The organism is Tsukamurella sp. M9C, assembly GCF_020169415.1.
GTDB lineage: Bacteria > Actinomycetota > Actinomycetes > Mycobacteriales > Mycobacteriaceae > Tsukamurella.
This window is the reverse complement of sequence record NZ_JAIULG010000022.1, coordinates 1-54253: the sequence shown is the minus strand read 5'-3', so window position 1 is coordinate 54253 and position 54253 is coordinate 1. Positions and strand designations below refer to the sequence as shown.

The following is a 54253-nucleotide window of genomic DNA, read 5'->3' as shown; positions in this document are numbered from 1 at the left end:
GTACTCGACGCCGTAGGCGGCGCAGAGGGAGCCGATGTCGGTGCCGTGCGGGGTGCCGAAGACGCGGGCGGCGGCACCGTCGTACTCCGCCCCGGAGTACCGCTCCTCCCCCTGCTCCAGCAGGTTGAAGATGCCGCCCCCGTTGTCGTTGGCGACGACGATGGTGAGGTTGGCCGGCCGCGGCTCCTCGGGGCCGATGAGCAGGCCGGAGGCGTCGTGCACGAAGGTCAGGTCGCCCATCAGCGCGACGGTGCGCCGGTCCGGGTGGGCGAGCGCGGCGCCGACGGCGGTGCTGACGGTGCCGTCGATGCCCGCGACGCCGCGGTTGGACAGCACGCGGACGCCGGACGGGACGTCGCCGGCGAGGGCGACGTCGCGAACCGGGTTGGACGCCCCGACCACCAGCTGGTCGCCGGTGCGCAGGGCCGCGCAGACGGCGCGGGCCACGTGCAGGCCGGTGACGGGCTCGGCGTCGAGTCCCTCGGCCACGGCCTCCCGCGCGGCGGCGTCGGCGTCGGCGCAGCGCTGCAGCCAGGCCCCGTCGGGCTCGCCGACGGGCAGCACCCGCGTTCCCGTGGCGGCGACGTTGCCGGAGACGTCGGGCCAGCGCGGCCCCGTCGTCACGGCGTAGACGGTGACCTCCGGATCGGCGAGCAGGGCGCTCACCTCGCGGTGCAGGGTCGGGCGGCCGCAGATGATGGCCTGCCGCGGCTTGAGGGCCGGGAGAGCCCAGGGGTGCAGCGCGTTCTCGGGGTGCGGGGCCGTCGGCTCGGCGACGGTGGGCAGTCCGGCGAGCGCGGGGTTCTCGCCAGCCCCGTGCCCGGAGATGACGACGGTGTCGGGGGTCAGGTCGATCGGCAGCGGTACGTCGAGGGTGGCGACGGGCGCGACGGTCCACGGCCCGCCGTCGGGCCGGCCGTGCGCGAACTCGGGCGACGGGTCGTCGGGCACGAGCGGCTCGCGCAGCGGGATGTCGAACTGGACGGGTCCGGCGTTGCCGGTGCGGGCGCCGCGGGCGGCCGACAGCGCGCGGCAGACGGCGCTGCGCCACTGGGAGTTGCGGTCGAGGCCGGGCTCGGCGAGGCCGAGGGACAGCGACGCGCGGACCTGGGTGCCGAAGATGCCGAACTGCTCGACGGTCTGGTTGGCGCCGGAGCCGAGCAGCTCGTAGGGCCGGTTCGCGCTGACGACCAGCAGCGGGACGCGGGCGTAGTTGGCCTCGTAGACGGCGGGCGCGAGGTTCGCGACGGCGGTGCCGGAGGTCATGATGATCGCGACGGGGCGGCGGGCGGCCGCGGCGAGGCCGACGGCGAGGAAGCCCGCGGTGCGTTCGTCGATGCGCACGTGCAGCCGCAGCTCACCGCGCGCGTCCGCCGCGTGGACGGCGAAGGCGAGCGGCGCGTTGCGCGAGCCGGGGCACAGCACCACGTCGGTGACGCCGCCGCGGACCAGCTCGTCCACGATCACGCGCGCCTGGAGCGTGGACGGGTTCGGCGGCTTCTGCATGCGGACCACCTTACGACCGCATCACCCGTCGGCCAGCTTCGCCAGGACCGGACCGGCCAGGAGCAGGAGGTCCCGTTCGAGGTCGGTGAGCCGTTCCGCCATCGCCGACGCGAGCCAGGCGTTGCGGATCGCCCGGTCCTCCTCGATCACGGCGCGGCCCGCGTCGGTCAGCTCGACGTACTGCCGCCGACGGTCCGCCTCGTCCCGGCGCCGGCACACCAGCCCGGCGTCGGCGAGGGCGTTGAGCGCGGGGGTGAGGGTCTGCGCGCGGACGTGGTGCGCCTCGCCGAGCTCGGCCGGCGTGGCCGGTCCGCCGCGGTCGAGGCTGCCGAGGATCAGGTACTGGGTCTCGGTGAGCGGGCCGGGCCGGCGATGGGCACGGATCTCGCGACTGAGGGAGTGCACGCCGTAGCGGAGCTCGCTGACATCGGACATAGCAAGAGTTTACTTCATACTTTTGCGCATTTCGCGAGTTGCACGACGTCTTCTGCAAGCAGATACTTGTCGTCATGCGAAGCGAGCTGACGAGATGGACGGGCCTGACCGTCGCCTCCTGCGCCCTCTCCGCCGCGCTGATCGCGGCCGGCGTGCCGAGCGCGCCCCTGTTCGCCGCGCTCGTGTGCGCGGTGGTCGCGGCACTCGCGGGCCGCGCGCCGGGCCCGATTCCGCGGCCGGTGCAGCTCGGCGCGCAGGGCGTCCTCGGCGCGTACATCGGCACGCTCATGCAGGCCCACACGGTCGCGGCGCTGGGGTCGCGGTGGCCGGCGGCGTTGCTCGTCGGCTTCGCGACGCTGCTGCTGTCCGTCGGCGCGGGCGCGCTCCTGGGCCGGCACCGCGACACGGACTCGATCACCGGCTCGCTCGCGCTGGTGGCGGGCGGCGCGTCGGGGCTGGTCGCGATCGCGCGCGAGCTCGGCGGCGACGAGAAGGTGGTCGCGGTCGTCCAGTACCTGCGCGTCGGCCTGGTGACGGTCTCGCTGCCGCTGGTCGCGGCGCTGTATCCGCACACGCCGGGTTCCTCGTCGGTCGCCTCGGGCCCGGAGCGCGCCTGGTGGTTCGACCTCGGCTTCACCGCAGTGTGCGTCGGCGGCGGCCTCGCCGTCGGGCTGGCCACGAGGCTGCCCGCGGGCGGCCTCCTCGGCCCGCTCGTGGCCTCCGCCGCACTGTCGCTGTCGGGCGTCGCCGCGGGCGCGACGGTGCCGTGGGTCCTGGTCGCCGCGGGCTACCTCGTGATCGGCTGGCAGGCGGGCGTGGGCTTCACCCGCGAGTCGCTGCGGTCGATGGCGCGGCTGCTGCCCTGGGCCGTGCTGCTCATCGTCGGCGTCGGGATCGGCTGCGCGGGGCTGGGCTTCGCGTTGTCCGCGATGACCGGCGTCTCCGCACTCGACGGCTACCTCGCGACCACGCCGGGCGGCATCTACGCGGTGCTCGCCGTGGCCGCCTCGTCGAACGTCGACATCACCTTCGTCGTCGCCGCGCAGCTCATCCGCGTCCTGCTGATGCTCTTCCTCGCGCCCGCCGCGGCCCGCGCCTTCCAGAGGTGGCGCGCGAGGCGCGAGCACGACCGTGCGAACACTGCTAACATCGCGGCATGACTGCGGGTACCAGGGAATTCGACCTCATCGTCTTCGGCGCGACCGGCTTCGTCGGCGTGCTGACGGCGCGCCACCTCGCCAAGCACGCGCCCGACGGGGTGCGGATCGCGCTCGCCGGCCGCACACAGGCCAAGCTGGAGAAGGTCCGCGCCGAGCTGGGCGAGCGGGCGAAGGACTGGGGCATCGTCGTCGCCGACGTCGACAAGCCCTCCACCCTCGACGCGATGGTCGCCCGCACGACGGTCCTGTGCAGCACCGTCGGCCCCTACGCCCTGTACGGCGAGACGGTCGTCGGCGCCTGCGTCAACGCCGGCACGCACTACACCGACCTCACCGGCGAGGTGCTCTTCGCGCGCCGCTCGATCGACAAGTTCCAGGAGCAGGCCGCCGCGAACGGCACGAAGATCGTGCACTCCTGCGGTTTCGATTCCATCCCGTCGGACCTCGGCACGTTCCTCGTCTACGAGAAGGCCCGGGCCGACGGTGCCGGCACACTCGGCTCCACGACGCTGGTGATCCGCTCGATCCGCGGCGGCGCGAGCGGCGGCACCATCGCCTCCGCGATCGGCCTCGCCGACGAGGTGAGCGCCGACCGGGACGCCCGCCGCGTCGCCGGCCGCCCGCACTCGCTGAGCGTCGACCACACCCGCGAGACCCCGAAGCAGCCCGGCGACCTGTCCGTCGTCGACGCCAAGACCGTCGACCCGTCGCTGTCCGGGTCGCTCGCGCCGTTCTTCATGGCCAGCTACAACACTCGCGTCGTGCGCCGCTCCAACGGCCTGCTCGACTTCGCCTACGGCCCCGACTTCACGTACCGGGAGACGATGGCCGTGCCCGGCCCGGCGCTGGTCTCCAAGGTCGGATCGCACCTCGTGCAGGGCGCGCTCGCCGTGGGCATGGCGGCGCTCGCGATCAAGCCGCTGCGCCCCGTGCTCGACAAGATCCTCCCCTCGCCCGGCGAGGGCCCGAGCGAGTCCTCGCAGGCCAAGGGCTCGTTCATCGCCGACGTCTACACCCGCACGACGAGCGGCCGCCGCTACCGGTCGACCATCGGCGCGAAGCTCGACCCCGGCTACAGCGGCACCGCCGTCATGCTCGGCGAGTCCAGCCTGGCGCTGGCGCTCGACGGCGACACCGCCCGCGGCGGCGCGACGCTCCCCGACCGAGCCGGCGTCCTCACCCCCGCCGTCGCACTCGGCGACGTGCTCGCGGATCGCCTGCGCGCGCAGGACTTCACCGTCACCGTCGAGGAGCTGACCTAGCCTTTCAGGCCAGCGCGAGGAAGAGCTTCTCCAACTTCTTCTGGTCGACGTTCTCCGGGCCCTCGGTGGCGATGCAGTGCTGCAGGCCGGTGGCGACGAGGGCGTAGCCGCTGCGGCCGAGCGCCTTGTTCACGGCGGCGAGCTGGGTGAGCACGTCCTCGCACTCTTCCCCCTCCTCGAGCATGCGGATCACGGTCGCGAGGTGGCCGTGGGCCCGCTTGAGGCGGGTGACGATGGGCTTCGTGCCCTCCTCCGGGAGCTTCATGCGCGCAGCCCGTCGAGCATGCCCGCCAGTCGCTCCCGCGCGTCCGCGGCGACGCCGGACAGCGCTGCAGTGCCGGTGAATTCGGGCATCACGTTCGGGTCCATCACCTCGACGAGCGCGCCCGCGCCGTCCGCCGACACCACGACGTTGCACGGCAGCAACGCGGCCACGCGCGGATCGATGTCGAGCGCCTCGTGCGCCAGCTGCGGCCGGCAGGCGCCGAGGATCACCTTCGGCGGCACGTCGACGTCGAGCTTCGCCTTGAGCGTTGCCCGCAGGTCGATCTCCGTCAGCACGCCGAAACCGGCCGCCGCGAGGCCCTCGCGCACGCGCGCCACCGCCTCGTCGTAGGGCGCGTCGATCGCTGCGCTCATCGTGAATTCCGCCATGGGTCCGTTCCTTCCGTCGCCGACGCGACCGTCGAAGTCGCCGTCCCACCCATCGTGGCACATCCCCCCGGGGGGATGCTAGGTTCGTGACGTACATCCCCCCAGGGGGTTACCGGAAGGACGACGATGAGCACCCACGACCACCCCACCGACGGCGCCGCGACGCTGCGCGCACTCCAACCGCAGCACCGCGACCTGCGCCGCGCGATCCCGGACGTCTACGCCGGTTTCGGCGCCCTGAGCAGCGCCGCCTTCGCCGACGGCGCGCTCGACAGGAAGACCAAGGAGCTCATCGCCTTCGCCATCGGCGTGGTCGAGGGCTGCGACGGCTGCATCGCCTCGCACGGTCAGGCCGCGGCGCGCGCGGGCGCCGCCGAGCAGGAGGCGGCGGAGGCCATCGGCGTCACCTTCCTCATGCACGGCGGCCCCGCGACGATCCACGGCGCGCGGGCCTTCGAGACCTTCCGCGGCTTCGTCGCCGGCGCGAACGCGTAAGGTCCGGCCCATGTGCAGTGCGATCACCTGCCGCGTGTGCGGCAAGACCACCTGGACCGGCTGCGGCTCCCACGTCGACGCCGTCCGCGCCACCGTCCGCCCCGAGGACTGGTGCGACGGTCACGCGGCCCCGTCGGGCGCCGAGCAGCCCGCCAAGCGCGGCTGGTTCCGCCGCTAGCCGATCACTACCCGTCGATGCGCGCGAAGGGGCGCAGCTCCTCCACCTCGTAGGCGAGCTCGAGCAGCGTCGCCTCCATCCCCGCAGGACCCGCGAACTGGGCACCCAGCGGGAGCCCGGCGTCGTCGAACCCGCACGGCACGGAGATCGCCGGACCGCCCGAGACGTTGTTCAGCGGCGTGATGCCCACCATCGCGATGGTGCGGGACATGAACTCGTCGAAGGGCAGCGCCGGGTCGAGGTGGCCGATCCGCGGGGTGGTGCTCGTCATCGTCGGCGAGAGCATCGCGTCCACGCCGCGCTCGACGAACATTCGCTCGTAGTTCCCGGTCACGGCGCGCAGCCGCGCGATCGCCCCCGGGATCGACGGTGCGCCGAACAGCCCCGACCGCAGCAGGCTGCGGGTCACGGGATCGAGTGCGCCGAACCGACCCGGCGTGACCGCCCCGGTGACCGCGACCTCGAGCCCGGCTAGGAGCCCCCAGTAGTGCAGGAAGTCGTCGACGAATCCGCCGTCGATCCGTAGGTCGGTCATGCTCAGCTCGATGATCTCGTGCCCCTGATCCGTCAGCTCGTCGGCCAGGGTCCGGACCGGCGCGAGGCACTCGGCGGCGATGCCGAATTCGGTGACCGACTCGGTGACCAGCCCGATCCGCCGCCGCCGGCCGGGCCCGCGCACGTGCCCGACGGGCGACAGCGCGGGATTCCGACGGTGCCGCTCGGCCGCGGCGAAGTACCGCGCGGTATCGCGGACGGTGCGCGTGAGCACGCCCTCGCACACCACGTTCACCGGCAGCACCGCGAGCGCGGGCAGCTCGGCGAGCCGGCCGCGCGTGCCCTTGAGCCCGACGAGGCCGTTGAGCGCCGCGGGGATCCGGATCGACCCGCCGCCGTCGTTCCCGTGCGCGATCGGCAGCGCGCCGGAGGCCACGAGCGCCGCGGAGCCCGACGACGAGCCGCCCACGGTGTAGTCGGTGTTCCAGGGGTTGCGGGCGGGCGCGCGGTCGGCGAACTCGGCACTCGCGGTCATGCCGAACTCCGGCATCACCGTCGAGGCCAGCACGTTCACGCCGGTCGCGGCGAACTGCTCGCCCACCGGCCCGGAGCGCTTCGCGGGCGTCACGGACAGGGCCGCCGAGCCCATCGTGGTGGGCAGGCCCGCGAAGGCGGTGTTCTCCTTGATGGCCGACGGGACGCCGTGGAACGCCGCGTCCGCCGGGGCCTGCGGCCCCGTGCCGCCCTCCGGCAGCCACCAGCGCACCGCCCGCGTCGCAGGGTCGACGGTGCGGATCCGCTCCGTCGCGGCCGTCGCGGCCTCGGCGACGCCGAGCGTGCCGGCGGCGATCGCCTCGGCCACGCCGGTGGCGTCGAGGGTGCCGAGGGCGTCGTCGGTGAAGGCGTTCGCCCGCGTGCCGGCCTGAGTGATCTCCGTGGTCATGGCTGCTCCTCCGGCGCGCACGCCGAGTTTGTACAAACTTACAGAAATGGACGATAGCCCGAGTCTGGAACTTTGTACAGACTTCGCTCGCGGCCTAGACTGCGGGGCGTGGAGGAGCGCAAACACCGGCGGAGCACGCTCGAACGCAGGCGCGCGCTCCTCGAGGCGACGGTCGAGACGGTCGGCGAATCCGGGTACGCCTCGGTGACCCACCGCGCCGTGACCGCCCGCGCGGGCCTGCCCACCACGACGATCGGCTACTTCTTCGCGTCGATCGACGACCTCACCCACGAGGCGATGCGCACGTTCGTGGCGGAGGAGTTCGAGCGGCTCGACGTCCTGGCGGCGTTCCTCGCGAACACCTCCGCGAGCCCCGACGAGGTGATCGCGGCGTTCGCCGCGTCGTCCGAGGCGCGCGGCAACGAGTCCCTCGCGCTCGTCGAGGCGTACCTGCGCGCGGCGCGCGACCCGGCCTCGCGCGTGCTGGTCGAGGAGTACCTGCGCGCCGCCGACGCGGTGGCGCAGGGCGCGGCCGCGCTCGCCGGCGCCGAGATCGATCCGGAGACCGCGCGAGGTGTGGTCGCGCTCATCAACGGCTTCACGGTGCTCGACTCCGCGCTGCCCGAGGCCGCCGACATCGCCGTCAAAATGCGCGCGCTGCGCACGATGCTGATCGGCGCGCTGTTCGAGAAGGGCCACGAGGACGCCGCCCGCGCGCTGCGCGACCGCGCCGACTCGCCGGCCCCGGGCCGGCCGGACTCGGGCTAGAAGGCTCGGGCTAGCTGGGCTCGGGCGCGAGCGTGCCCGAGCTGTCGCCCGCGGCGATGCGGGCGGCCATCCGCTCCTGCGCCTCGCGGATCCCGCTGGCGTAGGCGGGGTCAATCGCGGAGTCCAGAGCGAAGTCGAACTCCCGACTGGTCTGCAGCCGATCCGCCGCGTCGGTGAAGCGGCCCTGGCGGCGGTACCCCTCGGCCAGATTGAGATGCAGCGACGGCATGAACCCGGCGACGCTCAGCGACGGGTGGATGGCCTGCAGCTCCGCGTCCGAGACGTGCGCCGACTCCGCGAGCGCGACCTCGTCCCACTCCACCTCGGCGTCCAGCTCCTCCTGCACGTCCGCGATGTAGTGCGCGGCGATGCACCGCGCCGGATGATCACCCGGCGCGATCCGCGCCCACGTGGCCTCGAGCTTCTGCTTCCGCTCGGCGGGCTCCCCCGTCATCGCGGCGCCGAGCTCCGTCATCAGGTTCTCCATGCCCCGCACCCTAGCGCCCAGCACCGACAGGAAACCCGCAGCGGACTCCCGCCGCGAAATCCCCCGGTAGCGGCATGCGTAGGACTACAAAGAAACGATGAGACGCACACTGGTGGCCGCCCTGTCCGCGCTGCTGCTCGCGCTGGTGGGCGCGCCGCCGGCGCAGGCAGCCGACGTCGAGGCCGCGATCGCGCGCGGGATGACGCTGGTGGGCACCGACACCTTCGGCGTGTACGGCTGCGAGGACTTCGTCGACTTCGCCTACGGCAAGACCACCGCCACCGGCATCCCGCGCGACCACGCCCGCTCCTTCTACGAGGGACTGAAGGCCAAGGGCCTCGGCCACTCCTCACTGCCCGCGCCGCGCGGCGCGCTCGTCTTCTCGCAGAGCGACTACGGCTACCACGTGGACATCTCGCTCGGGAACGGCACGTATCTCAGCGGCGGCGTCCAGGGGCTGTCCAACGGCTGGGGCGACGGCTCGCAGATCCAGATCATCCCGGAGCCCGACATCGCACCCAACTCCAGGCTGCTGGGCTGGGCCTACGCCCCCTGGAAGTAGCCCGCAGGGCCGGCGCCTCACGATGCCGACTTCTGCGGCAACGGACGTGCGCAGGCGCACCTCTACCGCACCAGAACCCGACATCGTGAGCTACGCGGCGAGCGCGTGGCACCGTCGGAGACGATCGAGCCACCAGTCCCGGCGCTCCCCCGTCACCTCGACCGCCGCCAGCTGCGCCTCGGTCGGCGCGACGGTCCGCACCCGCAACGCCCCGTCGACGAGCGGATGCTCGCCGAGGTCGGCGGTGAAGAAGCCACCGGTGCCGAGGCCCGCGGCGTTACCGTCGGGGACGCACGCCGCAGCCGCTATTCCGGCGGACAGCCCGACGGCGGTGTCGAGCGCGGAGGAGACCGTCACCCGCACGCCCGCAGCCGCTTTCAGTGCGGCGGCCACGTCCAGCACGGACCTAACCCCACCCAGCGGCGCCACCTTCACCACCGCGACATCGGCCGCGCCGAGCTCCGCGACGCGCATCGGATCGTCGGCGCGGCGGATGGATTCGTCGGCGGCGATGTCGCAGGCGCCGCCCAGCCGGCGGCGCACCTCGGCCAGATCCTCGACGGTGGCGCAGGGCTGTTCGGCGTAGTCGAGCGGGCCGCCCTCGAGCAGCCGGGCGATCGCGCGCTCGGCCTGATCCACGGTCCAGCCGCCGTTCGCGTCGACGCGGATCGCCCCGTCGGGCATCGCCTCCCGCACGGCCGCCACCCGGGCCAGGTCCTGCGCGAGCGTCTGCCCCGTCTCGGCGACCTTCACCTTCGCGACCCGGCAGCCGGGGAACCGCGCCAGGATCTCGGGGACCCGGCTCGGCCCGACGGCGGGCACCGTCGCGTTCACCGGCACCGCGTCGCGCAGGGGCGCCGGGAAGCCCTCGTACGCCGCCTCGATCCCGGCCCGCAGCCAGAGCGCGGCCTCGGCATCGTCGTACTCGGGGAAGGGGCCGAACTCGCCCCAGCCGGCCGGCCCCTCGAAGACGACGGCCTCGCGGGCCGTGATCCCGCGGAAGCGCACCCGCATCGGCAGGCGCACCACGCGCGCCGCGGCCACCAGTTCGTCGACGTCCACCACGACCCCAACAGTAGAGTCGGCTGCGTGACTTTCAACCCCGAGCTGTGGCAGCCGGTCCCCGGATTCGAGGACCTGACCGACATCACGTACCACCGGCACATCACGCAGGGCACCGTCCGCGTGGCCTTCGACCGGCCGGAGGTGCGCAACGCCTTCCGCCCGCACACCGTCGACGAGCTGTACCGCGCGCTGGACCACGCACGGTGCACCCCGGACGTGGGCGCAGTGCTGCTCACCGGCAACGGCCCGGCGCCGAAGGACGGCGTGTGGTCGTTCTGCTCGGGCGGGGATCAGCGCATCCGTGGGCGCTCCGGCTACCAGTACGCCACCAGCCACGACTCCGACGTCGAGGCCGCGACCGCCGACGGTGTCGACGAGGCCCGGGTGAAGGCCGAGGGCGGCCGCCTGCACATCCTCGAGGTGCAGCGCCTCATCCGGTTCATGCCGAAGGTCGTGATCGCGCTGGTCAACGGCTGGGCCGCGGGCGGCGGGCACTCGCTGCACGTCACCTGCGACCTCACGCTCGCGAGCCGCGAGCACGCCAAGTTCAAGCAGACCGACGCCGACGTGGGCAGCTTCGACGCCGGCTACGGCAGCGCCTACCTCGCCAAGCAGGTGGGCAACAAGTTTGCGCGCGAGATCTTCTTCCTGGGCGACGTCTACAGCGCCGAGGACATGCACCGCATGGGCGCCGTGAACCGCGTCGTCGACCACGACGAGCTCGAGAACGTCGCGCTCGAGTGGTCCGCGAAGATCCTCGGTAAGAGCCCGCAGGCGCAGCGGATGCTCAAGTACGCCTTCAACCTCCCCGACGACGGGCTGGTCGGGCAGCAGCTGTTCGCCGGCGAGGCGACGCGCCTGGCGTACATGACCGACGAGGCCGTCGAGGGCCGCGATTCCTTCCTGGAGAAGCGCGCCCCCGACTGGTCCCCCTTCCCCTACTACTACTGAGTCCCGGTGGCGCAGTGCGTGTTCTGCGCGATCGTCGCGGGTGAGGCGCCCGCGGCGGTCGTCGCCGAGACGGACGAGGTGATCGCCTTCCTCGACGTCCGCCCGATGAGCGAGGGGCACACGCTCGTGGTCCCGAAGCGGCACGCGGCGCGCCTCGCCGACCTACCCGCCGACGACGGCGCGCGGATGTTCGCGCTCGGGCACCGTCTGGCCCGGGCCGCGCGCGACGGCGGGCTCCGGGCCGACGGGGTGAACCTCGTCGTCAACGACGGCCGCGCCGCCTTCCAGACCGTCGATCACGTACACCTGCACGTGATCCCGCGGTTCGCGGGCGACAAGCGCGCCGTGCTCGGGCGCTTCCTCCGGCGCAAGCCGCGCACGTCCGACGGTGCCGCCGTCCTCCTGCGCGAAGCCCTGCCGGACTGACACCGCAGGCGCGCCCGCGTATCGTTCTCGCATGGACGTGGACGTGGTGGTCGAGCGCGTGATTCCCGTTGCGCGCGAGCGGGTCGCGGGGTTCGCGGGCGACCCGTCGAACGCCCCGCAGTGGTACGCGAACATCCGGTCCGTCGACTGGCGGACGGAGCCCCCGGTTGGGCTCGGGTCGCGGATGGACTTCGAGGCGCGGTTCCTGGGGCGGCCGCTGGCCTACACCTACGAGGTGACGGAGCTCGTCGCGGGCGAGCGGATGGTGATGCGCACCGCCGACGGTCCCTTCCCCATGGAGACCACGTACACGTGGGAGACGGTGCCGGGCGGCACGCTCATGCGGCTGCGGAACCGCGGCACCCCCAGCGGTTTCGCGCGGGTCGCCGCTCCCGTCATGGCGCGCGCGATGCGGTCCGCGATGACGAAGGACCTCGACCTCTTGAGCCGGCTCCTCGTCGACGACGATCCGCGCGCCTGACGCTGCCCGACATCGCCGTTTTAAGTGCCTTGGGTAACGAAATCGATCGGCCCTCGCGATAGTCCCGGTGTCAGAGACGACGCACCTTCGACATCGAGGAGCACAGATCACATGACCGCACGCACCACCCGCATCGCCCTGGCCGCCGGCGCCTGCGCCGCACTCGCACTGGGAGCACTGCCCGCCGCCGCGCACGCCGACACCGTCGTCCGGTTCGACGGTTGGGTCACCACGCCCGGCTTCGCTGATCCGATGCCCTTCCCCACCGTGCACTACACCGGGACCGTCGACGCGAAGGGCTGGATCACCGTGCGCCCCGACTGCATCAAGGGCGCGCTCGGCGGCCCCGCCGCGCCGTGCGTCGACAACCCCGGCACCCGCGCGCAGATCGCGACGCGCACCCTGAGCTGGTGGAACGACGGCAAGCGCTACGGCGGCGAGGTCAAGGCGCGGCCCGACGGGTCCTTCACCACGCTGATCGGCGAGAAGAAGGTCACCTTCACCGTCGGTGGGCCGGGCACCGTCGGCAAGGCGATCGGGCGCTACTCCGCCTGACCCCTTCCCGCACGCGCCCGCACCGGGTAGCTTCGGAATTATGGGAATCATTTCCATTAGCACCGAGCTACCGCTGTCGGCCGCCCGCGCCCGGACGATGGCCGCGACGCCCGAGGTGATGCTCTTCGTCCTCGCGCCCGTGTTGTCCTTCGATATGGCCGGGGCCCCGCCCGCGGGCGTCCCGGTGGAGGTGGGCTTCTCCGCGCGCGGCCGGGTGCACTGGCTGGGCGTCCTCCCCAGTTGGACGCACGAGATCATCGTGCGGCGGCTCGACGAGCTCGAGATCTACACCAACGAGCGCGGCGGACCGATCCGCGTGTGGAACCACCGCCTGACCTTCGATCCGCTCGGGCCTGGCCGGTGCCGCTACACCGACGCGATCGAGATCGAGGACGGCGTTCAGGGTCTGCTCACAGGCCTGTTCGTGCGCGCGATGTTCCGGCACCGTCATCGACGGTGGCGCGTCCTCGCCTCGACCGTCGCGGCGATCGACGCCTCCTAGCGGAAGAGAGTCAGCCGTGGGCGCGCTGGTGCCGCGGCTGGTACAGCCCGATCGCACCACCGCCGGGGAGCGTCAGCGACGTGAGCAGGCCCCACCCCTGGTCGGTGATCGGCGCGGTCTCGACGCCCCTGGCCTGCAGCGCCGCCACCTCCGCCTCGACGTCGTCGCACATCAGGTACAGCTCCTGCTTCGGCGGTCCGTCCGTGGGATGGACGGCGACCTCCGACGCGGGCAACGGCAGGATCAGCCAGCCCTGGCCGGCGTCGACCCCCTCGACGCCGAGGACGTCGCGCAGGAAGGCGCGGTCGGCGTCCGCGTCGCCGGAGTAGTGGATGATGTGCGCCCCGTTGATCATCCGCCCACGGTAGCGCCGAACCTTCGGTGCATCTCTGCGACGACACGCCGTCGCGCCACCGCAGAGTCCCACCGAATGTCCGTTTTGGCCAAGACGGTCACGATTGCATAGCGCGCGGATCGCCCTGCTACTCCTCGATTACTCCTCGATCACGCGGAAGACGTAGGTCGTCCTGCCCAGGGTGAGCTCGTCACCGTCGGACAGGGGGAGCTGGCCGGCGACGCGACGCTCCCCAACATAGGTGCCGTTGGAGGACTGCAGGTCGCGGACGGCGAACCCGCTGACGGAGCCGGTGATCACGGCGTGCTCGCGCGAGACCTTGGTGTCGTCGATGCTGATGTCGTTGTCGGGGAGGCGGCCGAGGCGGACCTCGCCGCGCACCGGGTACTCGGTCCCGTCCTCGGCGGTGAGCGTGCCGCGGGGGCCGGCACCGTCGATGGTCACGTCGGTCTCGGTCTTCTCGAAGGCCCGCCCGTCCCCCGGCTGCGCGGCGGGCCGCGCGACGGTGAAGGCCAGCTGCTCCTGCCGCAGCACCTTGCCCTCCAGCTCGACGAGGGCCGGCGTCGGATCGGCGCCCAGCTCGTCGGCGAGGGTGCGGCGCAGGTCGCGCGCGGCCTCGAGGGCGTCGGCCTGGCGACCGGTGACGTACAGCGCGGTGATGAGCTGCCCCCACAGCGGCTCCTGCAGCGGGTGCTCGGAGACGAGGCGGCGCAGCTCGCCGATGACCGACGCGGCGCGGCCCGCGGCGATCTCCGCGTCGTACATCGCGGACTGCACGGCGGCGCGCTCCTCCGCCATGCCGATGGCGAAGTTGTCCGCGAACTGCAGGCCCCGCAGGTCGGCGACCGCGTCGCCGCGGAACTCCGAGAGCGCGGAGGCGAAGGCCAGCGAGGCCCGGTCGTACCGGCCGGCGGCGGCCAGCTCGGCGCCGCGGCGGCGGGCCGAGTCGAACCGGCCGATGTCGGACTGCTCCGGGTCCAGGTCGAGGCGGTAGGTCGAGCCCGAGGTGACCAGCAGGCCGTCGAGGCCCGAACCGGCGCCCGGACCGCGCAGCGCCTTGCGCAGCCCGCTGACGAACACCTGCAGGCTGGCGCGTGCCGAGGCGGGCGGGTTGCCGTCCCACACCTGCTCGCTCAGGGAGTCGACGGTGACGGCGCGACCGCGGTTCATCACGAGCAGCGCGAGCACCGAGCGCGGCTTCACGCCCGACACCTCGTTCGGCGCGCCGTCCACGGAGAGCGACACCTGGCCCAACACGCGGATATCCAAAGACGCCATGCGCAAATAGTAGTCACGGCCCGTCAATCGTCCCGCGGTAGACCGCAAGATCCGCGCAAAACGGACATGACCAGGGGATTCTGAGAGCGCGCTGAATGAACATCTGGTGAACGCTCGCCGGACGAACACGAACCTGCAGGTCAGAAGGATGTCGAGCCCGTCTCACCCGTTTGGTGGAACGGGCCCCTCGGCCTCACTATTTTCACCATGAACAGCGAACTCATCATCCTGCTGTTGGTGATCGTGACGGCCCTCGCCTTCGACTTCACCAACGGCTTCCATGACACGGGAAATGCGATGGCCACCTCCATCGCGACCGGCGCCCTGAAGCCGAAGACGGCCGTCAGCCTCTCGGCGATCCTCAACCTGGTGGGCGCCTTCCTGTCCGTCGAGGTCGCTCTCACCGTGACCAACGCGGTGATCAAGATCCAGAACAAGGACGGCTCGCCGAAGCCCGAGCTCATCGAGAACGGCGGCCGCGCGCTGCTGATCATCGTGCTCGCCGGCCTCATCGGCGGCATCATCTGGAACCTGCTGACCTGGCTGCTCGGCCTGCCCAGCTCCAGCTCGCACGCGCTGTTCGGCGGCATGATCGGCGCCGCGATCGCCGCCCTCGGCGTCAGCGGCGTCGTCTGGAACGGCACCGCCAAGCTCGACGGCGTCATCGGCAAGGTCGTCCTCCCCGCTCTGTTCGCCCCGGTCGTCGCGGGCGTCGTCGCCGCGGTCGGCACGTACCTGGTGTTCAAGATCGTCGCCGGCGTCGCGGAGCGGTTCACCGAGGAGGGCTTCCGCTGGGGCCAGATCGGCACCGCCTCGCTCGTCTCGCTGGCGCACGGCACCAACGACGCGCAGAAGACCATGGGCGTCATCACCCTCGCGCTCATCGGCTACAGCCAGGGCAACCCCGGCAGCAGCGACAGCCTCCTGTTCTGGGACGACACGCACGGCGTCCCGCTGTGGGTGAAGTTCTCCGCCGCCGCCGCGATCGCCCTGGGCACCTTCCTCGGCGGCTGGCGCATCATCCGCACCCTGGGCAAGGGCCTGATCGAGATCAGCTCCCCGCAGGGCATGGCGGCCGAGGCCTCGTCGGCCACGATCATCCTCGTGTCGAGCCACCTCGGCTTCGCCCTCTCGACGACGCACGTCGCCACCGGCTCGATCCTCGGCTCGGGCGTCGGCAAGCCGGGCGCGACGGTCCGCTGGAACGTCGCGCTCCGCATGGTCGCCGCCTGGGTGATCACGCTGCCCGCGGCCGCCCTGGTCGGCGCGGTGATGTACTTCGTGGCCGCGAAGATCCCGACCCTGGCCGGTCCGATCGTCGCCTTCGCCATCCTGTGTGCGCTGTCGGGCTACATGTACTGGCGCGCCCAGCAGCAGAAGGTCGACTCCAACAACGTCAACGCCGAGTGGGACGACGAGACCAACGCGGTCGCGCCCACCGAGGCCAAGGTCTAAGGGGACCAGAGCATGCATACGATTTCCCTCGCCCTCGACGCTGTGTGGAAGGTCCTCCTCGTGGGCCTCATCCTCGGCGCCGGTCTGCCCGCCCTCTTCGCTGTGGGGGTCCGCGGCCTCGCGATCGGCAACGGCCACGAGCGGGAGGACGGCAGCGTCCACAAGCCCAATCCGATGGGCAACGCGCTCGCCGCGATCGCCTTCCTCATCGTCATCGTCGCGGTCGTGCTCGGCGTCTCGATGATCGTGGCCTCGGGCTTCAAGTACGAGCTCACGTTCGACAACATCTACCCGTGGTTCGAGAAGAAGAAGTAGGGGCGACCGCATGACCACCGAGAACTCCCAGGACAGCGTCCTCCAGCAGGTCCTCGACTGGCTCCGCGCCGGTTACCCCGAGGGCGTGCCGCCGAAGGACTACTTCCCTCTGCTCGCGCTGCTCACCAAGCAGCTGTCGGAGACCGAGGTCGACGCGGTGATCGGCCGTATCCTGGCCCAGCGCCCCGACGAGGTCCACAAGGACGAGATCGAGGCCGCGATCACCAAGGTGACGCAGGCCGAGCCCAGCGACGAGGACCTGCGCCACGTCGCGAGCAAGCTGGCCGCCGGCGGCTGGCCGCTCACCGGTTTCGCCAGCTGAAACACGTTCTCTTCGCTGTCGCTCACCCGAGCCGCGAGCGGCCCCCTATTCTGGAGTTCAGATAGGGGGCCGTTCCCGTATCGGTATCCGTATCGGCAGCACAACCGCGCCCCAGGGCGCACCCTCGCACCGGAGGTGGGGTCTTCATGAGTTCGAGTCCGAGTCCGGGCTTCCTGGCCAGGATCGTCGACTGGCTGCGCGCCGGCTATCCCGACGGCGTGCCCAACACCGACTACCAGCCGCTCCTCGCGCTGCTCGACCGGCAGCTGACGAAGGAGGAGCTGCGGGAGGTCACGCGCGAGCTGATCGACGACGCGCACCTCTCCCCCGAGGGGCTCGAGCCCATCACCCGCGTCGACGCGGGCGTCGCCATCAGCGGCCACACCCACGAGATGCCGCTGGAGAAGGACATCACCCGCGTCCGCGAGCGCCTCGAGCGCAAGGGCTGGCCCTTCGACGACGCCCCGCTCAACCCGGAGGGCTGCCCTCGGAACGGGCACGGCCCCGACGACCCGGACGCGCCGGGCCGGCCGGACCCCGCGCAGTAGCCTCGACCCGTGAACCTCGAGCCGCTGCCGATCGACACCGTCGAATCCGCCCTGCCGCGGCTCACCGCCCTCCTGGAGGGCACGGCGCCCGCGTGGCTGCCCGTGCCCGCGCACGATCCGCGCGAGGCCGCCCGGCTCACGGACGCGCTCGCCGCCGGGTCCCCGATCGACGAGCGCGTCGCCCTCGTGGTCGCGACGTCCGGCACCACGGGCACGCCCAAGGGCGCCATGCTCACCCGCGAGGCCCTCGCCGCCAGCGCCGCGGGCACGCACGCGCGGCTCGGCGGGCCCGGGCAGTGGCTGCTCGCGATGCCGCCGCACCACGTCGCGGGCGTGCAGGTGATGCTGCGCTCCCTCGCCGCCGGCCACGCGCCCGCCCAGCTCGACGTGCGCGCGGGCTTCGACCCCGCCGCCCTCGGCCCCGCCCACGCCACGATGACGGCGGACCGTCGATACGTCTCCCTGGTCCCGACCCAGCTGGTCAAGGTCCTCGCCGACCCGTCCGCCACGGAGGCCCTGGCCCGGTTCGACGGGGTGCTCATCGGCGGCGCCGCCTGCCCCGCCCCCGTCCGCGAGGCGGCGCTCGCCGCCGGCATCCGCATGGTCCGCACGTACGGCATGAGCGAGACGGCCGGGGGCTGCGTGTACGACGGTGCGCCCCTGCCGGGCGTCGAGATCCGCCTGGACGGCCCGGAATCGCGCGTCGTGCTCGGCGGCCCGACGGTGGCCCTCGGCTACCGGAACCTGCCCGAGCACCCCGCCTTCGCCGATCCCGGCTGGTTCCGCACGGACGACGCCGGGACGCTCACGGACGGCGTCCTCGCCGTCACGGGCCGGCTCGACGAGGCCATCTCCACCGGCGGCCTGACGGTCCTCCCCCAGGTCGTCGAGGCCGTCCTGGCGCGGGTGCCCGGCGTCGCCGAGGTCGCCGTCTTCGCGCAGCCCGATCCGCGGCTCGGCCAGCGGGTGGCCGCGGCGGTCGTGCCGGGACCGGGCGCGGAGGTCACCGTCGAGCTGCTGCGCGCGGCCGTCGAGGCCGAGCTGGACCGGACGGCGGCGCCGCGGGCGCTGTACCTCGTCGACGAGCTGCCCCGTCGCGGGCCGGGCAAGGTCGACCGGTGCGCGCTCGTCGACCGATTCTCGAAATACTGAGAGAATTTCAAAACTCTCGGTATATGGTCTGCGCATGATCCTTCGGCGCGCCCTCCGGCGACTGGCAGCGGTATCGGCGACTCTCGCGCTCGGCGCGGGCCTGGCGGCGGGCGCGGCCCAGGGCGCACCGTCGACGACGTGGATGTGCCGGCCCGGCACCGCGAACCCGTGCACCCTCCCCACCGACACCACCGACCTCGGCACCGGGAAGACGACCCCGGCCCGGAAGGTGACCGACGCCGAGAAGGCGGTCGACTGCTTCTACGTCTATCCGACGGTGACGAACCAGGTCGCGCTCAACGCCAACCCCGTGCGCATGCCCGAGGTCGACTCGATCGCCCGGTTCCAGGCGGCGCGGTTCGGGTCGATGTGCCGCGTCTTCGCGCCGGTCTACCCGCAGATCACCCTCACGGGCCTCGCACCCACGATGCTGATGCACCTGAAGCCGGTCGTCGACACCGCGTACGAGTCCGTGCGGACGGCCTGGCGCGAGTACCTGGCGCGCGACAACGGCGGCCGCGGCGTGGTCCTCATCGGGCATTCACAGGGAACGATGATGCTGCGCAAGCTGATCCGCGAGGAGATCGACGGCAACGCCGCCGTCCGGAACCGCCTCGTCGGCGCCTTCCTCATGGGCGGCAACGTGACCACCGCCGCGGGCCGCACCACCGGCGGCGACTTCCAGAACGTCCCGCTGTGCACCCGCCGCGGGGAGTTCGGTTGCGCGGTCGCCTACTCCACGGACACCGCCGCGCCCGTGATCTCGATGTTCGGCAACACCGACCTCGACCTCCTCTCCCAGACGATGGAACTCCCGGTCGGCGCGGGCAAGCACATCGCCTGCACCGACCCCGGCCCACTCTCCGGCGACTGGAGCCCCGTCGGCGTGACGGTGCCGAGCGAGCGCTACGCCTTCGGGATCATCTCCGTGCTCATGGACTACACGACCTTCCCCGAGGCGCTGCCCACGTCGGCCAGCACCTGGACGGTGAGCAGGAGCCGCGGCGTGGGGAGCTGCTCGGAGGTCAACCGGCACAGCATGTACCGGATCCGGCTGACGGTGCCCCAGCCACTCAACGAGCTGCCGCTGATGGGCACGCACCTGCTGGACGTGAACTTCGGCCTGGACCGCCTGGTCTCGATCGCGGCACAGCAGTCGGCGGCGTGGCGCGCGCGATGATCAGAGGTTGACCGACGTCACAAATATTCACGGTTGAAGGAATTTCGGGTAAGGTTACCGCCGAGTAAGATCGCTCCGCAGTACCAGCCCGATCGGAGAACCGTGAAGCAGAACATCGCAGCGCAGACCCCGCTGCTCAACCCCCGCGACGTCGACTTCCTGCTCTACGAGTGGCTGAACGCGGAGGAGCTGACCAAGCGCGACGCCTTCGCGGAGCACTCGAAGGAGACCTTCGACGCCGCGCTCGACCTGGCCGCCGACATCGCCGTGCAGAAGCTGTCCAACCACTACAAGGACGCGGACGCCAACGAGCCGACGATCCAGCCCGACGGCACCGCGAAGACGCTGCCCGCGACCAAGGCCGGGCTCGACGCGATCAACGAGGCCGGCTTCACCTTCGCCGAGCTGCCCGCCGAGGAGGGCGGCATCGGCCTGCCCTCGCTGATCAGCAAGGCCGCGTTCGCATGGATGCAGGCCGCGAACGTGTCGACCACCGTCTACTCGGGCCTGACCCTGGGCAACGGCAACGTGATCCGCTCCTTCGGCACCGACGAGCAGAAGCGACTCTTCCTCGAGCCGATGATCGAGGGCCGGTTCACCGGCACCATGTGCCTCTCGGAGCCCGACGCCGGCTCCGCGCTCGCCGACATCAGCGCCAAGGCCGAGCCCCGCGACGACGGCAGCTACGCCATCACCGGCACCAAGATGTGGATCACCGGCGGCGACCACGAGATGTCCGAGAACATCGTGCACCTGGTGCTCGCGAAGGTCCCGGGGGCGCCGGACGGCGTCAAGGGCATCTCGCTGTTCATCGTGCCGAAGTACCTGGTGAACGACGACGCGTCCGTCGGCGAGCGCAACGCCGTCACCCTGGTGAGCCTGAACCACAAGATGGGCAACAAGGGCACCACCAACTGCCTGCTCTCGCTCGACGGGGCCACCGGCTACCTGGTGGGCACCGAGAACCGCGGCCTCGTGCAGATGTTCCAGATGATGAACGAGGCGCGCGTGGCCGTGGGCCTGGCGTCGTCGTCGATCGGCTACACCGGCTACCTGCAGTCGCTCGAGTACGCCAAGACCCGCGTCCAGGGCCGGCCCGTCACCGCCCCGACGGGGCCGCAGGTCCCGATCATCGAGCACCCCGACGTGCGCCGGATGCTGCTCGCGCAGAAGAGCTACGTCGAGGGCGGGCTGGCGCTCGCCCTGTTCGGGGCGCGCCTCGTCGACGACGCGAACACCGCACCGTCGGAGGAGGAGCGGACCGCCGCCGGGCAGCTGCTCGACTTCCTCACCCCGATGATCAAGAGCTGGCCGAGCGAGTGGGCCACGAAGGCCAACGACTACGCCATCCAGATCCACGGCGGCTACGGCTACACGCGCGAGTTCAACGTCGAGCAGCTCTACCGGGACAACCGGCTCAACGCGATCCACGAGGGCGCCAAGGCGATCCACGGCCTGGACCTGCTCGGCCGCAAGGTGCCGCAGCACGGCGGCGCCGCCTTCGGGGCGCTGCTGGGCCGGTTCGAGGCGACGGCCGCGCGCGCCGACAAGGTCGAGGAGCTCGCGCCGCACGCCGCCGCACTGCGGGCCGCCGCCCAGCGCGCGGTCGAGATCACGATGGTTCTCGGCGGCACGGGCGACCCCGCGCTGTCGCTGGCGAACGCCACCTCCTACCTCGACGGCCTCGGCCACGTCGTGGTGGCGTGGCTGTGGCTGGACCAGGCGCTCGCGACGTACGCCGAGGACGGCACGGCCAAGGACGAGGCCTTCTACCGCGGCAAGCGGGCGGCCACGCAGTACTTCTTCGTGTACGAGCTGCCCAAGGCGTACACCGAGTTCGACCTGCTGGCGAAGCTCGACCGCACGACGCTCGACCTGGACACCTCGGTCCTGTAGCGACTGCATAGGCTGGGCGCATGGCAACCGCAGCGCAGTGGCTCGAAGGGGCCCGCCCCCGCACGCTCCCGAACGCGATCGCCCCGGTGATCGCGGGTACGGGGGCGGCGGGCTTCCTCGGCGAGGCGGTCTGGTGGAAGGCGCTCCTGGCGCTGGTGGTCTCGCTGTCGCTGATCCTCGGCGTGAACTTCGCTAACGACTACTCCGACGGCATCCGCGGCACCGACGACGAGCGCGTCGGCCCGCTGCGGCTCGTCGGGTCCGGGCTGGCCTCCCCCGCCGCCGTGAAGCGCGCGGCGTTCGCGTGCTTCGGCGTCGGCGGGGTCGCCGGCGTGGTGCTGTCGCTGACCTCGGCGCCGTGGCTGATCCTCGTGGGCCTGGCGTGCGTGGCCGGGGCGTGGTTCTACACCGGCGGGAAGAAGCCCTACGGCTACCTCGGCTTCGGCGAGATCGCGGTGTTCGTGTTCTTCGGCCTGGTCGCGGTGCTGGGTACCGAGTTCGTGCAGGCCGGGCGGATCGACGCGGCCGGTGTGCTCGCCGCGTGCGCGGTGGGCTCGTACAGCTCGGCGGTGCTCGTCGCCAACAACCTGCGCGACATCCCCACCGACCGCGAGTCCGGCAAGATCACCCTCGCCGTCCGCCTCGGCGACTCCCGCACCCGCGTCCTGTTCTCGGTCCTCGTCGCCGTCCCGACCGTGCTGGGCCTCGCCCTCGCCGCCGTCGCCACCCCGTGGGCACTCCTCTCCCTCGCCTCCGCTCCGCTCGCCGTCCGCGCCGCGCTGCCCGTGACCCGCGGCGGCCAGGGCCCCGCGCTCATTCCCGCGCTCGCCCAGACCGGCCTGGCGATGCTCGTCTGGTCCATCGGCGCCGCGGTCGGGCTGTTCCTGGGCGCGTAGCTCAGCCGAGGAACGTCAGGAAGGCCCGCACGGTGTCCGACGGGGCCGGCCGATTGAGCAGCTCCACACGGTCCAACCGGGTGAGTCGGATGACCTCGCCCTCGAGATCGTGCTTCTCCTGCCGATCGAATCGCTCGACGGCGAACTCGGCCCGGCCCGCGCGCACCGCTCCGAGCGGATCGTCGTCGAGGACCAGTTCGGCGCGGACGGATTCGGCCCGGTTCCAGCGGACGATCGCGCCGTCGAGGCGGTCCGGAATCGGGACGCCCTGGCGGTGGACGAACCTGAGGCCCGCCGCAGCGGCACCGCCACCGAGGGCAGCGAGTTCGTCGTACGCGGCGACGATCCGCTCGATGAGGGTGATCGCGGTCCGGGCGCCGGCGGCGAGCTGCGCGCCCGACGTGCCCCGCCGGAAGAGCTGCATGCCGACCATCTGCTCCGTCGCGGCGACCGCCCTCGTCACGGTCGATTGCGCCACGCCGTGCGCCCGCGCCGCCTCGTGCATGCTGTGCGTGCCGGCCACGGCCGCCACCAGTCTGAGTCGTTCGATATCGGACATGTCGGGACGGTAACTCCCACCCCTGACAGAAAATCGACGGCCGAGGGCCGACCTCATCGTCCGGACCCGGCGTGGTTCTTCACATCCGCGATGCGCCACGCGCATCACGGATACCCGCAGGTCAAGGATACTTTTTCTGGTGGGTGATGCACGAGGCGCATCACCCTTGTTCGCTCTGTCGGAACATCGCGACGTCGCCGCGCCGCGGACGCGACGCCCGGAACGAGCGGCGATGCGTTCCGCGCATCACCACCCTGATAAACACCCTTTTGACCTGGGAAAACAGGGTGATGCGTGCAGCGCATCCCTCGCGCGCATCGCTACCGACCGATTTCAGGCGCGGCCGGCACTACTCCCGCCAGGACCCGTCGGCCAGGAAGCGCTCGACGGTGAGCGTGGGCGGGATGAGGTCGAAGCCGCGGGACTGCACCCAGGCGTCGTCGAAGTAGGTGTCGAGGTAGCGGTCACCGTCGTCGGCGAGGAGGGTGACGACGCTGCCGGACCGGCCGGCCTGCAGCATCTCGGCGATCACGCCGAAGGCGCCCCAGAGGTTGGTGCCGGTGGAGCCGCCCACGCGGCGGCCGAGCATCGACGAGGCGATCCGCGCCGCGGCGATCGAGCCGGCGTCGGGCACGCCCACCATGCGATCGACGATCTCCGGGATGAACGAGGGTTCCACGCGCGGGCGGCCGATGCCCTCGATGCGGGAGGACTGCCCCGTCTGCACCGTGCAGTCGCCGGCGACGTAGCCGGGCAGGAAGCTGGAGTTCTCCGGGTCCACGACGCAGAGGCGGGTCGCGTGCCGGCGGTAGCGGATGTAGCGGCCGATGGTCGCCGACGTGCCGCCGGTGCCCGCGCCGACCACGATCCACGCCGGCTCCGGGTGATCCTCGAGGGAGAGCTGCGAGAAGATCGACTCGGCGATGTTGTTGTTGCCCCGCCAGTCCGTCGCGCACTCGGCGTGGGTGAACTGGTCCATGTAGTGCCCGCCGCGCTCGTGCGCGAGCCGCGCGGCCTCGGTGTACACCTCGTCGGCGCGGTCCACGAAGTGGCACGTGCCGCCCTCGCGCTCGATCAGCGCCACCTTCGCCGGCGACGTCGACTTCGTCATCACGGCGATGAACGGCAGGCCCAGCAGCTTCGCGAAGTACGCCTCGGACACCGCCGTCGAGCCCGACGAGGCCTCGATCACCGTCGTGCCCTCGCGCACCCACCCGTTGCACAGGGAGTACAGGAACAGGGATCGGGCCAGACGGTGCTTCAGGCTGCCCGTGATGTGCGTGGTCTCGTCCTTGAGGTACAGGTCGATCCCCGCGCCCCGCGCCCACTCCTCCAGCGGGAAGCGCAGCAGGTGGGTGTCGGCGCTGCGGCGCGCGTCGGCCTCGATCAGCCGGACGGCGTTGTCGACCCAGGACCGGTCCGCGGACCGGTCGTGAACGACGGTCGTCACTCGTCCACGCCCTGCAGCCGCCGCCGGAAGTCGTCGCGCTTCTCCTTGCGCGCCTCGTCGATCACGGCGGCGCTCTCGTTCACCCGGGTACGCAGCTTCTTGCCGAGCACCATCGACAGCGGCAGGGACACCACGAGCGCGAACAGGAACACGGGAACGGGCGGCACCTCGTCGAGGAACAGCATGCCGAGCCCGTAGAGCACCGCGAAGACGACGACGACGAGCCCCAGGCGGAACAGCGTATAGAAAAAGATGTCGCGTGCCAGCGCCCGCTTGGCCGTACCCGTATCGGTCATGACCAAGAGCTTACTCCCCGTCCGAAATACGACTTTACCAATTCTTGGCACTCGGATAGAGGTTCGAGTACTCGGGCAAATCGCTGCATACTGGGCATCATGACCACGGCACACCCGAACCTCGCCCAGCGCGCAGCGGACCCCCGGGCCGCTGCTCCCCGTCAGCCCGAGCGACTCATGACCCCAGGCCAGGTGGCCGCGCTGTTCAACGTGAACCCCAAAACGGTCACCCGATGGGCCGGTGCGGGCCTTCTCGGCTCCGTCCGCACGCCCGGCGGGCACCGTCGCTTCCGCGCATCGGAAGTCTTTGCTCTGTTGAACCAGAACACCACGGCGTAGCCCCCGCACACGACGAAGGGCGCCGCTCCACCGAGATCCTCGGCGGGGCGGCGCCCTTGTCGTACGCGGGTACCCGGCGCGGACTCAGCCGGCGTAGGAGTGCAGGCTGCCCGTCGCGAAGTAGTTGATGATGAACAGGTTGAAGACGATCACGGCGAAGCCGAGGATGTTCAGGTAGGGCGCGGCCTTGCGCCACACCGACGTCGCCCGCGCGTGCAGGTACGCCGCGTAGAGGACCCACGCGATGAACGAGGTGGTCTCCTTCGGGTCCCACCCCCACGGTCGGCCCCACGCCGCCTCGGCCCAGACAGCGCCGCAGATCACGCCCGCGCTGAACAGCGGGAAGGCGACGATCACGGTGCCGTACGCCACGCGGTCGAGCACCTGCGTGGACGGGATGGCCTGCAGCAGCCGGCCGCCGACGCCGGAGGTGACGGAGACGGAACCGTCGGGCAGCTCGTACCGGCGGCGGATCAGGTACAGCAGGCTGGCGACGCCGGAGACCAGGAAGATGCCGGCGCCGATCGACACGATCGAGACGTGGATCGCGAGCCAGTACGACTTCAGCGAGGGCACCACGGGGCCGGCGGTCGTGTACAGCACGCCCTCGGCGACGAACATGAAGATCAGGATCGGGACCAGCACGAAGCCGAGGATCGGACGGGCCTCGGGCTTGCGCAGCAGCACCAGCGAGGCCAGGACCGCGCCCGCGCACATGATGGACATGAACTCGTACATGTTGCCCCAGGGCATGCGGCCCGTGGCGACGCCGCGCAGCACGATCGAGGAGACGTGCACGAGCAGGCCCGCGACCACCAGGGCGTAGCCCATCCGGCCGATCCGCTCGGACTTCGTGCGACGCGGACCGTCGTCGACGACCCGCCCGGGGGTGGAGTCGGTGGCGATCGGGCCGCCGCCCGCGGCGACGAGTTCGCGCTCGCGGTCGCGCGCGGCCGTCGCGTCCACGCGCGACGTGGCGAGCTCGATGACCATCAGGACCAGCGCGAGCGCGTAGATCCCGGTCGCGCTGGTGAACAGCACGTCGGCGAAGTTCGCCAGGTCGACGTTCGTCTCGGTTCCCATGGTCACGCCACTTTCTCACCGTCGGGACCGACCAGGCGGTCGGCCAGTGCTTCGAAGTCCTCGGTCCATCCGGCCTCGTCGGTGCGGGCCAGTCCGGCGATCTCCATCACGGTACCGCCGCCCTCGCGCGGGGTCAGCCGCACGAACACCCGCCGGCGCCGCACGGTGAGCGAGACGATGAGCCCGCCCAGCATCCCGATCGCGAAGACCAGCGTCCAGTTCTGCGCCGGGTTGTGGCTGACCTGCAGGGCCGCGAAGTTCGTGACCCCGTCGAACCGCACCTGGGTGCCGTCCTCGATCGTGGTCGACTGCCCGACGGTCAGGTTCACGCGCGCCTTCTTCGACAGCCGGCCGGAGTCGATCTGATCGCGGCTGAGCGAGAAGATGTTCTGCGGCTTGCCGGTGTCGAGGCCGGTGTCGCCCTGGTAGATGTCGATCGCGACGGCCGGATCGTTCGGCGCGGGGAACCGCGAGGTGAGCAGCGTCCCGTCGAGCTGCTTGGTGGGGGCGAGCAGCCCCTCGATCCCGATCTGCTTGGTGCGCCGCTCGTCCTCGGTGGGGTACAGCGCGGCCGGCGGGTCGAAGCGCAGGGCGCCGGAGGAGAGGAAGTTGATCTTGTCCTGCGGCGCGAACTGCATGGTCTGCGTGCGGACGGCGCCGTTCGGGTAGGTCACGGTGAAGGTGCCGGCGTAGCCGTGGCCCAGCATGTAGACCCGCACGCCGTCCATCCGGAGCGGCTTGTTCACCTCGATGTCGTACTTCTTCCAGGTTTCGGTCTGCAGCGCCTCGCCGTCCTGGTAGGAGGCGATCGTGCGGAACATGTCGGGCTGCGCGTTCGGCAGGAAGGTGGCCTGCACCTCGTCGGCCTTGAGGCAGAAGGGCGCGAGCCCGGTCCCGTCGACGAGGTTGCCGGCGCGGAAGTTGTCGTAGTTCGACGAGGTGTTGCAGAAGCCGTCGTCGCCCGCGATCACGATGCGCGAGCCCTCGTAGGAGAACTGCTGGCCGACGCCGATCGCGATGAGGATGCCCACCAGCGAGATGTGGAAGACCAGGTTGCCGGCCTCGCGGAGGTAGCCCTTCTCGGCGGAGACGGTGACGGTGCCCTCGGCCTCGTTCGCACCGCCGGGGCGGGAGATCTTGCGCCAGCCGCGCAGGCCGGCGAGCACCGTCTGCGCGGCGGCCTCCGGGTCCTGGTCGCTCTCGCGGGTGGTGTGTCGCGGCAGCCGGGACAGGTTGCGCGGCGTCGCGACGGGCGGGGTGCGCAGGGCGCGGAAGTGCTCGAAGCAGCGCGGCACGATGCAGCCGACGAGCGAGACGAACAGCAGCGCGTAGATCGACGTGAACCACACCGACTTGAAGACGCCGAAGAACTGCAGCTTGTCCATGATCTCGCCGAGCGTCCCGTGGTCGTCGATCCACTTCGCGGTGGCGGCGGAGTCGACGTCGCGCTGGGGCAGCAGCGCGCCGGGCATGGCGGCGACGGCCAGCAGGAACAGCAGGACCAGCGCGGTCTTCATCGACGTGAGCGAGCGCCACGTGTTGCGGACCGCGGCGAGGGCGCGGCGGGGCGGGGACTGCTTGACGGGGGTACTCATCAGATCGGCATCACTGTGTTCGAGACGAAGAGGCGGCGGACGAGGTCGATGAACTCGGCCCAGTAGCCGGTGACCAGCGCGACGCCGACGGTGATCATCAGCACGCCGCCGAAGATCTGGATGCGGCGCGAGTTGCGGCGCAGCCACCCGACGGCGCGGACGGCCACCGTCGACCCGAGGGCCAGGACGATGAAGGGCAGGCCGAGCCCCGCGCAGTAGGCCACGATGAGGATCGCGCCGCGGGCGGGCTCGGCGTCGGTGCCGACGACGATGGACAGGATCCCCGCCAGCGTCGGGCCGATGCACGGCGTCCAGCCGAGCGCGAAGACGCCGCCGAGTAGCGGCGCGCCCGCGAGGGTGGTCCACTGCCGCGGCGCGAACCGGACGTCGCGCTCGAGCATCGGGACCAGGCCGATGAAGGCGAGGCCCATGACGATGGTGACGACGCCGCCGATCCGCATCAGGGTGTCGGCGTTGAGCCGGATCGACGTGGCGAGCCCGAAGACCGACATCGTCATCAGCAGGAAGACGGCGGTGAACCCGGCGACGAACAGGATCGCGGCGCCCATGACGCGCCAGCGCCCGGCGCGCACGCCCGCCTTCGCCTCGTCGACGGTGGCGGCCGGGGCCTCGGCCCCGACGAGCCCGGCCAGGTACGACAGGTAGCCGGGCACGAGCGGGACGATGCACGGCGAGGCGAACGAGACGAGCCCCGCGAGCAGGCACGCGCCGAGTGCGAGCAGCAGCGGGCCCGAGACGGCCGCGGTGGCGAAGGCCTCTCCCATCAGCCCTCCCCCAGCACCTTCTCGATGGTGTCCGTGAGTTCCTTCTCGCCGACGGTGGTCAGGTAGGACGCCGCCACGCGGTGCTGCCGGTCGAGGACGAAGGTCATCGGCACGACGGTGGTCGGGTACTGCTCGCCGATGGCCAGCAGCGTCTTACCGGGCGGGTCGTAGATCGACGGGTAGGTCAGGCCCTGCGAGCCGATGAAGTCGCGGGCGGCGTCGTCGCCGGCGGTCTCGCGCACGTTGATGCCGAGGAACTGCACGCCCTTGTCCTTGGTCGCGACGAAGGTGCGCTCGAGCTCGGGCGATTCGAGGCGGCACGGGGCGCACCAGCTGCCCCAGACGTTGATGACGACGACCTTGCCGGCGTAGTCGGAGAGCTTGATCGTGGTGTTCGGGTCGGTCACGCTGCGCCCGGACAGGTTCTCGACGGTGCTGCGCTGCCCGGGCTCGTAGAACTGCCGGACCTTGCCGCCGGGGGCGATCACGCCGCCCTTGGCGGCCTGGTCGGAGAGCTGGACGCAGCCGGACGCGCCGAAGGCGACCGCGCCGGCGACCACGAGGGCGGCGGCGCGGCGGGCGAGCCTCACGCGCCGCGCACCAGCGGGTCGGTGGCGCCCGCCGGCTCGGAGTACACGATGTCAACGAGCTCGTCGCCGTCGTAGACGAGGCTGGTGAGGGAGGCGAGGGAGCACTGCCGGTTGCGCGGGTCGTGCCAGAGGCGCTTGCCCTCGAGGTGGCGGCGCAGGGTCACGACGGGCAGCTGGTGGCTCACCAGGACGGCCTCGTGGCCGCGGGCCCGGTCGCGCGCGATGTCGACGACGCCGACCATGCGGTGCGCGATCTGCAGGTAGGGCTCGCCCCACGACGGGGTGAAGGGATCGCGCAGCTTGGCCCAGTGCTTGGGCTGGCGCAGGGCACCGTCGCCGACGGCCACCTTGAGGCCCTCGAACTGGTTACCCGCCTCGATGAGCTCGTCGTCGGTGATGATCCGCAGCCCGTGCGACGCGGCGATGGGGGTCGCGGTCTCCTGGGCGCGCTGCAGCGGCGAGGCGAACACGGCGGTGATGTCGTGGTCGGCGAGCGCGTCGGCCACCGTCTGCGCCTGGGCCCGGCCCTTCTCGGACAGGCGGAACCCGGGGAGGCGGCCGTAGAGGATGCCGTCGGGGTTGTGCACCTCGCCGTGCCGCATGACGTGCACGATCGTCTGGGTCATCTGGGTCTCCTACTGCGTCGCCGCGGCGGCGGCGCGGGCGGCGGCGGGCAGCGCCGCCTCGATGGATGCGAAATCGTCGTCGCTGAGCGCGGCGGAGACGAACCACGCCTCGAAGGCGCTGGGCGGCGGGTAGATCCCCTGCTCGAGCAGGGCGTGGAAGAAGGGCGCGAAGCGGAAGGTCTCGGCGGCCTTGGCCTGCGCGTAGTCCTTGACGGGCCCGTCGGTGAAGAAGACCGAGACCAGGTTGCCCGCGTACTGGACGTGGTGCCGCACGCCCTCCGCGGTGAGCGCGTCGCCGATGAGCCCGCCGAGGCGGATCGAGTTGGCGTTGAGCTTGGCGTACACCTCGTCGGTCGCGTTCTGCAGCGTCGCGAGGCCCGCGGCCACGGCGACGGGGTTCCCGGACAGCGTGCCGGCCTGGTAGACGGGGCCGAGCGGCGCGAGGTGGCCCATCACGTCGGCGGAGCCGCCGAAGGCCGCGGCGGGCAGCCCGCCCGACATGACCTTGCCGAAGGTGAACAGGTCGGCGTCCACGGGATCGAGGCCGTACCAGCCGGCCTTGCTCACGCGGAAGCCCGTCATGACCTCGTCGAGGATGAGGAGGGCACCGTCGGCCCTGGTGATCTCGCGCAGGCCCTCGTTGAAGCCCGGCTGCGGCGGGACGGCGCCCATGTTGCCGGCGGCGGCCTCGGTGATGACGGCGGCGATCTGCCCGGGGTACTGCGCGAAGGCCTCGCGCACGGCGGCGAGGTCGTTGTAGGGCAGGACGACGGTGTCGGCCGCCTGCGCGCCCGTCACGCCGGGGCTGGTGGGAAGGCCGAGCGTGGCGACGCCGGAGCCGGCGTCGGCGAGCAGCGCGTCGACGTGGCCGTGGTAGCAGCCGGCGAACTTGATGATCTTGGCGCGGCCGGTGACGCCGCGGGCCAGGCGCACGGCGCTCATGGTGGCCTCGGTGCCGGAGTTGACCAGGCGCACCCGCTCGACGGGGGCGACGCGGGCGATGATCTCCTCGGCCAGCGCGATCTCGGCCTCGGTGGGGGCGCCGAAGCTCAGGCCGGTGGTGGCGGCGCGCTCCACGGCGTCGACGACGGCGGGGTGCGCGTGGCCCAGGATCATCGGTCCCCAGCTGGAGACGAGGTCGACGTAGCGGTTGCCGTCGGCGTCCACGAGCTGCGAACCGGAGGCCGAGACGATGAACCGCGGGGTGCCGCCGACGGCCGAGAAGGCGCGCACCGGGGAGTTCACCCCGCCGGGGATGGAGCGGGCCGCGCGCTCGAAGAGGGCCGCGCTGGCCGGGGCCGCTGTGTCGCTACCGGGGGCGATGGGGGAACTCACGACCTCCAGTGTCCCAAACGAGCGCAACTCGTCAACTACAGGGTGTAGGAGTTCAGCGGAAACCGCCCCGTTGGGCCGCCCGAAAGGCGATACCACTTCGATACCACCGCGCGTATCGTCGGGGTATGGCCATGACCCTCCGCCTCACCGACGACGACGACGCCGCCCTCACCGCACTCGCCGCGGCGGAGGGGGTGAACAAGCAGGAAGCGGCTCTCCGCGCGATCCGCGAGAAGTCCGCGCGCCTGGACCGCGACTCCGAGGTCCGCCGCCTTACGCGGGACGCGGTCGCGCGCTACGGCCCGCTGCTCGACCGGCTCGCGCAGTGACGGCCCACCTCGACCTGGAACTCCTGCTCACCATCATCGACCAGGCCGGATTGCCCGGCGTTCGGGATCACGGCCTCCTGGAATCGGCGGCGCTGCGCCCGCAGACCTCCGTCTTCGGCGACGACGCGTATCCGACGCTCGACGAGCAGGCCGCCGCACTCATGGAGTCGATCGTCCGCAACCACCCGCTCATCGACGGGAACAAGCGGCTCGGCTGGCTCGCGACGGTCGTCTTCTACGGCCTCAACGGCGTGACGCTGGACGCCCCGGAGGACCCCGCCTACGACCTCGTCATCGGCATCGCCGAGGGCCGTATCGACTACCACGCCAGTGCCCGCCTGCTGGCGTCATGGACCACGTCGTAGTCGGGACGCGATTTCCTCGCCGTTCGCCGCGGAACGGCCGGTCGACCTACAGGACCCGCTGCGTGTCGGCGTAGATCCCGTCGCCGAAGGAACGCACCGAGACCATGCCGCCGAACCGGTCGCGGTACTCGCGCGACCACAGCGGCTGCGGCCCCTGTCCCCACACGGCCAGCGTGCGCGGCAGGGACCCCGTCGCGACGGCGACGCGCGTCCCGTCGGTACCGACGGCGACGCCCTGGTCCTTGGGGCCGAACCGGAATCGCGGGCCGGGTTCGCCGGTATAGGCGTCGAAGGTCTCGTTCGCCGCCGCCGGGTCGGCGCAGGACCCGGCGTCCTGCACGGGCAGGCTCACGATCACCTTCGTGCCGACGCCCTGCACCCCCTCGGCCCGCCCGCACCGGTCCGCGGCATCGGGCAGCGCACGGCTCCACAGCTGGGCGCCGTCGTTCGGGCTGAACGCGGCGACCTCCGGCCGGTCCGCGTGGATGAGGACGGGAACCGATGGAACCCGTCCGTTGCTGGTGGCCAGCAGGGCGGTGCTACTCATCGCCCTCCAGCCCTCGGGCGCAGCGGCCACCGTGCGGCCCCGCGAGTCGTAGATCTCGGCCCGACGGCCGTCATCGAGCACGAGTCCGCCGGCGTACCCCGCGACGGTCGGCCGCGCCACGTCGAACGTCCGGCTCAGCACCTTGCGTCCGTCGTCGAGCGAGTAGGCCTCGACGGTCGCCCGCCCGGAATCCGAAGCGCTGCGCGTGGCCACGACGCCGGCCCCGGGGAGGAGTTGGACCCCGCGCACCGTGGCGTCCCAGACGGTGCCGCCGTCGGCGCCGAGCACGCGCACCCGCGTCCCGGCCTCCGACCCGGCGGGGAGTCCGACCACGAGGTAGGTGTCGTCGGTGGCGTCGACCACGGAGCTGCCCTGGATCCCGTCGTCGACCCGGGTCAGGGCGCCGGTCTCGAGGTCGATCACCGCGAACCGTCCGGCCAGGTCCTGCTCGGCGCACAGCGCCGTCCGTCCGTTGCCCGCGACCGAACAGCTGTCGACGTCGAAGCCGATCTCGACGACGTGCCGCGCGACGCCGGTCGTCGCATCGACCACGTCGACCACCTGCTTGAACGCCTCGCGGGGCCGACCCGGATCGACGAACCTGGCCATCAGGACGTGCCGCGAGTCGCCGGCGATCGGTCCCCTCAGCCGCTGGTCCGGCCCGGGGTTCGGCGGCGTGTAACTCCACTTCGGTGCGGCCGGAGCGGCGGCCAGCGAGACGGTCGCGGCGGTCGCGGACACGGGCGGCACCGGCTGCCGTGGTTCCTCCGCCGGAGGGCGGGAGCACGCCGTCAGCCCGACGGCCACGACGAGCGGCACGACGACCGCCCCCAGCCTCGCTCGCCGTCGTACGGATCGTCTCGGTCGCAGCATCGTCGGCCCCCTCGCCCTCGATCTCCCCTGCCGACATCATGCCTGCGTGCGCGGCGCGCCGCGGGACTTCTATAGTGGAACAGGTTCCACTTCCGGGGCCGCGCCGCGCACGGTAGGAGTAGAGCCATGGAACGACTCAGCGGACTGGACGCCTCCTTCCTGTATCTGGAGTCCCGGTCCCAGCTCATGCACGTGAGCGGGCTGCTCGAGCTGGACCCCGCCACCGTCGAGGGCGGCTACCGGTTCGAGGACCTGCGCAGCGAGCTCGCGCGGCGGATCACGGCCATGCCCGCGTTCCGGCGCAAGCTGCACGACTCCGTCGCCAACCTGGACCATCCCGTGTGGGTGGAGGACGAGTCCTTCGACATCGAGGCGCACGTGCACCGCATCGCGGTCCCCGCGCCGGGCGGCGAACAGGAGCTCGCGGACCTGTGCGCGCACATCGCCGGCCAGGCGCTGGACCGCAGCAAGCCGCTGTGGGAGATGTGGGTCATCGAGGGCCTGGCCGACGGCCGGATCGCGATCATGATGCGCATGCACCACGCGGGCGTCGACGGGGTGACCGGCGCCGGCCTCATGGCCCAGCTGTGCTCGCTGACCCCCGAGCCGCCCGCGCTCGACCCGGCGATGGTGGACAAGTCGACGGGCGGGGCGCCGCTGCTCGCCCTCGCCGCCGACGGGGCGAAGAACGTCCTGCTCCGCCCGCTGTCGCTGGTCTCGCTGCTGCCGCGCACCGTGCCCGTCCCCGTGCGCTGGTGGACCCGCTCGCGCCGCGGCGCCGCCATGCCGGCCCCGTTCAGCGCGCCGCGCACCTCGCTCAACAGCTCGATCACCGGCCACCGCGCGATCGCCTTCGCCTCCGTGCCGCTGGCCGACGTGAAGAAGATCAAGGACCACTTCGGCGTCAAGGTCAACGACGTGGTGCTGGCGGCCTGCTCGGGCGCGATGCGCGAGTTCCTGCACGACCGCGGCGAGCTCCCCGAGCAGCCGCTGGTCGCGATGATCCCGGTCTCGGTGCACGAGGCGGAGATCGGCGCGACGCTCACCGAGGGCACCAACAAGGTCACCGGCATGTTCACCCGGATGACCACGGACGTCGACACCCCCGTCGCGCGGCTGGAGGCGATCCGCGAGCGGGTCGCGACCTCTAAGGAACACCACGGCGAGCTGGACGACAACCTGCTCCGCTCCTGGGCGCAGTTCGCGCCGGCGTCGATCATGCAGCTCGGCGCCCGGCTCTACGGCGACAACAACCTGCCCGAGCTGCACCCCGTGATCTACAACCTGGTGATCTCCAACGTGCCGGGCCCCGACATCCCGCTGTACTTCCTGGGCGCGCGGATCCACTCGATGTACCCGCTGGGCCCCGTCTTCCACGGCGCGGGCCTCAACGTGACGGTCTTCTCGCAGGAGGGCACACTGAACATCGGTGTGATCGCCTGCAAGAAGCAGGTGCCCGACCCGTGGCCGATCGTCCGCGCCTTCGAACGCGACATGGCGGCGCTGGTCGCGGCCGTCGACGCGGCGGGCACCGAGGAAGGCTGACCATGACCGACGGCCCGCGGGTGCGTATCGACAGCGGAGAGATCTCCGGCCGCGACCAGCGGACGGTGCACGCCTACCGCGGCATCCCCTACGCGCAGCCGCCCGTCGGTCCGCTGCGCTACCGGGCGCCGCAGCCCCTCGAACCGTGGGACGGGGTCCGCGCGGCGACGGAGTTCAGCGCGGCCGCGCCGCAGAACAAGAAGTACACGCTGGTCGGCTTCCGCGAGTACCAGCCCACCAGCGAGGACTCCCTCACGCTCAACGTGGTCGCCCCCGCGCGGGAGGCCACGACGCCGCGCCCGGTGATGGTCTTCATCCACGGCGGCGCCTACCTCATGGGCAGCTCGGCGACGCCGCTGTACTACGGCAACTCGCTGGTCGAGCGGGGCGACGTCGTCTTCGTCTCGATCAACTACCGCCTGGGCGCCCTCGGCTACCTCGACCTGACGGACTTCTCCACCGACGAGCGCCCGATCGACGGGAACCTCGGCCTGCGCGACCAGGTCGCGGCCCTGCAGTGGGTGCACCGCAACATCGCGGCCTTCGGCGGCGACCCGGGCAACGTCACGATCTTCGGCGAGAGCGCCGGCGGCAACGCCGTCACCACGCTGCTCGCGACGCCCGCCGCGCGCGGCCTGTTCCACCGCGCCATCGCGCAGAGCTCGGCCCCCGAGCTCACCGTCGACGCGGTCACCGCCCGCGGCTGGGGCAAGCGCTTCGTGGAGATCGTCGGCGGGCCCGAGCAGATCGACACCGCCACCTCCGAGGAGCTGGGCCGCGCCGGCAACCGCCTCATGGGCGAGCTCAACCGGGAGCAACTCGGCGTCGTCCCCTTCGGCCCCACGGTCGACGGTGACTACCTCCCGGAGGATCCGGAGGTCGCCATCGCGGCCGGACGGGGCGCGCAGGTGCCGCTCATCATCGGCACCAACCGCACCGAGGCCACGCTGTTCACGAAGATGCCCGGCATGGGCAAGCCGTCGGCCGAGCGGGCCGCGCACACCGTCGGCGGCGCGCCGGAGGCCTTCGCCGGGCTGGCCGCCGCGTACCCGGGCTTCCCCGACGTCGCGTCGCTGAACCGGATCATCGGCGACTTCATGTTCTGGGCGCCGTCGCTGCGGATCGCGCAGGCGCACGCCAAGCACGCGCCGACGTACTTCTACCGCTACGACTTCTCCCCGAAGACGCTGGACCTGCTGGGCTACGGCGCGACGCACGCCTCCGAGCTGATGGCGGTGTTCGGCGTCTACCACGGCACGACGGGGTGGGTCCTCGGCGCGCTGGGCGACCGCCGCATCGCGATGCGCGTCTCCGACGGCATGCAGCGCGACTGGATCACGTTCGCGCGCACCGGCCGTCCGGCCGGCGAGTGGCCGACGTACAACGGCACCTCCCGCGCGACGCTGGTGATCGACGACCGCAACCGCGTCGTCTACGACCCCTCCCCCGAGATCCGTCGCGCCTGGGACGCTTTCGAGGCCGCCCGCCGCTGAGCGGTGCCCCGACGGCGCCGGCGCCGCGCGCCCGGCGGCGCGTTCACCGGGTGCTCATGTCGGCGACGTGCCCACGTCACCCCGAGGGGGCACGGTGCAGGCATGCCCTCACCTTTCGTTTCCCGTCGTACCTTCCTCCTCGGCACCGCGGGCGCGGCGGCGCTCGCGGGCGCCGGCTGCGCACCGGGCGGCGATCCCGCCGCGAGCTCCTCGCCCAGCGCCACGCCGCGCGGCGACCTCTTCGCGCTCGGCGTCGCCTCGGGCGATCCCACGCCCGACGGTGCCGTGCTCTGGACCCGGCTCGCCCGCGACCCGCTGGCCGACGACGGCATGGGCGGGATCCCGGCGCGCACCTTCCCCGTGCAGTGGGAGGTGGCCGAGGACGAGCGGTTCACGAAGGTCGTGCAGCGCGGCGACGCGACGGCGGCGCCCGAGGCGGGGCACAGCGTGCACGTCGAGCTGGCGGGCCTGCGCCCCGGGCGGGAGTACTTCTACCGCTTCCGCGCCGAGGGCGCGCTGTCGCGGACCGGGCGCACGCACACCACGCCGGAGCCCGGCGCGATGACGCCGCTGGCGATGGCCTTCGCCAGCTGCTCGCAGTACGAGCACGGCTACTTCACGGCGTACCGGCACCTCGCCGAGGAGCGCCCGCAGCTGATCCTGCATCTCGGCGACTACCAGTACGAGTACGCGGCCGGCGGCTACGAGCTCAAGACCGGGAACGTGCGCGACCACCGCGGCCCGGAGACCGTCACGCTGGCGAACTACCGACAGCGGTACGCGCAGTACAAGTCCGATCCGGACCTGCAGCTCGCGCACGCCGCCGCGCCGTGGGTGGCCGTGTGGGACGACCACGAGGTCGACAACAACTGGGCCGGCGAGGTCTACGAGAAGCCCGAGAAGCCGCAGCCCGACTTCCTGGAGCGGCGCCGCGCGGCGTTCCAGGCGTACTACGAGAACATGCCGCTGCGCCGCGCGCAGGTGCCGAACGGGCTGTCGCTGCGCCTGTACCGGCGCGTGCAGTGGGGCGACCTCGCCACCTTCCACATGCTGGACACCCGGCAGTACCGCGACGATCAGGTGGGGAACGACAAGGTGCCCGCCACCGACCCGGAGAACCGGAATCCCGCCCGCAGCCTCACCGGCGCGGAGCAGGAGCGCTGGCTGCTCGACGGGCTGCACGCCTCGCAGGCCCGCTGGGACGTGCTGGGGCAGCAGGTGATGTTCGCACCGATCGACTACGACCCCACCGAGGCCGCCGGCTACAACCCGGACGCGTGGGACGGCTACGTCGGTTCGCGCGACCGGGTGATGGACGGCTGGCAGGCGGCGGGCACCCGCAATCCCGTGGTGCTCACCGGCGACGTGCACACCCACTACGCCAACGACATCCGGCGCGGCGACGCCGTCGTGGCCTCCGAGCTGACGGCCACGTCGATCACCAGCGGCGGCGACGGCTCCGCGGAGCACAGCGAGAAGGAGCAGGCGCAGCTGCGCGACAACCCGCACATCCGGCTGCTGCGCAACCAGCGCGGCTACATCAGCACCCGGATCACGCCCGAGACCATCCGGGCGGATTACCGTGTGCTGCCGTACGTCTCGAAGCCCGGGGCGCCGGTGGAGACCGCGGCGTCGTTCGACATCCGCGACGGGGTACGCGGCCTGCAGCAGGTCTGACGCGGCCGGCGTCAGGCGCCCAGCAGCGCGATGACCGCCGCGGCCCGCGTCTCGGGGATCAGCGCGAACGACAACAGAAGCGCGGTGTCGGCGACGTCGCCGTCGGTCAGGGCGTGCTCGGCGAGGGTCGACACGCGGTAGCGGTGCCGGGTCAGGGTCGCCCGCGCCGCGGCGAGCGCCGCCGCGGAGCCCAGGTCCACGGTGAGGTGCAGCCCGGCATCGGCGCCGAGGACGAGCGCGTCCGGCAGGTGCTCGGCGAGCGCCCGCCGGACGGCGGCACGCCGCGCCCCGTAGGTGCGGGCCGCCCGCGCTACGTGGGCGTCCCAGGCGCCGGAGTCGAGGAAGTGGGCCAGCATCGAGGCCGCGGCGCCGTCGACGCCCGCGCTCGAGCCGTGCCCCGCGTGCGGCAGCCCGCGCAGCGATTCGGGGACAGCGGCCCACGCGAGCCGCAGCTGCGGGGTCAGCGCCTTCGAGGCGGTGCCGAGGTAGACGACGTGGTCGGGCGCCAGGGTCTGCAGCGCGGGCAGCGGCGCCACGTCGTAGGAGAACTCGCCGTCGTAGTCGTCCTCGACGATCACGCTCCCCGTCGCCCGCGCCCAGTCCACGAGGTCGAGCCGCCGTGCCATCGAGAGCCGCACGCCGGTCGGGTACTGGTGCGCCGGCGTGGTGTAGACGAGGCACCGCCGCCGCGGCAGCCGATCGACGACCAGTCCGTCCGCGTCGACGGGCACGCCCACGACCTCGCCGCCCGTCGCGCGGAAGGCGTCGAAGGCCCGACGGTAGCCGGGCGTCTCCACCGCGATCGGAGTGCCGAGTTCACCGGCGATCGCGGTCAGGGCCGGGTTCACGCCCGGGAACAGGCGCAGATCGCCGGGCGCGGCCCGCACCGCGCGCCGGCGCCGCAGGTGCACGGCGAGGGCCTCCTGCAGCGTCGCGACGTGCGGCGCCACCGACGTCGTGGGCGGGAGCGCGGTCGCGTGCCGCCACGACCGGCGCCACCGCCGCTCGTCGATGAGGGACACGTCGGGCACGCCCGGCACCAGGCTCGTATCCCAGGTGTCCGACGGTGCCTCCTCCGCGCGCCGCGGCGCGGGCGCGGCGTGCATCGCGTGCGCGAACCGGTCGGTGCCCGGGGCTATCCGGGTGCCGCTGCCGGGGACAGTGGCCGTGACGCCCATGGCGGCGAGGGTGTCGTAGGCGGCGATCACCGTGTTCCGGGCGACGCCCAGCCCGGCGGCGAGGGCCCGCGAGGAAGGCAGCAGGTCGCCGGGGTGCAGGGCGCCGCGGTCGAGGCCGTCGATGACCGCGTCGACGATCGCGCTGCCCGAGAGCGCGCCTCCGTGCGCGAGCGCGGACCAGAAATCGGGGAGGGACGCGGGCGGGCGGGGCATCGCTCTAGAATACTGGTTCACAATATCTCCTGATTCTGGATCTTCTGCAGCGCCGGTATCCGCCCCAGGATGGACGCATGGACAAGCTCACCCGGTACCCCCAGCGCGGCGGCGACCGCCGCCTCCTCGACGAGATCCTGGACGACGGCGTGGTCGCCGTGTTGTCGACGGTGGCCGACGGCCAGCCGTGGTCCGTGCCGATCGCCTACGCCCGCCTCGGCGACCGGATCGTGCTCCACGGCTCGACGGGGGCCGGCGCGCTGCGACACGTCGCCGCGGGCGCCCCTGCGACGCTGACGGTGACCCACGTCGACGCGCTGATCGTGGCCGACACGGCCTTCGACCACTCGATGAACTACCGCTCGGCGGTGCTGCGCGGCGCGCTCACGCCGGAGGCGGTCGACGGCGCGGAGCTGCTCGAGGCGTTCACCGACAAGCTGCTCCCCGGGCGCAGCGCGGAGCTGCGCGCGAACACCCGCAAGGAACTCGCCGCGACCACCGTGCTCACCTTCCCGATCACCGCCGACAACTGGATCGCCAAGGCCCGCACCGGCGGAGCCTCGTCGAGCGAGGGCGGCTGGTCCGGCGTGCTGCCGCTACGGAAGGGCTATGCGCGCGTCGAGCCGACGCCCGGCCAGGAGCTCCCGGTGCCCGCTTCGGTGCGGGCGGCGCTCGAGGCGAGCGAGGACGGGGCCCGCTGCGCGCCGGTCTCGTGATTCCCCTCTCGGAACCGACACGAATCGCCCGCGCTGGGTACGGTTGAGGCCATGAGTGCTCCGACCTCGCCGGCATCGTCGCCCGAACTGACCGCAGCGCTGCGCGCCATCCTGGACGGCCGGTGGGCCGCCACGAGGGACGTGGTGCGCGAGCAGATCCAGGACGGGAACGTGGTCCCGCAGGCCGGGCTGAGCCTCGACGAGTACCGCGAGCTCATGCTCGGCCAGATGAAGGCGATGGTGCCGCTGGGCTTCCCGGCCGACGGCTTCAAGACCGAGCACGGCGGCACGGGCGACGTGGGCGCCGCGGTCACCGCGATCGAGACCCTCGGCTACGGCGACCTCTCGCTCATGGTCAAGGCGGGCGTGCAGTGGGGCCTGTTCGGCGGCGCCGTGGAGAACCTGGGCACCGACTACCACCACGACACGTATGTCAAGGGCCTCATCGACCTCGACGTGCTGGGCTGTTTCGCGATGACCGAGACCGGGCACGGCTCCAACGTGCAGGAGCTGGAGACCACCGCCACGTACCTGCCGGAGACGGGCGAGTTCGAGATCCACTCCCCCACCTCCAGCGCCCGCAAGGACTACATCGGCGGCGCCGGGAAGCACGCGCGCTGGGCCTCCGTCTTCGCGCAGCTCATCACCGGCGGCCCGGGCGAGGAGCCCACCGGCCGCGGCGTGCACTGCTTCGTGGTGCCGATCCGCGACGAGAACGGCGACGACCTCCCCGGCGTCACCACCTCCGACTGCGGCTACAAGGGCGGCCTCCCCGGCGTGGACAACGGCCGCATCGTCTTCGACCGCGTGCGCATCCCCCGGCGCGAGCTGCTGAACCGGTACGCGGACGTCGCGGAGGACGGAACCTATTCCAGCCCTATCGAATCCGATAACAAGCGCTTCTTCACGATGCTCGGCACCCTGATCCGGGGCCGCGTCACCGTGGGCGCCGCGGCGGGCGCCGCCGGACGGCTCGGCATCACCCTCGCCACCAAGTACGCGCTGGTGCGCCGCCAATTCGACGCGCCCGGCGGCGACAACGAGCTGCTGCTCCTCGACTACCGCACGCACCAGCGCCGGCTGCTGCCGCTGGTCGCGCGGGCCTACGCCTTCGCCATCGCGCAGAACGAGCTCACCGCGGAACTGCACGAGCTGCAGACCGGCGACCCCGACGCGGTGGACCCCGCCTACGCCCGCGAGATCGAGGGCAAGGCCGCCGCGATCAAGGCGGGCCACACCCGCCTCGCGTCGGACGCGATCAGCGCGGCCCGCGAGGCCTGCGGCGGCGCCGGCTACCTCTCGGAGAACCGGCTTCCGTTGCTGCGCGGCGACATCGACGTGTTCACCACCTTCGAGGGCGACAACCTCGTGCTCACCCAGCTGGTCGCCAAGGAACAGCTCACCGCCTACGCCGGCGACGTGCAGGGCCTCGACGCGGTGGGCTGGGTGCGCTTCGTGGCGAACATGGCCAAGGACGTCGTGCTGGAGAAGACCGCCGCCCGCCAGGTGGTGCAGACGCTGCTCGACGACTCGGACGAGGACACCGAGGAGAGCGAGCTCACCCACCCGGGCACCCAGCTGCGCCTGCTGCGCAACCGCGAGGACCACCTGCTGCGCACCGCCGCCGCCCGCATGCGGCGCGCGAAGGAGCCCGACGAGGATCCGCTCGAGGTCTTCACCGAGACGCAGGACCACCTGATCAAGGTGGGCGACGCGCACATCGAGCGGATCGTGCTGGAGGCCTTCGTCGACGCGATCACCGACGTCCAGGACCGCGAGACCCGCGACGCGCTCAAGCTGATGCGCAACCTGTACGTGTACTCGCTGCTCGAGCGCGACCTGGGCTGGTACCTCATGCACCGGCACATCTCGGTGGAGCGTGCCAAGGCGATCCGCCGCGGCGTCAACGAGCTGTGCGGTAGGGCCCGCCCGCTCGCCGAGTCGCTGGTCGACGCCTTCGGCATCCCCGCCGCCGCGCTCGCCGTGCCGATGCTCGACCCCGCCAACAGCGTCGCCGTCCGCTAGCCGGCCGTCCCTCGGGCCCGGGCGAGTCCGTCGCACCGCGCTCGCCCGACCCCGCGGCGTCGTACTGTGACGCCATGGCCTCGCAGTCCTACGCCGATCTGCGCCGCGCGCTCGATGACCCGCGCACCGATCCGCGGCTGGTGTTCCACCACGCCCGCGAGCTGTCGGGGGCGTTCGTCCGGAACGAGCACCTGCTCGGGCTGCTCCCGCCCGACGCGCCGCAGGTCATGATCGCCGGCTTCGAGCGAGCGGGCGCCGCGGGCGTGGGCGACGCCTACCTCGAGCTCGCGGCGCTGTACGTCACGGGCGGGACCTGGCAGTCGCCGCTCCTCCCCCAGGACGACGACCGCGCCATCGACCTCTACCGGCGCGCCGTGGCCGGCGGCGTCGACGAGGCCCCCTTCCTGCTCTCGCGCGCGATCTACCGGGCGGACCGCGCCGAGCTCGCGCACGACGCCTGGCGCAGGGCCAAGGCCTTCCAGGTGACCCACGCGGACCGCCTCGACGCCCTCGTCCACGCGGCCTACCTGCTGCAGGCCGGGTTCGGCGTGCCCGAGAACCAGGACGCCGCCGGCGACTTCTTCGCGGAGGCCGCCGGGCGGGGCAGCGCCGACGGTGCCTTCGAGCTCTCGCTCCGCGCGCACCAGGGGCTCGGTGCGCCGCAGGACGACCAGGAGGGGCTGCGCTGGACCCGCCGCGCCGCCGAGCTGGGCAGCGCGCGGGCTTCCTACAACCTCGGCGCCGCGTACGCCACCGGCCGGTACGGCCTCGTCCGCGACGCCGAGGAGTCGCTGCGCTGGTATCTCCATGCGGCGGAACAGGACCACGGCCTGGCGGCCTTCACCGCCGGCGTCATGCTGCTCACCGGCGACGGCGGCCTCCGGCCCGACCCGCAGCGCGCCGCCCGCCTGCTCGGCGACGCCGACTACCTGCTGGGGGACGGCGTCGTCGAGATGCGACTGGGCGCGATGGGGCTCGAGCGCCCGCGGCCCTGACCTACAGCGGCAGCAGGATGTCCTTCACCCGCGGGTCGGTGCGCAGGAACTCCTGCACCGCGGGATCCTTGAACGCGGCGACGAGGTTCTTGATGTTCTCGGTGTCCTTCCACCGCGTGCCGATGGTCAGCTGGCCGGCGAACTCGTCGGGGGCGGGCGGCGCGAAGATCTCCTTCTCGATGCTCACCCCCGCGGCGAGGTAGTACTCGGTGTAGCCGACGGCGGCGTCGAGGTCGGGAAGTGCGCGGGTCTGCGCGGCGAAGTCGAGCAGGGTGAACTGCAGGTTCTTCGGGTTCGTCGCGATGTCCTTGACGGTGGCCTGCCACTTGTTGACATCCGGCTTGAGGGTGATGAGCCCCGCGCGCTCGAGGAACCACAACCCCTGGGCCTCGTTGGCCGGGTCGGAGTACAGCGAGACCTTCGCGTTCTGCGGCAGCTGCTGCGGGTCGGTGTACTTGTCGGAGAACAGCCCGAAGCCCCACCGGAAGACGGGCGTCGCGGCCTCCTCGCGGAAGTCCGGGTTCGCCTGCAGGACCTGCCCGAGCCACAGCTTGTGCTGGTAGACGGTGGCCGCCACCTCGCCCTCGCTGACGGCGCGGTTGATCGTCGTGGAATCGGCGAGTCCCTTGAAGGCGACGGTGATCCCGTGCCGCGGGGCGACGTCCTTGGCGATGAACTCGATGAGCGCCTGCTCCGCGGCGTTGCCCTCGGTGGTCGCCACGAGCAGGGTCGCGCCGGCGGTCTCGTTCGCGGTCTTCGCGTCGGAGCCGCCGAAGGCGCGCCAGCCCACGAAGCCGGCCACCACGAGCACCACCAGGACGACGACGCCGATGATGAGGGGCCGCCGCGAGTCGCGGGTGGTGAAGCCGTGGTCGTCGTCGGCGGGAGCCGCTGCCGGGGTGGGGGTTTCGGTGTCGCTCATGCGAGGGCCTTTCGGAGGACGGTCTGTTCGGGGGTGAGGTGGCGCACGAGCGCGTCGCCGACGAGCTGGATCGTGGTGACCACGACGATGAGGACCACGATGGTCGCGATCATGACGCCGTGGTCGAAGCGCTGGTAGCCGTACGTCACGGCGACGTAGCCGAGGCCGCCCGCGCCGATGGTGCCGGCGATCGTCGAGTACTCGATCATGGCGATGGTGTTGATGGTGAGGCCGCCGACGATGCCCGGCAGCGCCTCGGGGATCTGTGCGCCCCAGATGATCTGGGCGTTCGAGCCGCCGGAGGCCTTGGCGACGGTCACCACGTCGGGCGGCAGCGCCCGCAGGCTGTTCTCGACGATGCGGGCGAAGAAGGCGATGCCCGCGATCGACATCGGCACCACGGCGGCGGCGATGCCGATGTTGGTGCCGGTGAGGAACCGGGTGAACGGGATGATCGCGGTCATGAGCACGAGGAAGGGCAGCGACCGGCCGACGCTGATGACCCACGTGAGGGGTTGGTGCAGCGACGGTCTCGCGAGCAGGCCGCCCGGCGCGAGGTTGTGCACCAGGGCGCCGAGCGGCACGCCCACGACGAGCACGATCACCATGACGAGCCCGACCATGATCACGGTGTCGCGGAGCGCGGGCAGCACCAGGTCGGGGATGTCGCTGAGCGGCACCGTGATCCCGGAGGCGAGGTAGGTCATGCGGCCACCGCCTCGCGCGCGCCCGCGTCGGTGCGCAGCCCCAGGGCGCGCGCCGAATCCACGACGCGGGTCAGGTCACCGTCGTCGATCCCGACGGTGACCGTTCCGACGGTAACGCCCCCGACGGCCTGCACGGACGCCGAGAGCAGCGCGACCGCGGCCCCGGTGTCGAGGGTGACGCGGCTGAGCCAGTCGGCCGGCACCGTCGTGTCGTAGGTCAGGCGCACCGTCGTCTGGCCCGACGGTGCCGTCGCCGCGGGCCCGGCGGACCGCAGGGCCCCGCCGAGCACCGATCCGGGGTCGGTGAGCAGGCCGACGAGGGCGCCCTGTTCGGCGAGGACCCCGTGGTCGAGGCGCGCGGCGCTGTCGGCGACGCGGACGATGGTGTCCATCTCGTGCGTGATGAGCACGACGGCGAGGTTCAACTCGTCGCGCACGTCGCGCAGCAGGTCGAGGTACTGCGCGGTGGCCTCCGGGTCGAGGCCCGACGTGGCCTCGTCGGAGAGGAGGACCTTGGGCCGCAGCGCCAGCGCGCGGGCGATCCCGACGCGCTGGCGCTGGCCGCCGGAGAGCTGGTGCGGGTAGTGGCCGGCCTTGTCCGCCAGCCCCACCCGGTCGAGCAGCTCGGCGACGCGCGCCCGCGTCTCCCCCTTGGTGACGCCCAGGTACTCCAGCGGCAGCGCGACGTTCTCGGCCGCGGTGCGGCGGCGGAGCAGGCTGGACGCCTGGAAGACGGTGCCGATCCGGCGGCGAGCCGCCCGCAGCTGCCCCTCCGGCAGCGCCGTCAGGTCCTGCCCGCCGATCACGACGGTGCCGCTCGTCGGCCGCTCCAGCAGGTTCAGGCACTGCGCGAGCGTCGACTTGCCGGCGCCGCTGGGGCCGACGACGGCGAAGATCTCGCCCGCGGCCACGGTGAAGCCCACATCGCGCAGCACGGGCGTCGCCGCCGCGCCGGTCCCGTAGGTCTTGGTGAGGTTCCGCACCTCGATCATCTGTCCTCCTCGGGTGTGAGGAGAACAGTGCGGCACGCGGCCCGGCGAGAGAACGGTTGCGGTCACCCTGATTCGGGACCGCCCCGACTCAGGAGTCGGACGCGGGGTAGATCATCTCGGCCGGCGCGCGGGACGTGCGCTTGGCCAGCGGGTAGTAGATCGCCGCGGTGCCGAGCAGCCCGACGATCCACGAGATGTCCGCCCCGCCGAGCATGTCCGTGACGGGCCCCGTGTACATCTTCTGCGCGAGGAACGGGACCTGGATGACGATGCCCGCGGCGTACGCGAACAGCGCCGCCCACTGCCACGATCCGTACCGGCCGGCCGGGTCGTAGAGCGCGGGGATGTCGATGCGCTCCTTGGAGATCACGTAGTAGTCGATCAGGTTGATGGCGCTCCACGGGGTGAACACCATGAGCAGCACCAGCACGAAGTTCTTGAAGTTCTCCAGGAAGTCGGCGCTCGCGGCGATCGCGATGATCACCGAGACGGCGACGAAGCCGACGATGTACAACGTGCGGGCGAGCGAGGAGATCCGCGAGCCGCCGCCGAACGCGGTGACGGTGGTGAGCACCGACATGAAGCCGCCGTAGGCGTTGAGGACGTTGACCGTCAGCTTGCCCACCACGATCACGAGGTAGACGACGGCGGCCGCGGCGGCGGGTCCGGCGAGATCCCCGAGGAAGCCGACCTGGTTGCTCAGGAAGGCCTTCGAGGCGCAGGCCGCGACGAGGGCGCCGAAGGTCATCGAGATCTGCGAGCCGATCACGCTGCCCGCGAACGTCGCCCAGAAGGTCGTGCGCTCCGGCGTCGACCGCGGCAGGTAGCGCGAGTAGTCCGCGACGTACGGGCCGAAGGTGAGCTGCCATCCGGCGCCGAGGGAGATCGCGAGCAGGAAGGTGACGATGTCGAAGCCCTTGACGCCCACCACGGCGCCCACGTCGTACGCGGAGAACAGACGCACCATCAGGTACCCGATGCCGACGATCCCGACCACCGTGGCGATCCGGCCGACGATGTGGATCAGCCGGTAGCCGACCACCGCGACGACCGCGGTCAGGGCGCCGAAGATCACGATCCCGACGGCGGGCTCGTCCACCCCGATCAGGCGGTTGATCGCCTGCCCGGAGAGCACCGTCCCCGTGGCCGCGAAGCCGAGGTACATGAGGATCACCAGTACCAGCGGCACGGCGGCGCCCTTCACCCCGAACTGCGCGCGGCTGGAGATCATCTGCGGCAGGCCCAGCCGCGGGCCCTGTGCCGCGTGCAGCGCCATGACGGCGCCACCGAGCACGTTGCCGATCAGCACGCCGATGATCGCCCAGAGCGCGTCGGCGCCGAAGACGACGGCGAGGGCACCGTCGACGATGGCGGTGATCTGCAGGTTCGCGCCGAACCACAGTGTGAACTGGCTGCGGGGCGTGCCGTGCCGCTCGGAGTCCGGCACCACGTCGATGGTGCGGCGCTCCCGCAGCGGCGCCTTCGCATTCGTCGTCGACATCTCGGTGGTCCTTCGTTCGGGAGCGGGGAACTGCCGTGCGGCAGTGACGAGGATCACCCCGGTCGAACGTATCGTGCTGTCTATACAAATGTTTGTCAAGCCGCTTGCAGCTGCGAACAGGCAGGTCACGGACGTTGTCACCCGAAAGAGAACGTGCGGTTCAGCCGCCGCGGAGCTCCCGGACCAGGGCGAGGGCGGCGGCACCGTCGGGCAACTCGTCCATGCCCGCGGTGAGGGCGATCCCGAGGCACGCGCCGCTGATCACGCGGTCGGCGTACTCGATCGGATCGCCCCACGGCAGGAAGGGTTTGGCGACGAGCAGCGAGGCGACGCCGTGCACGACGGTGAGCATGCGCAGCGCGATGGGCTGCGGATCGCCGGGCGGGTAGTAACCCTCCTCCTGCAGGTCGCGCACGTTCTGCTCGAGGTGCGCGAACGCCGCGGTGGTCAGGACGACGTCCACGTCCGAGGCGTCGTCCGACGGGGTCATCGCCGCCAGCCGGTACAGCTCGGGCGTGGCGAGGGCGAAGCGCACGTAGGCGAGGCCCTGCGCCCGCGCCGCGTCGAGCGGGGTCGGGGCGCCGGCCTCGGCCTCGCTGAGCGCGTCGTCGAGTTGCCCGAGGTACCGCGCGACGACGGCGGTGAGCAGCGCGTCCTTGTCGGGGTAGTGGAGGTAGATCGACGGCGGCGTGACGCCGGCGCGCTGCGCCACCGCGCGGATCGAGACCGCCTCGGCGCTGCCCGTCTCGATGAGCAGATCCGTGGCGGCGTCGAGGATCTCGGCGGCGAGCCGCTCCCCGTCGCCGCGCTTGTTGCGCCGCCGTCGTCCCTGCTCCATGGTGCTTACGATTCTCGCAGACCGACGCGGTCGTACAGCCGCTTCATCGGAGCCGGCGCCCACCAGTTCCACACGCCCGCCACGCGCATGAACGCGGGCACGAGCAGCATGCGGATCAGGGTGGCGTCCAGCAGCACCGCGATCATCATGCCCACGCCGAACATCTTCATGAAGGAGACGCCGGCGAAACCGATGGCAGCGAAGACGATCGCCATGAGCAGCGCGGCGGCGGTCACCACCCGGCCGGTGCGGGTGATGCCCATCGCCACGGCCTCGTCGTTCGCGGCGTGGTCCTTCGTCTCCGAGTGGTCCCAGAACTCCTTGATGCGGGAGAGCAGGAAGACCTCGTAGTCCATCGAGAGCCCGAAGGCGATGCAGAACATGAGCACCGGCATGTTCGCGATGATCGCTCCGGTCACCGTCGTGTCGAGCCCGCCGAGCCAGCCCCATTGGAAGATCGCGACCAGCGCGCCGAACACCGCCGACAGCGAGATCACGTTCATCACAAGCGCTTTGAGCGGCAGCACAAGGGAGCCGGTCAACAGGAACAGCAGGATGAAGGTGGTCACCGCGATCACGGCGAGGACCGTCGGGAGGGTGTCGAGGATCGACTGCACCGAGTCGCGGTTGAGCTGCGCGGAGCCGCCGAAGGTCGGGGGCGCGGGAGCCTGCACCTCGTGCAGCCGGTCGAGCTGATCGGACGCGGCCTGCGACAGCGGGTCGAGTTTCGACGAGACCAGCAGCAGCGCCGTGCCGTTCGCGGCCCGGGCGGTCGGGTCTCCATCGGCCACGCGTTGCCCGCCGAGGTACGTGCCCGACGGGGCCACCACCGCGCCGGTGTCCGGGACCTGCGAGAGGCGCACGGCGTAGTCGGCCACGGCATCGTCGTCGACGGTGCTGGTGAGGACCACGCTGACCTGCCCCGAGGCGTCCTCGGCGAAGTCGGAACGGATGGTGTCGCCCACCTGGTGCGAGCTCGACGACGACGGCAGGACGCGGTCGTCGGGGAAGCCGAAATGGATGCTGAGGAAGGGGGTTCCGAGGATCAGCAGGAGCGCGACGAGGGCGAGTCCGATGGGCACGGCGCGGCGCAGGACCGCGCGGGTCAGCCGGTAGAAGAGGCTGTCCTGCGGCGCGGGTTCCGCGCGGCGGCGGCCGATCTTCAGCGCGTCCACGCGGTCGCCGAGCACCGTGAGGATCGCGGGCGTGAGGATCAGCGTGGCGAGGGCCGCGAAGACCACCACCGCGACGCCGGCGTAGGCGAAGGAGCGCAGGAAGTACATGGGGAAGATCGCCATCGCGGCGAGCGAGAGCCCGACGATGACCGCGGAGAAGAGCACGGTGCGGCCGGCGGTGTTCATGGTGCGGCGCAGGGCTTCCGGGCGGTCGCTGCCCGCGGCCACCTCCTCGCGGTAGCGGGAGATCACCAGCAGCGTGTAGTCGATCGCGAGCGCGAGCCCCATCGCGGTGGTGAGGTTGAGCGCGAAGATCGAGACGTCCGTGAACGTGGTGAAGGCGCGCAGGATGCCGGTGGTCGCGATGATCGCGGCGATGCCGATGAGCACGGGGATCGCCGCGGCGACCAGCCCGCCGAAGACCCACACCAGCACGAGGAAGGTGATGGGGATGGCGACGGCCTCGGCGAGCAGCAGGTCGCGCGAGGACTGGTCGTTGATCTGCGCGTAGCTGTAGGCCTGGCCGCCGGGGGTCATGGTGACCGATGGGGGCGGCTGCGGCAGGTCGCCGACGATGGCCTTCGCGTTCAGCGGGGCCTGGGACTCGCCGCCCGCGATGGCGGCGACGATGAGCGCCGTGCGCTTGTCCTCGCTGAGCAGCATCGGCGTGGGCGTGCTGAAGCCGTCGACCACGCTCTCGACGCGGCCGTCGGCCTTGAGTCGGTCGACCAGGCCGCGGCCGTAGGCGCCCGCGGCGGCCTCCTGGTCCTCGGGGATCGAGACGGCGAGCACCAGCGGCAGCCCGCCGCGGTGGAAGTCGTCGGCCATGCGGTCGTAGGTCTGCATCGCCTCGGCCTGCGGGTCGACGTAGCCGCCGGCCTGCAGTTTGTCGGCGACACCGACGCCCGCGAGCCCGAGCCCCGCCAGCAGGATCACGGCCAGCAGCAGCACGGCCTTCGCGCGGCGCGCGACGAAGCGGGTGAGTGCGTCGATCATCGTGCGTCCCCTTCCAGTTGTATTAACGACGTTAAGTTAACAGTGTTAATACATCGCGCGTCAACCACCCACGGTCGGAAGCGCGAACCCGTCCACCTCGAGGCCGATCGCAAATCCCGAGATCCCATGGACTCGACTCCGGGTATGTGGCACTATCTCGTCAACCAAATACTTACCGACCGTTCGGTTGATTAACCATTCTCTCGCCCACAGCACCGTCGACCTCGAGGAACACCTATGACCACCATGACGGCCGACGACCCCGTCGCCTACCGCAGAGAACAGAAGAAGATCCTCGCCGGCACCCTGGTCGGCACGTCCATCGAGTGGTACGACTTCTTCATCTACGCCCAGGCCGCCGGGCTCGTGCTCAGCCCGCTCTTCCTCAAGCCGCTCAACGAGGAGAACCCCGGCCTGGCGCAGATCATCTCGTTCGCCACCGTGGGGATCTCGTTCCTCTTCCGACCGGTCGGCGCCATCGTCGCGGGCCACCTGGGCGACCGGATCGGGCGCAAGAAGGTCCTCGTGCTCACGCTCGTCCTCATGGGCGTGGCGACGGCCCTCATCGGCCTGCTCCCGACCTACGCGTCGATCGGGATCGCGGCCCCGATCCTGCTGATCACGCTGCGCATCGTGCAGGGCTTCGCGGCGGGCGGCGAGTGGGGCGGCGCGGCCCTGATGGCCGTCGAACACGCACCGACCCACCGGCGCGCCTTCTTCGGCTCGTTCCCGCAGATCGGCGTTCCGATCGGCCTCATCCTCGCCACCAGCGTGCTGTTCGCCCTCCAGAAGATCCTCGGCCGGGACGCTTTCCTCGAGTGGGGCTGGCGCATCCCGTTCCTGGCGTCGGTGCTGCTCATCGTCGTGGGCTGGATCATCCGCCGCACCGTCGAGGAGTCCCCCGTCTTCCACCACATGCAGGAGACCAAGAAGGGCTCCGCCGCCCCACTGCGCCAGCTGTTCCGGTCGAACAGCAAAGAGGTCATCGTCGCCGCCCTCAGCTTCATCTCGGTCAACTGCGCCGGATACCTGCTGATCGCCTTCTTCATCTCGTACATGAGCAAGTCACTCAAGGTCGGCCTCGACGGGGTGCTGATCACCACCACCCTCGCGGCCTTCGGATGGTTGGCGTTCGCCCTCGTGGGAGGCCTCCTCGCCGACCGGATCGGGCGCGTCCGCACCTTCCAGATCGGCTACTCGATCATCCTGCTGTGGTGCATCCCGATGTGGTTCCTCATGGACACCAAATCCCTGGGCTGGTACTTCGTCGCCGCGTTCGTGCTCTCGATCGGCCTCGGCCTGGCCTACGGACCGCAGGCGGCGCTGTACTCGGAGCTCTTCCCGGCCGCGGTCCGGTACTCGGGCGTCTCGATCGCCTACGCCATCGGCGCGGTGCTCGGCGGCGCCTTCGCCCCGACCATCTCCGAGTGGATCCTGCGGACCACCGGCGAGTCCTGGCACATCGGGATCTACGTCGGCATCGTCACGATCATCTCGCTGATCGCGATGAGCTCGATCAAGGACAAGCGGGGCGTGGACCTGAACTCCTAGCCCGGAGCTCCTCAGACCCCGCCGAGGCGGTTCTCGCCGAGGGAGTGCACGAACCGCGGGCCGAGGAGTGCCAGCTCCCGCGCGTAGGTCTCGGACCAGCCGCCGAAGGGCACGTGCGCGAGGTACTCGTTGCGGAAGCGCTCGTCCTCGGAGACCTCGGTGACGCAGAAGTCGGGGATCGCGAGGTCGACGACGGGGCCGCCGCGCTCCACCTCCGCCATCACGAGCGGCGCGTTGGCGCCGAGGAAGTCGTCGACGATCCAGCCGTCCTCGCCGAGCCACATGGAGTAGCGGACCTTGGCGACGACGTGCTCGGCGCGGCGCACGATCTGCCCGGCGACGAGGGCGTCGAGTTCGCGCTCGGCCTCGTACCGGGTGCCGCTCACGGCGGGCCCCTTGGCCGTCATGGTTCCGGTGGTCACGCCCTCGAGGGCGTCGACCAGCGCGCCGGGATCGTCGGTCAGTTCCGACGGTGCGGGGCCCTGCACGCGGACCCGGACGGCGTAGCCGTCGGCGGCGAACAGGTAGGCCTGCACGATGAGGGTCGGCGTGGGGTCGAGGGCAGCGGCCTCGGGGACCTCGCGAACGAAGAACTTGCGCTCGAACTCGAAGTCCCCGAAACCCTGCTCAGACATGCCCCCACCGTAGCCGGTCGGGGCGGCGATCCGCGCGAAGCGGGACCGCTCAGACCAGCGTGTAGCCGGCCTCCTTGACCGCGGCCTCGACGGTGTCGCGCGTCAGCTCGGCGTCGCTGGCGACGGTGACCGCGCCGGTCTCGACGTTCACCTCGACGCCGGTGACGCCGCCGATCTCCGAGATCTCCTCGCGCACCGAGGACGCGCAGCGCCCGCAGGTCATGCCGGTCACGGTGTAGGTGGTCTCCACTGCCATATCTCGCTCCTTCAACACTGACGCGATCGCGGATCGTCGCGCACCGTCGACTATACCCCCTAGGGGTATTGGGTCGCCATCGCGGCCGTGCAGAACCGCTCGATCGGCCCGCCCTCGGCGGGACCGGCGAGCTGCAACTGCCCGAGCCACACCGCGATCCTGCCCGAGTCCGGGTAGAAGTAGAACGCCGTGCCCGATCCGCCGACCCAGCCGTAGCGCCCCGGCACGCTCCACGGGCGGGCTCGATCGACGTCCACCGCGCCGCCGTAGCCCCAGGCGGCACCGTCGAGGAAGACGTTGCCCGGCTGGGGCGGCACCTGCACCGACGTCATCGCGGCGACGGACTCCGGCCTCAGGACGCGCACCCCGTCGGACTCCCCTGCGCCGCGCACCATCCGGCCGAAGCGGAGCAGGTCGTCGACGGTGGAGAGCAGGCCGCCGCCACCGGATTCGAAGACCGGCTCGGCGAGGAAGGCGCCGTCGGCGGGGTCGACGATCGCGAGCCCCTCCGGCGTCGACATCACGGCGTCGCCGAGCCGCGGCCGCATCGCCTCGGTCGCGCGGAAGGCGGTGTCGGCCATACCCAGCGGGTCCAGCACGGCGTCGCGCAGCACCTCGCCGAGCGTGCCGCCGGCGGCGCGGGCGAGCAGCACGCCGAGGAGGTCGGCGCCCGTGTTGTACGTCCACCCCTCCCCCGGCTGGTGCGCCAGTGGCAGGCGCGCGGCGGCGGCGAGCCACTCGTCGGGCGGCGGGGTGCCGAGCGGGTCGGCGGGGCCCTGGCGCAGGGTGCCGAACAGCTCCTGCATCAGGGGCGCCCCGAAGTCGGAGACCATGCCGAGGCCGCCGGTGAACGAGAGCAGGTGCCGCACGGTGATGGGGCGGACCGCGGGGACGGTGTCGTCGAGCGGGCCGCTCGGGTCGCGGAGGACGCGGGGTTCGGCGAGCTCGGGGAGCCGGCGCGCCACCGGGTCGTCGAGCCCGATCACGCCCCGTTCCACCTGCACCAACGCCGCTGCCGCGAGGATCGGCTTGCTCAGGGAGGCGATGCGGAAGACGGTGTCGCGGGTCATCGGGACGCCCGGCGCGCGCTCGCCCCGGGCGGCGACCTCCAGGCCCGCCGGGTCGTCGAAGGCCGCCACCGCGCCGGGCAGCGGGCCGCTCGCGATCTCCCGCTCGATCAGTTCCTGCAGCACGGCGCCTCCTGGATCGGGTACGTACCCTCACAAGCATGCCCATCCCCGAGTACGTGCGCAGCATCCGCGACAAGATCGGCACCGACCTACTGTGGCTGCCCGGCGTCGCCGCCGTGGTCGTCAACGGGTCCGGCGAGGTGCTGCTGGGGCGCCGCGCCGACACCGGCGAGTGGGCCTCGATCGCGGGAATCCTCGAGCCCGGTGAGCAGCCCGCCGAGGCGATCATCCGCGAGATCCGCGAGGAGGCCGGCGTCGACGCCGAGGTGCTGGACCTGCTCGCGGTCCGCACCGACGAGCCGGTCAGCTACCCGAACGGCGATGTGGCGCAGTACCTCACGCTGCTGTTCCTGTGCCGCTACGTCGCCGGCGAGGCGCACGTCGCCGACGACGAGTCGCTCGAGATCGCGTGGTTCCACCCCGACGCGCTGCCGCCGATGTCGGTGCGGCAGACCGAGCGGGTGCGCCGCGGCCTCGCCGCCCTGCGCGGCGACACTCGCCCGGCCTGGCAGTGACTCAGACGACGTACAGCGGGAGGCGGAGGGCGCCGGGGG

The 54253-nt window shown here is 71.8% G+C and carries 59 protein-coding genes (1 of these 59 cut by a window edge); 30 read left to right on the top strand and 29 right to left on the bottom strand.

The genetic code is table 11. The annotated features are described in order from the left end of the window. Both menD and LB823_RS12615 read right to left on the bottom strand, forming a co-directional pair. Positions 1-1506, bottom strand: partial view of a 2-succinyl-5-enolpyruvyl-6-hydroxy-3-cyclohexene-1-carboxylic-acid synthase gene (gene menD / locus LB823_RS12620; RefSeq protein ID WP_224647599.1) — the 5' portion only. The gene continues 165 nt to the left of window position 1, outside the view; only the first 1506 of its 1671 coding nucleotides appear in the window; its start codon is at positions 1504-1506; its stop codon lies off the left edge, out of view. A gap of 21 nt (positions 1507-1527) precedes the next feature. Continuing rightward, positions 1528-1941: a MarR family transcriptional regulator gene (locus tag LB823_RS12615; RefSeq protein WP_224647598.1), complete on the bottom strand. Its 414-nt coding sequence runs from the start codon at positions 1939-1941 to the stop codon at positions 1528-1530. Positions 1942-2015: 74 nt separating this feature from the next. Here LB823_RS12615 and LB823_RS12610 point away from each other — a divergent pair, with 74 nt between their 5' ends. Both LB823_RS12610 and LB823_RS12605 read left to right on the top strand, forming a co-directional pair. Then, positions 2016-3101: an AbrB family transcriptional regulator gene (locus tag LB823_RS12610; protein WP_224647597.1), complete on the top strand. Its 1086-nt coding sequence runs from the start codon at positions 2016-2018 to the stop codon at positions 3099-3101. After that, positions 3098-4363, top strand: a complete 1266-nt coding sequence (locus LB823_RS12605) for a trans-acting enoyl reductase family protein (protein WP_224647596.1) — start codon at positions 3098-3100, stop codon at positions 4361-4363. Before LB823_RS12610 ends, LB823_RS12605 begins: the two co-directional genes overlap by 4 nt. A 4-nt stretch (positions 4364-4367) precedes the next feature. On the opposite strand, the gene LB823_RS12600 is transcribed toward LB823_RS12605, so the two are convergent. Both LB823_RS12600 and LB823_RS12595 read right to left on the bottom strand, forming a co-directional pair. Continuing rightward, complete coding sequence (locus LB823_RS12600) at positions 4368-4628, bottom strand: metal-sensitive transcriptional regulator (protein WP_224647595.1); 261 nt, start codon at positions 4626-4628, stop codon at positions 4368-4370. Continuing rightward, positions 4625-5017 carry a DUF302 domain-containing protein gene (locus tag LB823_RS12595; RefSeq protein ID WP_224647594.1) on the bottom strand — a complete coding sequence of 131 codons (393 nt, stop codon included), beginning with the start codon at positions 5015-5017 and terminating at the stop codon, positions 4625-4627. Before LB823_RS12595 ends, LB823_RS12600 begins: the two co-directional genes overlap by 4 nt. Before the next feature lie 126 nt (positions 5018-5143). Here LB823_RS12595 and LB823_RS12590 point away from each other — a divergent pair, with 126 nt between their 5' ends. Beyond that, a complete protein-coding gene (locus tag LB823_RS12590) occupies positions 5144-5512 on the top strand; it encodes a carboxymuconolactone decarboxylase family protein (protein ID WP_224647593.1) in 369 nt (122 codons plus the stop codon). 10 nt (positions 5513-5522) lie between these two features. Further along, positions 5523-5690 (top strand): hypothetical protein, encoded by a 168-nt coding sequence (locus LB823_RS12585; protein WP_224647592.1) that lies wholly within the window; start codon positions 5523-5525, stop codon positions 5688-5690. Positions 5691-5697: 7 nt separating this feature from the next. Here LB823_RS12585 and LB823_RS12580 read toward each other — a convergent pair whose 3' ends face one another. Beyond that, complete coding sequence (locus LB823_RS12580) at positions 5698-7128, bottom strand: amidase (RefSeq protein WP_224647591.1); 1431 nt, start codon at positions 7126-7128, stop codon at positions 5698-5700. Between the two features lie 108 nt (positions 7129-7236). On the opposite strand from LB823_RS12580, the gene LB823_RS12575 reads away from it, so the two are divergent. Next, positions 7237-7896 carry a TetR/AcrR family transcriptional regulator gene (locus LB823_RS12575; RefSeq protein WP_224647590.1) on the top strand — a complete coding sequence of 220 codons (660 nt, stop codon included), beginning with the start codon at positions 7237-7239 and terminating at the stop codon, positions 7894-7896. A gap of 10 nt (positions 7897-7906) precedes the next feature. Here LB823_RS12575 and LB823_RS12570 read toward each other — a convergent pair whose 3' ends face one another. Beyond that, positions 7907-8383: a hypothetical protein gene (locus LB823_RS12570; RefSeq protein ID WP_224647589.1), complete on the bottom strand. Its 477-nt coding sequence runs from the start codon at positions 8381-8383 to the stop codon at positions 7907-7909. Positions 8384-8480: 97 nt separating this feature from the next. On the opposite strand from LB823_RS12570, the gene LB823_RS12565 reads away from it, so the two are divergent. Continuing rightward, complete coding sequence (locus LB823_RS12565; protein ID WP_224647588.1) at positions 8481-8945, top strand: hypothetical protein; 465 nt, start codon at positions 8481-8483, stop codon at positions 8943-8945. A gap of 90 nt (positions 8946-9035) precedes the next feature. Here LB823_RS12565 and LB823_RS12560 read toward each other — a convergent pair whose 3' ends face one another. After that, on the bottom strand, positions 9036-10010 hold the full coding sequence (locus tag LB823_RS12560) for an o-succinylbenzoate synthase (RefSeq protein WP_224647587.1): 975 nt from the start codon (positions 10008-10010) through the stop codon (positions 9036-9038). 24 nt (positions 10011-10034) lie between these two features. On the opposite strand from LB823_RS12560, the gene LB823_RS12555 reads away from it, so the two are divergent. From LB823_RS12555 to LB823_RS12535, 5 genes are all read left to right on the top strand, one after another. Next, on the top strand, positions 10035-10961 hold the full coding sequence (locus LB823_RS12555; RefSeq protein ID WP_224647586.1) for a 1,4-dihydroxy-2-naphthoyl-CoA synthase: 927 nt from the start codon (positions 10035-10037) through the stop codon (positions 10959-10961). A 6-nt stretch (positions 10962-10967) separates the two neighbouring features. Then, positions 10968-11387, top strand: a complete 420-nt coding sequence (locus tag LB823_RS12550) for an HIT family protein (RefSeq protein WP_224647585.1) — start codon at positions 10968-10970, stop codon at positions 11385-11387. Between the two features lie 31 nt (positions 11388-11418). Beyond that, positions 11419-11868 (top strand): SRPBCC family protein, encoded by a 450-nt coding sequence (locus LB823_RS12545; RefSeq protein ID WP_224647584.1) that lies wholly within the window; start codon positions 11419-11421, stop codon positions 11866-11868. A gap of 111 nt (positions 11869-11979) precedes the next feature. Then, positions 11980-12423: a hypothetical protein gene (locus LB823_RS12540; protein ID WP_224647583.1), complete on the top strand. Its 444-nt coding sequence runs from the start codon at positions 11980-11982 to the stop codon at positions 12421-12423. Positions 12424-12463: 40 nt separating this feature from the next. Beyond that, positions 12464-12925, top strand: coding sequence for a hypothetical protein (locus LB823_RS12535; protein WP_224647582.1), 462 nt, complete (start codon positions 12464-12466; stop codon positions 12923-12925). A gap of 10 nt (positions 12926-12935) precedes the next feature. Here the strand turns inward: LB823_RS12535 and LB823_RS12530 are convergent, their stop codons facing one another. Beyond that, positions 12936-13280, bottom strand: coding sequence for a VOC family protein (locus LB823_RS12530; RefSeq protein ID WP_224647581.1), 345 nt, complete (start codon positions 13278-13280; stop codon positions 12936-12938). Between the two features lie 138 nt (positions 13281-13418). After that, positions 13419-14558, bottom strand: coding sequence for a BTAD domain-containing putative transcriptional regulator (locus tag LB823_RS12525; protein WP_224647580.1), 1140 nt, complete (start codon positions 14556-14558; stop codon positions 13419-13421). 207 nt (positions 14559-14765) lie between these two features. On the opposite strand from LB823_RS12525, the gene LB823_RS12520 reads away from it, so the two are divergent. The 8 genes from LB823_RS12520 (at position 14766) to LB823_RS12485 (ending at position 22322) form a co-directional block, all read left to right on the top strand. Further along, complete coding sequence (locus tag LB823_RS12520; RefSeq protein ID WP_224647579.1) at positions 14766-16013, top strand: inorganic phosphate transporter; 1248 nt, start codon at positions 14766-14768, stop codon at positions 16011-16013. Positions 16014-16025: 12 nt separating this feature from the next. Then, positions 16026-16328 (top strand): hypothetical protein, encoded by a 303-nt coding sequence (locus tag LB823_RS12515; RefSeq protein WP_224647578.1) that lies wholly within the window; start codon positions 16026-16028, stop codon positions 16326-16328. Positions 16329-16338: 10 nt separating this feature from the next. Further along, entirely contained in the window at positions 16339-16650 is a 312-nt protein-coding gene (locus LB823_RS12510; protein WP_224647577.1) for a DUF3349 domain-containing protein, read from the top strand. A 146-nt stretch (positions 16651-16796) separates the two neighbouring features. Then, complete coding sequence (locus tag LB823_RS12505) at positions 16797-17198, top strand: DUF3349 domain-containing protein (RefSeq protein ID WP_224647576.1); 402 nt, start codon at positions 16797-16799, stop codon at positions 17196-17198. Between the two features lie 9 nt (positions 17199-17207). After that, a complete protein-coding gene (menE, locus tag LB823_RS12500) occupies positions 17208-18350 on the top strand; it encodes an o-succinylbenzoate--CoA ligase (RefSeq protein WP_224647575.1) in 1143 nt (380 codons plus the stop codon). Between the two features lie 34 nt (positions 18351-18384). Continuing rightward, positions 18385-19530 (top strand): DUF3089 domain-containing protein, encoded by a 1146-nt coding sequence (locus LB823_RS12495; protein WP_224647574.1) that lies wholly within the window; start codon positions 18385-18387, stop codon positions 19528-19530. A gap of 102 nt (positions 19531-19632) precedes the next feature. Beyond that, complete coding sequence (locus tag LB823_RS12490) at positions 19633-21426, top strand: acyl-CoA dehydrogenase (RefSeq protein ID WP_224647573.1); 1794 nt, start codon at positions 19633-19635, stop codon at positions 21424-21426. Between the two features lie 20 nt (positions 21427-21446). Then, positions 21447-22322 (top strand): 1,4-dihydroxy-2-naphthoate polyprenyltransferase, encoded by an 876-nt coding sequence (locus tag LB823_RS12485; protein WP_224647572.1) that lies wholly within the window; start codon positions 21447-21449, stop codon positions 22320-22322. A gap of 1 nt (position 22323) precedes the next feature. On the opposite strand, the gene LB823_RS12480 is transcribed toward LB823_RS12485, so the two are convergent. From LB823_RS12480 to LB823_RS12470, 3 genes are all read right to left on the bottom strand, one after another. Next, positions 22324-22881: a LysR family transcriptional regulator gene (locus LB823_RS12480; RefSeq protein WP_224647571.1), complete on the bottom strand. Its 558-nt coding sequence runs from the start codon at positions 22879-22881 to the stop codon at positions 22324-22326. A gap of 349 nt (positions 22882-23230) precedes the next feature. Beyond that, positions 23231-24331: a PLP-dependent cysteine synthase family protein gene (locus LB823_RS12475; protein WP_224647570.1), complete on the bottom strand. Its 1101-nt coding sequence runs from the start codon at positions 24329-24331 to the stop codon at positions 23231-23233. Next, positions 24328-24627, bottom strand: a complete 300-nt coding sequence (locus tag LB823_RS12470) for a DUF4229 domain-containing protein (RefSeq protein ID WP_224647569.1) — start codon at positions 24625-24627, stop codon at positions 24328-24330. Before LB823_RS12470 ends, LB823_RS12475 begins: the two co-directional genes overlap by 4 nt. 177 nt (positions 24628-24804) lie before the next feature. On the opposite strand from LB823_RS12470, the gene LB823_RS12465 reads away from it, so the two are divergent. Further along, a complete protein-coding gene (locus LB823_RS12465; protein ID WP_074850913.1) occupies positions 24805-24966 on the top strand; it encodes a BldC family transcriptional regulator in 162 nt (53 codons plus the stop codon). Between the two features lie 84 nt (positions 24967-25050). Here the strand turns inward: LB823_RS12465 and ccsB are convergent, their stop codons facing one another. From ccsB to hemL, 6 genes are read right to left on the bottom strand one after another with little or no spacing between them, the layout of a single operon-like run. After that, positions 25051-26049 carry a c-type cytochrome biogenesis protein CcsB gene (gene ccsB, locus LB823_RS12460; RefSeq protein WP_224647610.1) on the bottom strand — a complete coding sequence of 333 codons (999 nt, stop codon included), beginning with the start codon at positions 26047-26049 and terminating at the stop codon, positions 25051-25053. A gap of 2 nt (positions 26050-26051) precedes the next feature. Beyond that, entirely contained in the window at positions 26052-27644 is a 1593-nt protein-coding gene (locus tag LB823_RS12455) for a cytochrome c biogenesis protein ResB (protein WP_224647568.1), read from the bottom strand. Further along, on the bottom strand, positions 27644-28429 hold the full coding sequence (locus LB823_RS12450; RefSeq protein WP_224647567.1) for a cytochrome c biogenesis CcdA family protein: 786 nt from the start codon (positions 28427-28429) through the stop codon (positions 27644-27646). The genes LB823_RS12455 and LB823_RS12450 overlap by 1 nt, the downstream gene beginning before the upstream one ends. Then, positions 28429-29019, bottom strand: coding sequence for a TlpA disulfide reductase family protein (locus LB823_RS12445; protein ID WP_224647566.1), 591 nt, complete (start codon positions 29017-29019; stop codon positions 28429-28431). Before LB823_RS12445 ends, LB823_RS12450 begins: the two co-directional genes overlap by 1 nt. Next, the gene (locus LB823_RS12440; RefSeq protein WP_224647565.1) at positions 29016-29645 is read right to left on the bottom strand and encodes a histidine phosphatase family protein; all 630 of its coding nucleotides are present in this window, start codon (positions 29643-29645) and stop codon (positions 29016-29018) included. Before LB823_RS12440 ends, LB823_RS12445 begins: the two co-directional genes overlap by 4 nt. 9 nt (positions 29646-29654) lie before the next feature. Then, positions 29655-30980, bottom strand: coding sequence for a glutamate-1-semialdehyde 2,1-aminomutase (hemL, locus tag LB823_RS12435; protein ID WP_224647564.1), 1326 nt, complete (start codon positions 30978-30980; stop codon positions 29655-29657). Positions 30981-31105: 125 nt separating this feature from the next. Between hemL and LB823_RS12430 the strand changes: the two genes are divergently transcribed. Together LB823_RS12430 and LB823_RS12425 are read left to right on the top strand one after the other, a co-directional pair. Then, on the top strand, positions 31106-31309 hold the full coding sequence (locus LB823_RS12430; protein ID WP_224647562.1) for a CopG family transcriptional regulator: 204 nt from the start codon (positions 31106-31108) through the stop codon (positions 31307-31309). After that, on the top strand, positions 31306-31674 hold the full coding sequence (locus LB823_RS12425; RefSeq protein ID WP_224647559.1) for a type II toxin-antitoxin system death-on-curing family toxin: 369 nt from the start codon (positions 31306-31308) through the stop codon (positions 31672-31674). Before LB823_RS12430 ends, LB823_RS12425 begins: the two co-directional genes overlap by 4 nt. A gap of 46 nt (positions 31675-31720) precedes the next feature. Here the strand turns inward: LB823_RS12425 and LB823_RS12420 are convergent, their stop codons facing one another. Beyond that, positions 31721-33040 (bottom strand): PQQ-like beta-propeller repeat protein, encoded by a 1320-nt coding sequence (locus LB823_RS12420; protein ID WP_224647557.1) that lies wholly within the window; start codon positions 33038-33040, stop codon positions 31721-31723. 180 nt (positions 33041-33220) lie between these two features. Between LB823_RS12420 and LB823_RS12415 the strand changes: the two genes are divergently transcribed. From LB823_RS12415 to LB823_RS12405, 3 genes are all read left to right on the top strand, one after another. Continuing rightward, a complete protein-coding gene (locus LB823_RS12415) occupies positions 33221-34639 on the top strand; it encodes a wax ester/triacylglycerol synthase family O-acyltransferase (RefSeq protein WP_224647556.1) in 1419 nt (472 codons plus the stop codon). Positions 34640-34641: 2 nt separating this feature from the next. Next, positions 34642-36132 (top strand): carboxylesterase/lipase family protein, encoded by a 1491-nt coding sequence (locus tag LB823_RS12410; RefSeq protein ID WP_224647553.1) that lies wholly within the window; start codon positions 34642-34644, stop codon positions 36130-36132. Positions 36133-36234: 102 nt separating this feature from the next. After that, a complete protein-coding gene (locus tag LB823_RS12405) occupies positions 36235-37809 on the top strand; it encodes an alkaline phosphatase (RefSeq protein WP_224647552.1) in 1575 nt (524 codons plus the stop codon). Positions 37810-37820: 11 nt separating this feature from the next. Here LB823_RS12405 and LB823_RS12400 read toward each other — a convergent pair whose 3' ends face one another. After that, the gene (locus tag LB823_RS12400; RefSeq protein ID WP_224647550.1) at positions 37821-39200 is read right to left on the bottom strand and encodes a PLP-dependent aminotransferase family protein; all 1380 of its coding nucleotides are present in this window, start codon (positions 39198-39200) and stop codon (positions 37821-37823) included. A gap of 77 nt (positions 39201-39277) precedes the next feature. On the opposite strand from LB823_RS12400, the gene LB823_RS12395 reads away from it, so the two are divergent. From LB823_RS12395 to LB823_RS12385, 3 genes are all read left to right on the top strand, one after another. Continuing rightward, positions 39278-39916, top strand: a complete 639-nt coding sequence (locus LB823_RS12395) for a pyridoxamine 5'-phosphate oxidase family protein (RefSeq protein ID WP_224647548.1) — start codon at positions 39278-39280, stop codon at positions 39914-39916. 51 nt (positions 39917-39967) lie between these two features. Further along, entirely contained in the window at positions 39968-41941 is a 1974-nt protein-coding gene (locus tag LB823_RS12390) for an acyl-CoA dehydrogenase (protein ID WP_224647546.1), read from the top strand. A gap of 74 nt (positions 41942-42015) precedes the next feature. After that, positions 42016-42936, top strand: coding sequence for a tetratricopeptide repeat protein (locus tag LB823_RS12385; protein ID WP_224647544.1), 921 nt, complete (start codon positions 42016-42018; stop codon positions 42934-42936). 1 nt (position 42937) lies between these two features. On the opposite strand, the gene LB823_RS12380 is transcribed toward LB823_RS12385, so the two are convergent. From LB823_RS12380 to LB823_RS12355, 6 genes are all read right to left on the bottom strand, one after another. Beyond that, a complete protein-coding gene (locus tag LB823_RS12380; protein WP_224647542.1) occupies positions 42938-43858 on the bottom strand; it encodes a MetQ/NlpA family ABC transporter substrate-binding protein in 921 nt (306 codons plus the stop codon). Next, complete coding sequence (locus LB823_RS12375) at positions 43855-44565, bottom strand: methionine ABC transporter permease (RefSeq protein ID WP_224647540.1); 711 nt, start codon at positions 44563-44565, stop codon at positions 43855-43857. Before LB823_RS12375 ends, LB823_RS12380 begins: the two co-directional genes overlap by 4 nt. Then, positions 44562-45557 (bottom strand): methionine ABC transporter ATP-binding protein, encoded by a 996-nt coding sequence (locus tag LB823_RS12370; RefSeq protein WP_224647538.1) that lies wholly within the window; start codon positions 45555-45557, stop codon positions 44562-44564. The genes LB823_RS12375 and LB823_RS12370 overlap by 4 nt, the downstream gene beginning before the upstream one ends. Before the next feature lie 88 nt (positions 45558-45645). Then, positions 45646-47058, bottom strand: a complete 1413-nt coding sequence (locus LB823_RS12365; RefSeq protein WP_224647536.1) for a cytosine permease — start codon at positions 47056-47058, stop codon at positions 45646-45648. Positions 47059-47218: 160 nt separating this feature from the next. Beyond that, the gene (locus LB823_RS12360; protein WP_224647534.1) at positions 47219-47896 is read right to left on the bottom strand and encodes a TetR/AcrR family transcriptional regulator; all 678 of its coding nucleotides are present in this window, start codon (positions 47894-47896) and stop codon (positions 47219-47221) included. Positions 47897-47901: 5 nt separating this feature from the next. Further along, entirely contained in the window at positions 47902-50067 is a 2166-nt protein-coding gene (locus LB823_RS12355) for an MMPL family transporter (protein ID WP_224647533.1), read from the bottom strand. Positions 50068-50304: 237 nt separating this feature from the next. Here LB823_RS12355 and LB823_RS12350 point away from each other — a divergent pair, with 237 nt between their 5' ends. Next, the gene (locus LB823_RS12350; protein WP_224647532.1) at positions 50305-51618 is read left to right on the top strand and encodes an MFS transporter; all 1314 of its coding nucleotides are present in this window, start codon (positions 50305-50307) and stop codon (positions 51616-51618) included. Positions 51619-51629: 11 nt separating this feature from the next. Here LB823_RS12350 and LB823_RS12345 read toward each other — a convergent pair whose 3' ends face one another. Genes LB823_RS12345 through LB823_RS12335 form a run of 3 tightly spaced genes read right to left on the bottom strand, consistent with a single transcriptional unit; the run spans position 51630 to position 53702 of the window. Further along, a complete protein-coding gene (locus LB823_RS12345; protein ID WP_224647529.1) occupies positions 51630-52253 on the bottom strand; it encodes a hypothetical protein in 624 nt (207 codons plus the stop codon). A 49-nt stretch (positions 52254-52302) separates the two neighbouring features. Next, the gene (locus tag LB823_RS12340) at positions 52303-52509 is read right to left on the bottom strand and encodes a heavy-metal-associated domain-containing protein (protein WP_224647527.1); all 207 of its coding nucleotides are present in this window, start codon (positions 52507-52509) and stop codon (positions 52303-52305) included. A 59-nt stretch (positions 52510-52568) separates the two neighbouring features. Beyond that, entirely contained in the window at positions 52569-53702 is a 1134-nt protein-coding gene (locus LB823_RS12335; RefSeq protein WP_224647524.1) for a serine hydrolase, read from the bottom strand. A gap of 35 nt (positions 53703-53737) precedes the next feature. Between LB823_RS12335 and LB823_RS12330 the strand changes: the two genes are divergently transcribed. Further along, the gene (locus LB823_RS12330; protein ID WP_224647513.1) at positions 53738-54214 is read left to right on the top strand and encodes an NUDIX domain-containing protein; all 477 of its coding nucleotides are present in this window, start codon (positions 53738-53740) and stop codon (positions 54212-54214) included. Positions 54215-54253 lie beyond the last annotated feature (39 nt).

Bases quoted from the DNA above. Each gene is read 5' to 3' on its own strand.
- LB823_RS12615 (WP_224647598.1), bottom strand. From the start codon at position 1,941: ATGTCCGATGTCAGCGAGCTCCGCTACGGCGTGCACTCCCTCAGTCGC.
- LB823_RS12610 (WP_224647597.1), top strand. From the start codon at position 2,016: ATGCGAAGCGAGCTGACGAGATGGACGGGCCTGACCGTCGCCTCCTGC.
- LB823_RS12605 (WP_224647596.1), top strand. From the start codon at position 3,098: ATGACTGCGGGTACCAGGGAATTCGACCTCATCGTCTTCGGCGCGACC.
- LB823_RS12600 (WP_224647595.1), bottom strand. From the start codon at position 4,628: ATGAAGCTCCCGGAGGAGGGCACGAAGCCCATCGTCACCCGCCTCAAG.
- LB823_RS12595 (WP_224647594.1), bottom strand. From the start codon at position 5,017: ATGGCGGAATTCACGATGAGCGCAGCGATCGACGCGCCCTACGACGAG.
- LB823_RS12590 (WP_224647593.1), top strand. From the start codon at position 5,144: ATGAGCACCCACGACCACCCCACCGACGGCGCCGCGACGCTGCGCGCA.
- LB823_RS12585 (WP_224647592.1), top strand. From the start codon at position 5,523: ATGTGCAGTGCGATCACCTGCCGCGTGTGCGGCAAGACCACCTGGACC.
- LB823_RS12580 (WP_224647591.1), bottom strand. From the start codon at position 7,128: ATGACCACGGAGATCACTCAGGCCGGCACGCGGGCGAACGCCTTCACC.
- LB823_RS12570 (WP_224647589.1), bottom strand. From the start codon at position 8,383: ATGGAGAACCTGATGACGGAGCTCGGCGCCGCGATGACGGGGGAGCCC.
- LB823_RS12565 (WP_224647588.1), top strand. From the start codon at position 8,481: ATGAGACGCACACTGGTGGCCGCCCTGTCCGCGCTGCTGCTCGCGCTG.
- LB823_RS12545 (WP_224647584.1), top strand. From the start codon at position 11,419: ATGGACGTGGACGTGGTGGTCGAGCGCGTGATTCCCGTTGCGCGCGAG.
- LB823_RS12540 (WP_224647583.1), top strand. From the start codon at position 11,980: ATGACCGCACGCACCACCCGCATCGCCCTGGCCGCCGGCGCCTGCGCC.
- LB823_RS12535 (WP_224647582.1), top strand. From the start codon at position 12,464: ATGGGAATCATTTCCATTAGCACCGAGCTACCGCTGTCGGCCGCCCGC.
- LB823_RS12530 (WP_224647581.1), bottom strand. From the start codon at position 13,280: ATGATCAACGGGGCGCACATCATCCACTACTCCGGCGACGCGGACGCC.
- LB823_RS12525 (WP_224647580.1), bottom strand. From the start codon at position 14,558: ATGGCGTCTTTGGATATCCGCGTGTTGGGCCAGGTGTCGCTCTCCGTG.
- LB823_RS12520 (WP_224647579.1), top strand. From the start codon at position 14,766: ATGAACAGCGAACTCATCATCCTGCTGTTGGTGATCGTGACGGCCCTC.
- LB823_RS12515 (WP_224647578.1), top strand. From the start codon at position 16,026: ATGCATACGATTTCCCTCGCCCTCGACGCTGTGTGGAAGGTCCTCCTC.
- LB823_RS12510 (WP_224647577.1), top strand. From the start codon at position 16,339: ATGACCACCGAGAACTCCCAGGACAGCGTCCTCCAGCAGGTCCTCGAC.
- LB823_RS12505 (WP_224647576.1), top strand. From the start codon at position 16,797: ATGAGTTCGAGTCCGAGTCCGGGCTTCCTGGCCAGGATCGTCGACTGG.
- LB823_RS12495 (WP_224647574.1), top strand. From the start codon at position 18,385: ATGATCCTTCGGCGCGCCCTCCGGCGACTGGCAGCGGTATCGGCGACT.
- LB823_RS12485 (WP_224647572.1), top strand. From the start codon at position 21,447: ATGGCAACCGCAGCGCAGTGGCTCGAAGGGGCCCGCCCCCGCACGCTC.
- LB823_RS12480 (WP_224647571.1), bottom strand. From the start codon at position 22,881: ATGTCCGATATCGAACGACTCAGACTGGTGGCGGCCGTGGCCGGCACG.
- LB823_RS12470 (WP_224647569.1), bottom strand. From the start codon at position 24,627: ATGACCGATACGGGTACGGCCAAGCGGGCGCTGGCACGCGACATCTTT.
- LB823_RS12465 (WP_074850913.1), top strand. From the start codon at position 24,805: ATGACCCCAGGCCAGGTGGCCGCGCTGTTCAACGTGAACCCCAAAACG.
- ccsB (WP_224647610.1), bottom strand. From the start codon at position 26,049: ATGGGAACCGAGACGAACGTCGACCTGGCGAACTTCGCCGACGTGCTG.
- LB823_RS12455 (WP_224647568.1), bottom strand. From the start codon at position 27,644: ATGAGTACCCCCGTCAAGCAGTCCCCGCCCCGCCGCGCCCTCGCCGCG.
- LB823_RS12450 (WP_224647567.1), bottom strand. From the start codon at position 28,429: ATGGGAGAGGCCTTCGCCACCGCGGCCGTCTCGGGCCCGCTGCTGCTC.
- LB823_RS12440 (WP_224647565.1), bottom strand. From the start codon at position 29,645: ATGACCCAGACGATCGTGCACGTCATGCGGCACGGCGAGGTGCACAAC.
- LB823_RS12430 (WP_224647562.1), top strand. From the start codon at position 31,106: ATGGCCATGACCCTCCGCCTCACCGACGACGACGACGCCGCCCTCACC.
- LB823_RS12415 (WP_224647556.1), top strand. From the start codon at position 33,221: ATGGAACGACTCAGCGGACTGGACGCCTCCTTCCTGTATCTGGAGTCC.
- LB823_RS12410 (WP_224647553.1), top strand. From the start codon at position 34,642: ATGACCGACGGCCCGCGGGTGCGTATCGACAGCGGAGAGATCTCCGGC.
- LB823_RS12405 (WP_224647552.1), top strand. From the start codon at position 36,235: ATGCCCTCACCTTTCGTTTCCCGTCGTACCTTCCTCCTCGGCACCGCG.
- LB823_RS12400 (WP_224647550.1), bottom strand. From the start codon at position 39,200: ATGCCCCGCCCGCCCGCGTCCCTCCCCGATTTCTGGTCCGCGCTCGCG.
- LB823_RS12395 (WP_224647548.1), top strand. From the start codon at position 39,278: ATGGACAAGCTCACCCGGTACCCCCAGCGCGGCGGCGACCGCCGCCTC.
- LB823_RS12390 (WP_224647546.1), top strand. From the start codon at position 39,968: ATGAGTGCTCCGACCTCGCCGGCATCGTCGCCCGAACTGACCGCAGCG.
- LB823_RS12385 (WP_224647544.1), top strand. From the start codon at position 42,016: ATGGCCTCGCAGTCCTACGCCGATCTGCGCCGCGCGCTCGATGACCCG.
- LB823_RS12380 (WP_224647542.1), bottom strand. From the start codon at position 43,858: ATGAGCGACACCGAAACCCCCACCCCGGCAGCGGCTCCCGCCGACGAC.
- LB823_RS12375 (WP_224647540.1), bottom strand. From the start codon at position 44,565: ATGACCTACCTCGCCTCCGGGATCACGGTGCCGCTCAGCGACATCCCC.
- LB823_RS12370 (WP_224647538.1), bottom strand. From the start codon at position 45,557: ATGATCGAGGTGCGGAACCTCACCAAGACCTACGGGACCGGCGCGGCG.
- LB823_RS12365 (WP_224647536.1), bottom strand. From the start codon at position 47,058: ATGTCGACGACGAATGCGAAGGCGCCGCTGCGGGAGCGCCGCACCATC.
- LB823_RS12360 (WP_224647534.1), bottom strand. From the start codon at position 47,896: ATGGAGCAGGGACGACGGCGGCGCAACAAGCGCGGCGACGGGGAGCGG.
- LB823_RS12355 (WP_224647533.1), bottom strand. From the start codon at position 50,067: ATGATCGACGCACTCACCCGCTTCGTCGCGCGCCGCGCGAAGGCCGTG.
- LB823_RS12350 (WP_224647532.1), top strand. From the start codon at position 50,305: ATGACCACCATGACGGCCGACGACCCCGTCGCCTACCGCAGAGAACAG.
- LB823_RS12345 (WP_224647529.1), bottom strand. From the start codon at position 52,253: ATGTCTGAGCAGGGTTTCGGGGACTTCGAGTTCGAGCGCAAGTTCTTC.
- LB823_RS12340 (WP_224647527.1), bottom strand. From the start codon at position 52,509: ATGGCAGTGGAGACCACCTACACCGTGACCGGCATGACCTGCGGGCGC.
- LB823_RS12330 (WP_224647513.1), top strand. From the start codon at position 53,738: ATGCCCATCCCCGAGTACGTGCGCAGCATCCGCGACAAGATCGGCACC.